This window comes from Gracilibacillus kekensis (assembly GCF_900143085.1).
GTDB classification, from domain to species: domain Bacteria; phylum Bacillota; class Bacilli; order Bacillales; family Amphibacillaceae; genus Gracilibacillus; species Gracilibacillus kekensis.
Map to the genome: position 1 here is coordinate 169,761 of NZ_FRCZ01000006.1, position 57,671 is coordinate 227,431.

Genomic DNA, 57,671 nt, shown 5'->3' on the forward strand with positions numbered 1-57,671 from the left:
AAATGCCGACGAGGAAGGCTGTCATCGGCAAATCAGCAGTGATTATTGTAGGAAATGCCGACGAGCAAGGCTCTCATCGGCAATCTAGCTGTAACTATTGTATAAACTGCCGATGAGGAACGAACTCATTAATCTTTCCAGACATAAAACTTTTTGAAATATCAAATAGGTTAAATGTTTAAAAATTGTACAATATTAACTGAACTTAGTATCTGTTTCCCTGTCACAAATTCGTGTATAATGACGAGGTATATTAAAATGGATTGGATGTTTTGTCGTTGAAATCAAATGCAATATTTTATGTAGGACTTATTTTTGTATCAGTAATCTGGGGAGTGAATTTCGGAGTTTCCAGGTGGGCAATGGAGGTTTTTGCTGCTGAAGTCTTCGTTTTTCTTCGTTTCGGTTTAGCGCTGCCAATTCTGTTTTTAGTACTTAAATGGACTGAAGGGAATCTAAAGGTAGAGAAAAAGGATTTGGTTAAATTAGCAGTGATCGGCTTAATCGGGGTCACTTTGTTAGAAATATTAGTCATGTATTCGATCAAATTCACAACGCTCGCTAATGCGTCACTTCTAAATGTGGCCCCATGGCCGATTTTTGCAGCACTTTTTGCACCTTTATTTACAAAAGAAAAAATGACTTTAAGAGTGGCTGTTGGTGGAATGGTAGCAATTGTTGGAGTGTCTCTTATTATTCTCGGTGGTGGCGATGGCTTTGATTTAAGCTCAGAATATATGGTTGGAAACCTTCTGGCACTTTCAATCAGTTTAATCGGAGCTCTATTTAACTTGGCTTGTATGCCACTTATGAATAAATATTCTCCATTAAAAGTGACGACCTGGTATATATTATTTGGTACTCTGTTCTTATTCCCTTTTACAATTGGGGGTTGGGATGGTATTTCATGGACCTCGTTATCTTTCACGACATGGGGTGCAATTGGGTATAACGTAGTTTTATGTACTGTCGCAGCATTTGTAATCTGGAATGTCTCAATGAAGAAGGTAGGGGCAACGAAATCTAACTTTTATCGTTATTTTGTTCCGGCCTCAGCTGCAGTAGCTGGCGCGTTATTTTTTAATGAAGCAATTTATGCGCCTCAAATTATTGGTGCATTGATTATAGTGTTAGGTTTAGCGTGGATCAGTTCAGAACCAAAATCTGTAGTTAATCCTACTACCAAAAATAAGAGTGTTGTTTAATAATGGAACAAATCTCGTTTGAAGGAGCTAATGACATTGAAAGGCTTTTATAGCGACTGTTTAAATGGTTTGAAAAAAACAAGAGGAGCTGGATGGAAAATGATCACGATCGATGGTGTCGTAGGTGTAGGGAAAACTACATTAATGGATATTGTTGTAAAGGAGTTGGGATACACTCCATTTGAAGAACCGGTAGTTAATAACCCGATTCTGGATAAATTTTATTATGATAGGGAGCGTTACAGCTTTCCATTACAAGTATTCTTTTTGAATGAACGTTTCAAGCATATAAAAAATGCCAGCAAAATTCATCAGGCAGTTTTGGATCGTTCGATTTATGGTGATGTGATTTTTGCCAAGATGCTAAAAGATAACGGAGAAATGTCAGAAGAAGAGTTTGATATTTATTTAAGTTTATTTAAAAATATGATCGAGCATTGCCAGCCGCCTGCATTAATGATCTATCTTGAGATATCTACAGAAGAAGCGATTCGCCGTATTACAAAACGAGGTAGAAGTTATGAAATGGATACAGAAAATGCTTATTGGGAAAGACTGAACAAAGAGTATAGTGAATATTTCAAGGCATATAACGCATCACCAGTATTGAAAATTAATGTGGATCGTTTGGACTTTGAGAACAATTCATCAGATCGAGAACGTGTTATATCGCTTATAAAAAAAGAAATAGAGACATTAAATCTTTCAGAAACTGCTGCGACAAAGAGTATGTAATCAAATAAGAGCGAGAGGAGACTCGCTCTTATTTGAATCTATTATTTCTCACCAAAAATATAAGTATCCATAAACGAATTTCTAAATTTCCCATCTGGATCATATTTTTTTAGTAATTGTTGAAAATCTGGCAACTTCGGATAAAGGGATTGAACTTTTTCAGGTGCCATGGTAAACAATTTTCCCCAATGTGGTCTAGCGTTAAAAGGTTCTAAAGCTTTTTCTATTTTTGGTAATACCTTTTGCACTTCTTCCCAATTATCTTTCCAAGTGAAATGAAAACCTACAGAATCCTGCTGAAAACAAGAGCTCATCCATAACTGATCTTTTGCAACCGTGCGTATTTCTGAAATATGAAGTAGTGGTGCAATCTGCTCTCTAATTTTATTAATTGCTACTAACGCTTCATAAGTATATTCTCGTGGCAGAAGATACTCACTTTGCAATTCTTCCCCATTACTAGGGGTGAACTCCATTTTGAAGTGTGGCAGGCGATCAAGCCATGCTCCTGACACCCCTAATTGTTCGGTGCAATGTTCCGCACCAATACCTGGTATAGGATGACGACTTTCTGTTGCACGTGTAGCACCAAAAAAAGTCGGCCTAAGATCAATAGGTTCTTGGGGATGAGCAAGACGTCGTTTTAACCATGCATAATTAAATGTTTCGCTTTGCCAATCATTGAACAGACTGACACTATAAGCACTTGAGAAAACTTCTTCAAAATCGTCTTTAAGATTTTCTAACGGTAAGTTTTCATAAACATCCTGTCTAATATAATAGGATGGAATCACATTTAGGGTAAGTTTGGTTACTACACCTAATCCACCAAGAGCTACCGCAGCCCCATTCATTTCTTCTTGATTATTTGTTCGAGAAAATTGTACAAGCTCACCGTTTGCTGTGACCACTTCCATAGCAACAACTGCGTCAGATAGACCTCGGTTATTGTTTCCTGAACCATGTGTGGCTGTTGCACAAGCTCCTGCAACAGAGATGTGAGGTAAAGAAGCCATGTTTTGCAGTGCGAAACCTTTTTCTTCAAGATACTGACTTAAATCACTATAAATAATGCCCCCTTCAACGGTAACCGTTTGGCTTTCATGATCTAACGAAATCACTCGGTTGAAATGTTGAAGAGAGATAATATTTTCTTTTGAATCGGCTATGCCATTGAAGGAATGTCGTGATCCCACTACTCTTAATTTTTCACTTTGTTTTACTATTTCTTTTACTTGTTCTATAGTGTCAGGCTCGTACCAATTTTTTGCACTGTATATGTAATTACCTGCCCAATTTCTTTGTTCCATGAATGTCCACTCCTCAATATTGTTGTTCATGATCCTTGTGCTATTATAAAACAAAACTGTTTAAAATGGTAACCCTTTCAATCTGAAATCTGCTAGTTAAATATAAAAATGCCCCTCATTTTTCAAGAGGAGCATTGTCTCTTAGCAATTATTCTTCTATTTCATACTGACCACGATCTTCCCCGTAGTATTTGTTATATCTTTTTTGAAATTTATAGAAAAGGTAAGAACCTATTACCTTAACGATGGCATAGCCAGGAATCCCTAGAATAACCCCAACAACTCCAAATAAATTACCTGCGATCAGTAATACTAATATAATAGTTAATGGATGAACCTTCATTGTTTTCCCCATTATATTAGGTGAAACGAAATTGCCTTCTAAGAATTGAACGGCAATCCATACGATCGCAAGTTTAAGTAGCATAAAAGGTGAATCAACAATCGCAATAATGGCTGCTGGAATAATGGCAATGGTCGGACCTAAATAAGGAACTACACTCGTTACCGCAGCAACAATTGCTAATGTAAAAGCATAATCGAGCCCAATGATCAGATAACCTATAAATAACAGAATCCCAATAACAGTCGCTACAATGATTTGTCCTTGAATGTAGGAACCAACTTGCGTGTCGATATTATTGAATATTTGTTTCGTATCCTCACGAAACTTAGGTGGAAATAATTTAAGAGTAAACTGTTGAAACTTTTTACCATCTTTTAATAAGAAAAATAGAATAAACGGAAAAGTAATGATTGATACCACTGTGCTAGTAATTGTACTAGCAACATTTTGTACGCCTTCAAAACCGTCTGAAATATAATTTCCAATTAATTGTGGAAGCTCACTTAATCGGTCGGTTACCCATCGATAACCGTCATCATAATACGGTGCTAAAAATGAGTTTTGAACCCATTCTGTCATACTGGCACCTAATTGTTTTAAATAGTTTGGAAAGGATTGTACTAGATCTTTCACTTGCGCTTCAATGGACGGTGCAGTTAACAAAATAAGTCCAGTAAGTGCACCACTGATACCAAGAATAAGGATAATAACGCCCCAAATTCGTTTGATATGCAATTTTTCAAGCAGGTTCACAATCGGATTCAACAGATAATATGCAATAAATGCTAAAATTACCGGAGGTGCAATTGTTGATACAATCACAGTAAGCGGGTGAAAGATAAATGATATTTTGGTATAGATATAGATAGTAATACCAATTAAAATAAAAAAAGCAAGTATGTAAAATATATTTTTGCCACCAATAAATTTTAAAAATCTATTTTGATCTTCCATTTGTCACATCCCCTTTTTAAATTAATGTACCATAATATTGTTTTTTTTCCTAAACATAACTGATGTGTTTAGAAAGATGTAGTTTAAGACAATTGTAAAAACTGCTGGAATAGGGTATAATAAAAATAGAAATTCATATCATAATAAAAACCGCAGACGCTCCAACGTCTACGGTTACAATATAGACCGAACCCCGATAAGAGGGGCGGCGCTATATAGAGTGAAAATAACCCCTACAGCTTGCCAGCATATGAGGGGTTATTTTTTATCATTTCTATTGGACATGATAAACGCAACTAACATCCCAAAAGAGATCATTAGTGACAAAAATGAAAGCATTATTGTCAAAGCGTTTTCGATATCCATAGGCGCCACCTCCCATCCTGGGAAGCCTCCCAACGAGACTAACGACAAGACAACAGTGGCGCCACCCCTCATATGAAGTCGATCTATTGATGACTCTATTATAACATGCAGGCATCTTTAATAGATTCTTTCGACATTCTTTTTAAAAGGCATCCGTCTATACCCTCTATTTTAATCACAGTCACCTCTCCATCTAGTTTAAAAAACATACACATATACATTTTAATTTGGGATTTCTCAGATTAATTTGTTAAAGCTTTATCGTGAATCTAGAGTCATATCTTTATTTTTCTAGTTTCAAATAACACGTACGGACAAATTTGGTTTGACGCTATATATAACTAAATGATATTATAGAATTACAATTCAAGTAGCAATATTAATTTACGAAATTACTTTCTTATATATAGGGATCACAACCTAATTAGTTGTACCGACAAGTTATATGCTTATAATAAAGAAAGCGCTTTTATCTTCTTGAAGTACATACACATATATTCTAGAAAACTAATTTTTAATTAACATTTAATACATTATTATTGGAGGAGAATAACATGAGTCAAATTTTAAAAGAAGCGATTCAAAACGGTAAAACAGCTCTTGGGATTGAATTGGGATCAACAAGAATTAAAGCGGTACTTGTTAATGAAAACAATGAGCCAATTGCATCTGGTAGTCATGACTGGGAAAATAGCTATATAGACAACATCTGGACGTACAGTGTTGATGATATATGGGAAGGATTACAGGATAGCTATCAGAAAATGGCAGAGGATGTAAAACAACAGTATGGCGTTCCTTTACAAACGGTTGGAGCTATCGGTTTTAGTGCAATGATGCACGGCTATATGGCTTTTGATAAAAATGATCAACTTCTTGTACCATTCCGTACGTGGCGCAATAACATAACAGGTCAAGCTGCATCAGAACTGACTGAATTATTTAACTATAATATACCACAAAGATGGAGTATCGCACATTTATATCAAGCAATTCTGAATAAGGAAGAACATGTTGCTGAAATCGATTTTCAAACAACCCTTGCAGGATATATTCACTGGAAACTAACTGGTAAAAAAGCACTTGGTGTTGGCGAAGCTTCTGGAGTATTTCCAATTGATTTAAACACGAAAGATTTTAACAAGAAAATGATCGGTCAGTTTAATGAATTAGTCTCAAGTAAGGATTTCTCTTGGGAACTGGAAGATATTTTCCCTGAAGTTTTAGTAGCAGGAGAAAATGCAGGCTACTTAACAGAAGATGGTGCAAAGCTTTTAGATGTTAGTGGTGAACTGAAGTCTGGCATTTCACTTTGCCCGCCAGAAGGTGATGCTGGAACAGGAATGGTTGCGACAAATAGTGTTGCCCAACGCACGGGTAATGTATCTGCAGGTACATCGGCATTTGCGATGGTAGTATTGGAAAAAGACTTGTCTAAGGTCCATCCTGAAATCGATCTTGTAACAACACCTACAGGTAATTTAGTAGCGATGGCACACTCCAATAACTGTACATCTGACTTGAATTCATGGGTCGGAATGTTTGAGGAATTTTCAAACGCTATGGGAATCAAAGTAGACTCTAATAAACTCTATGAAACGTTATTTAACTTAGCACTTAAAGGAGATCCAGATGGTGGTGGATTATTATCTTATGGTTATCTTTCTGGAGAACATATGACACATTTTGAAGAAGGCCGTCCATTATTTGTTCGTTCTTCCGAAAGCAATTTCAACCTAGCGAATTTCATGCGTACCCATTTATTCACCGCTTTTGGTGCGATGAAAATAGGTATGGATATTCTTTTAAAAGAAGAAGGAGTAAAGCTTGAAGAAGTCTTAGGCCATGGTGGTATATTTAAGACAGAAGGTGTAGCTCAAAGCTTTTTAGCTGGAGCATTTAATGCACCTGTTTCTGTAATGGAGACAGCAGGAGAAGGTGGAGCATGGGGGATTGCTTTGCTAGCATCGTATATGATTAATAAAAATGGTAGCGAAACTTTAGATGAATATTTAAACGAGAAAGTATTCGCAGATCAGGAAGTGAAAACAATCTCTCCAGATCCAAAAGATGTCAAAGGATTTGAGCAATTTATGGAACGGTACAAAGAAGGCCTAGCAATCGAGAGAGCAGCTGTCGATCATTTGAAATAAAGAGTGGAAAAGATAGGGGATATTCTCCTATCTTTTTTATTGGTTTAATATCAGGTTATCTGTTTCCTGAATTGTCTCCCTATGATTTACGGGTGAATTGTATTATGATTGCAACAACTTATTTAGTCTCACTTTAAGAATTTGAGGGGGGATTTCTGATGAACTGGAAATTATTTTTTCAACGGGATTTGAAGTTTGCAAAGAAATTAAAACGGTTACATCATTCTAATGCAATCTTATTTTTGTTATTAAGTATCACGGGTTTACTACTAGTATCTGCGAGTTTTCGTTCTACCTTTCCTGCGACACGTGTGTGGATCAAATATCTTCATATTTGGATAGGGCTTATTAGTATATTGCCCGTATTTTTTTACCTCCCAAAATTCACCAAACACCTTCCAACACTCAGAAAAAGAAAAGATCACCGCATCAACCTCTACCTTGTGCTCAGTATATTAATAATACTTATAATTTCTGGTGTTATTTTATCTTTTCCAGAAGCAGTGACACCGGTTATTAGTTCTAATGCCTTACTTATACATGACGTTGCGACATGGATTGGGATTCCTTACGTCATCTATCACAGCATAACCAGAAGTCAATGGTTTAAAAATTTATTAAAAAACTCTAAAACAATCGAAAATGAAGAACCGATTGTGATTCGAAAAAGTAATCCATTTGTAGGTCGTCGTACTTTTCTTAAATTTGCTGCAGGAGGAATAACAGCAATTATTTCAGTCGGCTTATTAGGTAACTGGATACGCTCCTATTTACCAAGTTGGAGCGATGTAAGTAGGACACTTAGCAAAGAAAACGATATGAAGCCAAGACCAGAACCACAGCATGATGTTTTATCAGTGGACGGACGTCAAGGAACATTTCGTTATTATACGGTTACGGAAACCCCTACTTTTTCAAATGAAAATTGGTCTTTATCCATTGAAGGGCTTGTAGACAACAAGATGCATTTCAATTGGCAACAATTTTTGGATTTGAAACGTACGGCACAGTTAAGTGACTTCCATTGCGTAACAGGCTGGAGTGTCTATGATGTAACATGGGAGGGCATTCCTTTAAAAGAACTTTTAGACAGTGCAGGTATTCACTCTGCCGCTAAATATGTGAAGTTTTCCTCAGGCGATGGTGTTTACACGGAAGCCTTATCCCTTGAACAGGCATTGGCGGATGATATTATGGTAGCCGTATTAATTGATGGAGAATTAATTAAGCAAGAAAATGGTGGACCGGTACGATTAGTCACACCTAAGCACTATGCGTATAAATCGGTAAAATGGTTAACAAAAATTGAATTGCTTGACCATGAGCATATCGGCTATTGGGTGGAAAGAGGTTATGATCAAAATGCACTTGTTAACAAATAGTAATATGTAGCATAACCCAAAAGTCTGCCTGAAACTAGGTGAAGAATAAACGGACGCAAATTTCCTGACAATTTTTGCTAACAATCAGTAGGAGTTCGACACTGCCACTGATTGAAGTCTCACTATATTGCTCTTTGAGTCTGCATGTTTTTTTTGCAAAAATTCAGGGTATTCTATGGAGAGAAAGTAATGAATATGATTAACTTTTCATAAAGTGTAAAATCTTACTCAAAGGGTGATAAATAAATGAAGGCAATTGTAATTGAACAATATGGTGGAAAAGAACAACTAAAAATGCAAGAGTTAGAAAAGCCAACACCTGGAGAAAATCAAGTAGTGGTAAAACTTCATGCTACTTCGATCAATCCAATTGATTGGAAACTTCGTGAGGGCTACTTACAAGAAATGCTCCCATTTGAATTTCCTATTGTTTTAGGTTGGGATGCAGCTGGAGTTGTTGATGCAGTTGGAGATGGTGTTGAAGAATTTAAGGTTGGTGACCGTGTATTTGCAAGACCTGATACAACCAATCGTGGCACCTATGCAGAATATACTCTTGTAGACGAGAATTTATTAGCGCCAATACCTGATAATATTAGTTTTGAAGAAGCGGCTGCCGTGCCATTAACGGCATTGACGGCTTATCAATGTCTCTTTGATTTTGGAGATGTAAAAAAAGGAGATAAGGTTTTATTACATGCAGGGGCAGGCGGTGTTGGTACGTTTGCTATTCAACTTGCCAAACATAAAGGGGCATATGTCTCTACCACTGCAAGTACAAAAAATATTGACTTTTTACTGTCGCTAGGTGCTGATGAGGTCATTGATTATACAAAACAAGATTTTGAAGATGAGTTAAAAGATTATGACTTCGTATTGGATGCACTCGGAGGAGATATTCTAGATAAAAGTTTCCATGTGGTACGTGATGGTGGGACGATTGCTTCGATAGCTGGTCAACCTAATCAAGAAAAGGCCAAGCAAAAAAATATCAAAGCAGACTTTATTTGGTTAGTGCCAAGAGGTGATCGTTTGAAAGAATTGGCTGATTTGTTAGAACAAAACAAATTAAGTGTTACAATTGGGCATCGATTCCCTCTATCTGAAGCAGGTGTTAAACAAGCACATGCGCTAAGTGAAAGTCACCATGCTAAAGGGAAAATTGTGATTACTATTGATTAATGATTAGCTGATAAGAGATAGTGACAAAAGAATTTTATAATGAGTAATATCCAAACGATTTGAACTTTGATCGTTTGGATTTTTGTGCGCATAAGCAGGATTATACGACACTATTGTAGTGGTATTATGAGATGTTATATGTGCTTTGCAACCGCTTCGGCTTGTCGGCTTCCCTTTCCTCGGGTTTTTCTCCTCAGCTAACTTTTTAAGCAAAGGGCGCTTAAAAAGTGGATCTTCGGATAAAAACATCCCGCAGGAGTAGAAGCCGACGCCTGCGCTTTTTTATATTCTACAACTCAAGCAAGAATAAACATGTTGGCGTTCTTCACTTTTTACCATCAAATTATTATTAGATTATTTATCATTGTTATTAATTTAAGCTGATTTATTGTCTAATAGTAACCATCCAAAATATTAGCATTTGCAATAGTTGTAGAGTCTCACTAAGCGTAGGCGGCCACTTCCACTCCTAAGGAAAAAGCCCATGGAAAGGGAAGTGGGCAAGCCGAAGCGGTTTTTACGCACACAAATCATTTCATAATTACCAACTAGAGTTGTGTCGTATAATCCTTCTATTACGCAACAATGCATTTTAAATCGCACGAATGTGAAGTTAAGAAAAATATTTATGTTCCCAATAGCTCTACTTTACATACAAGTATCTTTCTATTAATTCTTAAAGTGTATCAACGATAAAAAAACTAAAATATGGTAAAATAATTGCAAACTAGACAGAAAGGTGTTTCATATTGTCCCAACAATTAAAATATAAAATATATCGAATCGTATTATGGTTAATCTTTATCTGCTATCTTTTGATTAGTTCTTTTCTGTTAATCTTTGAAAGAATAATTGTTAGAATCAGTGACTATTTCAATGGGATAGAAGGTAATCGATATCACACTACTATTTCTGAAGATACATCTCTTGTAGAATCTTTTTGGTATAATGCTAATCTAGTTCCATTTAACAACACTTATCATTATTTAACAGGGAGTGATTATTTTTCCTTGGTCGTTATCTTTAATAATATAATCGGAAATATATTAGTCTTTCTTCCATTAGGATTACTTCTGCCATTATTGTTTCAGACATATCGTAAGTTCTCTAAACTATTAGTAACTGTAACAGTTTTAACAGTTTTGGTAGAGGTAATGCAAATTTCATTACGAATCGGCCAATTCGATGTAGACGACATTATTCTAAATGTTGTTGGAGGAGTAATTGGATATTTGTTTTTTAGAGTAATGTTGATTGTACATGCAAAGCTCCAAATGTAATCCTTTCGCCTATTCTTTCTTGAAATACTTACACCTGATTTAGGCAAATGCATACGATAGAAATATAGGACGGAAGAAAGGAGAAGTTAAATTGCATTACAATCCTTATCATCAATGGTATCCAACAATGCCTCAACAAGGGAACTACCAAACCGGTGCCCCTAGTCAACATGTTCATGACTTTGGAAAGCAACCATTTGTATTGAATATTGATCAAGCAACAAAACAAAATAATACGTTTCGTACAGCAATATGGACAGGAGATCATTTACAGGTAACATTAATGTGTATCGGCATAGGGGAAGATATTGGATTAGAGTCGCATCCACATACGGATCAATTTTTGCGTGTCGAACAAGGTCAAGGTCTGGTTCTGATGGGGGACAGGAGTGATCATTTAGATTTTCAACAATTTGTTTGCGATGACTTTGCAGTAATGGTCCCTGCTGGCAAATGGCATAATATTATCAATACCGGCCATGAACCACTGAAACTTTACTCGATCTATGCACCGCCAGAACACCCATTTGGCACAGTTCATCCAACAAAAGCAATGGCGATGTCAGCTGAACATCATCACTCTTAATAACAAAAAGGGAAACTCATTAGTTTGGTATGAGTTTCCCTTTTATATTAATTAACTATCTATTTTGCTGAATTCGTGAACCCACACTTTCATTTTAGCGGCCCAAGGCATTCCTGGATGCATTGCTAAAATAGATTGTTTGTAGTCTTCAAGGTTTGTGAACCCTTCCTTTTGCGCATCTTGATCCGTCAACTCACCGAGTGTTTGCTGATAGACATCATCTATTCTGAATTTTTGATTTTCTAATACCATTATTTCTCCGATATCAGCATAACGTCCATTACGTCTAGTTGCCGTCTTTTTTCCTTCCAATGCTTTATTCACATCAGTTGGAACCGTGATCAAACGATCAATCGTACACGTTTTTGGAGGTAATGCTGCATTTGATTGTTCATTATTCATACGATACACCTTACCTTTCTCTTTCCATTTTACCTTTTTTTGATGGCAGTCAACAAGCATTATAATTCTCAATAGTAAAAACTAATAAGAGTAATGTCAATTTCGTGGCGTTTTGTAACTTTCCAAGAAAAGGTGAACAAACAGATCATAAATATTAGTAGTTTACGGTGATAGTAATTAGGATAAAAAGAATTATAAGTAGACATATTATCAGAGGTGAACATATGAAAAAGTGGTCAGTCGCTATTTTTTTAGTGCTCTTCATTATCAGTGCTTGTTCGTCAAACCAAAATCAAGAATCTCAAGAGGAAGAACAAGATGATACAGGTGTAGAGGATAGTCAACCAGTAGGTGAGAAAAGTTCGAAAACAGATTTAACCGTATTGGCAGACAATTTAGATGTTCCATGGTCGATTACCAAACATGAAAACGCCTTTTATATAACGGAGAGACCCGGTGGAATAGTGAAAATTGAAAATGAAGAAATGGAAAGACAAACTATTTCCTTGAAAAAGGACCAATCCGATGCAGCTGAAGCAGGTTTATTAGGATTTGTTCTAGCTTCTGATTTTTCTGAATCGAATTTAGCGTATGGATACTACACATACGAAAGTGAATCCGGTCAATTTAACAGGGTGGTGACACTTCGGTTATCAAGCGATGGTTGGCAAGAGGAAGAGGTGCTAATCGATGAGATACCTAGTGGCACCTATCATCATGGTGGGAGATTGGAAATAGGTCCTGATGATAAATTATATGTGACAACAGGCGATGCCTCAAATGCAGAAATTGCTCAGGATCTAAATTCGCTGGGAGGTAAAATTCTCAGAATGGATTTAGACGGCTCTATTCCGGAAGATAATCCTGATCCTGATTCCTATGTTTATAGTTATGGGCATCGAAATCCACAAGGGGTTGCATGGACTCCCTCGGGCGAACTTTATGCTAGTGAACATGGAAACAGTGCAAATGATGAAATCAATAAAATTGAGGCTGGTGGAAACTATGGCTGGCCAATCATTGAGGGTAATCAAGAACAAGAAAATATGGTTTCACCGCTTTTTACTTCTGGAGATGACACGACTTGGGCACCATCTGGCATGTCTTATTCAGAAGAAAAATTATATGTCGCAGCGTTGAGTGGGACTGCAGTTTTAGAGTTTGATCTAGAGACGAATCAATATAAAGAAGTTGTAACGGGATTAGGTAGAATTCGCGACGTTGCGATTGAAGATGATTACCTTTATTTCATTAGTAATAATACGGACGGAAGAGGTTCAGCTGAAGCGAACGATGATAAGTTATATAGAATCGCGATGTCAGAGTTAGATTAATCTGCGAAATAAGTTCCAACCTATATTAAAAAAGTAGAATCGGAACTTACATCGCATTTCATAAGAATTACCATAGACATTACAATAGATAAACTATTTATGTTTATGCGACATATTTTTTAATAGTCGCTTTCCTTCTTCTGTTAAATATACATTTTTATCATTTAACAACTTCCTCGCCAAATTTCCTGTCATTGGTTTCGTGTTATTTGACAATTTTATTCCCCCCTCATTTGTAGCTACTACTAATTTATGTACAACCCATTCGAACGGCAAGAGTCAACTATACCGAGTACTTCGTGGAAATATGTAACTATTATTAAGTTAACGACGACAAATCATTAAAGGGTGGAGGTTAATGCCTACATCTAAATTAGGAGTAACGCAAATACGTTACGATGGGAGCTTGCTAGCATGAAAAAAATAATGGTACTGCTTTTTATTGGAATAATTGCAAGTTTGTTTGTTAACCCTTCCATAACTCATGCATGTTCGTGTGTCATGCCACCAGAAGTAGAAGAGGCTCTGGAACAAGCGGATGCAGTGTTCACTGGAGAAGTAGCAGATATAAAAGAAAAGAAAGCGAAGGATGGGTATCCATATAAGTCTGTTACTTTTCAAGTTACTGGAATATGGAAAGGTATAGACGCTAACGAGTTATCAATAGATACAGGTCTTGGTGGAGGAGATTGTGGCTTTGAATTTCAGAAAGGAAAGGAATATCTCGTGTATGCGAATAAGTCGGATTTTTATGGAACAGACAATCTTCATACCACTATATGTAGTCGTACAAATACACTTCAGCTAAGTAAAGAAGATTTAACTATTTTGAACGAACAAACGAATTCTCTTTCCGTACCAGAAGAAATTAATTCCAAAAAAGATCCGGAACAAAAGAATCCTCTTCAACAGAATACAAATCATTGGCCTGCCATCATTGGCGTGTCCTCTCTAATTATACTTGCTTTCCTAGGGGTTTTTCTAAAAAGAATGAGATAAAGAGTATTAAAAGGTATCGATTGGTAACGCAAAATCTTCTGTTATAATATTCATAAATAAATTAATTTTGCATGCTACTATTTTTAATTGGAATAATAGTAATAAATATGAGTTGCGGATCGAAAGGAGATTGTATGACAAAATCTACTGGATGGAACTTAGATAACAGTTATCAACGATTGCCAGGCTTTTTTTATTCGAGAGTGAGTCCAACAGCAGTTAAAGCACCATCATTGATCAGGCTAAACGAGTCATTAGCAAAAGAACTTGGCTTAAATATAGAGGAATTAAGACAGAGTCCAGATATATTTGCAGGCAATCAACTCCCACAAGGAAGTATTCCGATTGCACAAGCATATGCCGGTCACCAATTTGCTAATTTCACTATGCTAGGTGATGGCAGGGCAATTTTATTAGGAGAGCAAATAACACCGACAAAAAAACGTGTCGATATTCAATTAAAGGGATCTGGAAAAACGCCATATTCACGAGGTGGGGATGGACGTGCAGCCTTAGGACCGATGTTGCGGGAATATATCATGAGTGAAGCTATGCATGGGTTAAAGATACCGACGAATCGTAGTTTAGCGGTTGCTACTACAGGTGAATCTGTTCAACGTGAAGTTGATTTCCCCGGAGCCATTGTTACGAGAGTGTCGGCGAGTCATTTGCGAGTAGGTACCTTTCAATATGCAAGGCAGTGGGGCACGAGTGAGGATTTACAAGCATTAGCCGATTACGCAATTGATCGCCATTTTCCGCATATAAAAGAAGATGACAATCGATATTTGTCATTATTAAAAGAAGTGAGCAAAAGACAAGCCGATTTGATTGCGAAATGGCAATTGGTCGGATTTATACATGGCGTGATGAATACCGATAATATGACGATTAGCGGTGAAACGATTGATTATGGTCCATGTGCTTTTTTGAATACGTATGATAAAAGTACTGTTTTTAGTTCGATTGATATCCAAGGGCGCTATGCATATGGTAATCAGCCCGACATCGGTGGCTGGAACTTAGCGCGTTTTGCTGAAGCAATCCTGATTTTAATTGATGACGATGAACAGAAAGCAATTCCTTTAGCCAAAGCAGTAATTGAGGAATATGTAGCGTTATATGACCAGAATTATTTGAATGGCATGCGTAAAAAACTGGGTATTTTTAATGAAAATGAAGATGATGCAGTCTTGATAAGGCGATTATTAGACTTAATGGAACAACATAAAGCGGACTTTACGAATACATTTAGAGCTTTAACCTTGGATCAATTTGATAATAATATACGTCTCTTCCAGTCAAAAGCATTTACTCAGTGGTATCAACAATGGCAAGACAGGTTAGAAGGGCAAAAAAAAGAGTCGAAAGAACAAATTCAGCAATTAATGCGTGATCACAACCCTTCCATTATTCCGAGAAACCATAGAGTTGAGGAAGCAATCGAAGCAGCAGTTAATGAAGGAGATTACGATGTGATGGATCAACTGTTAGCGGTTCTATCTAACCCTTATGCATATATAGCTGATCAGGAAGCCTATAGCATCGTACCACCAGATAGTGACGACAATTATCAGACCTTTTGTGGGACGTAAAATAAGAATGAGCATCGATAACTAATTGATGCTCATTTTCTATTTAATAGTAAGAAAGCATATAAGCGGCGTCATGTCTAGCTCCGAGCGCCAGAAACTAGGCGACTTCACGAAATCGCCCTACGATAAGTCATCATCGGCTCGCTTTTCTCAGTGATTCCTTTATCTCAGTTGATTCGCTCCAGTCGCTACGTTTCTAATCGGGCGCTCTGCGCTTTTCTTAATCCATCGACTTTTTAAAGTCAAGATTGTTTGCCATTCCTTGATTATTTTGAAATAATGAAAGGGTATTCAAATCGAATATTCGTATTGATGGAAGGGGCAAAAGCTAATGAGTAAGATCACACTAACAAATCCAATTTTCTGGTCCGATGTGCCAGATGTTGATGTCATTAGAGTAGAGGATACCTTTTATATGGTGAGTACAAGTATGCACTCAATGCCAGGCTGTCCTGTTATGAAATCCGTAAATTTAAGAGATTGGGAAACCGTCTCTTATGTATATGATACATTAGAAGAAAATTCAGCTCACCAATTAACAGATGGTAAAGGTATATATGGTCAAGGTCAATGGGCAACAAGTTTACGATATCATAATGATACGTTTTATTTATGCTTTTCAAGTAATGACATGAAACAGTTTTATATTTACCAAACGAAGGATATTGAAAAGGGACCATGGACTCGCACGGTTATTGATGGTATATTTCATGATCCAGCATTACTTTTTGATGAGGGAAGGGTATTTGTAATCTATGGTTGCGGAGATATTCGAATTACCGAGCTTAATGCAGATCTTTCTGATGTGAAAAAGCATGGAGTCGAACAAATACTTTTAGAAACGGCAAAAGAAAATATAGGGCTGCGCTGTGAAGGCTGTCATGCATATAAAATAAATGGCGTGTATTATTTGTTATTTATTGAATGGCCGACAGATGGTAATGCACGACGCAGACAAGTATGTTACCGTTCTACAGATCTTTTAGGTGACTATGAACGTAAAGTCGTTTTAGATGATGATATGGGATACCAGAATAAAGGAATTGCACAAGGGGCTATTTTTGATACGCCTAATCATGAATGGTATGCTATGTTATTCCAGGATCATGATGCGGTTGGACGTATTCCTTACGTCTTACCAGTGGAATGGCAAGACGATTGGCCAATGATAGGTGTAAACGGTGAGGCCCCAAAATACTTGGAAATTAATTTACCGGAAGATGAGAGTAGACCTTTAGTGATAAGTGATGATTTTGAATATGAAAGTGATCGATTAGCATTGAATTGGCAATGGAATCACAATCCGGATCAAAAGCTCTGGTCTGTTACAGAACGATTAGGTTTTCTTAGGTTAAAAACAGACCATCTGACCAATAATGTCTTATATGCACCAAATACGTTAACACAAAGAACAGAAGGTCCAACATGCAACGGAACAGTATGCGTGGATCTTACCAATATGAAGAATGGCGATTATGCTGGATTAATTGCTTTACAAAGTAATTTTGGTACGGTTGGTATTAGCCAAAAAGAAAATGGCGATCGTTATGTGAGAATGACGATGAATAACGGAGAAGGACAAGAACAGATAGTAGAAGAACAAGCTTATCCGGATCAGCATGTATACTTAAAGATTGATTTTGATTTTGAAAATAGTGTCGACCTTGCTCAATTCTATTATTCTGCAAATGGTAACGATTGGGTGCAAGTTGGTAAAAAGTTACAAATGAAATATACGTTAGACCATTTCATGGGTTATCGAATAGGGTTATTTAATTATGCGACACAAGAAAGTGGCGGCTTCGTTGATTTTGACTATTTCGAGTATACAAGAGAAGAACGTTCATCGTAATGTAAACTCTTAAGAAAAGACAATGATCGATTCCTTGGTTATGTTTCTAAAGTAATTTCTTTGATCATAGAATGATACAATAAAGTGAGACTTCAACGAGTGTAAGTTTGAACTTCCACTTTGCTCATCGAAACTTATCAGGAAGTTAGTGTCCGTTTATCTCCCAATTAGCTTCTTTGCTAACGCTTGACTTTTTCCGTTGAGGATATTATGGACGTTTACACCGTGATAAACAAAAAGATATGAAGAGGAATGGACAGAAATGACCGATCAAAATAAAAAACAGTTTCAAGAAGCAGAACATATAGCCAACGCTTATTTCGAAGCACTCACACAACAGCTAAAAGAAAAAAGTTTCGCAAAGATACTCGTGAAAGACTTGAAGCGTCATGGAAAACAGAAAAATAAAGAAAGTCGATTTTTTCATTTAGAAAGTGTTGTTGAAGAGCACTATTCTTATTTTTTGAAAAAATTAAGTGAGAAGGGTAAGTTAAACCGTTATTTGGAGCGAAGTATTACATATATTTATATGCGAGATTTAGGGAGAGATGTTACCAAACACGAAGTGAAAAATCGAATAAAGACTATTACGAAGGATGTTCAGGCATACCTTGGTGAGAATAGTGAACAAGAATTATTTAGCCTGATCACTCTTTATCAGATCGCCCAAAAAGAGAAGTTAGAGTCAACTTTCTTTTGGTTAATCGAGAAATTGAAAGTTGTATCTTCAATAATTCCAGATGAACTAAACAAAGTGCATGCACAACGGAAGTTAATAAAGATTATTGCAGGCGTTCTAATGCATGAAATCGAGTCTTTTCCAGAGGGAATCTCGCTTCAAGAACGTAGCAGACGTCTGGATAAAGCCGTTCGAATTGGGTATTGTTACGGTTTAACTTATCCATTTATTGACGATCTGTTAGATTCTAACTTTTTAACAGAACATGAAAAAGAACAATTTTCAAACTTAATTGAGGCGACGTTAAATCAAGATAAAATTGCAGCATTGAATGATTGGCAAGGTGAGCATGAACAGGAGATTAGACTCATCTATCACGAATTAAGTGAGGCATATACATTTTTAAAAGAAAGTCAGAGCAAGGTTAATGTTGATCGTTTCTACCAGAATGCCTATTTATTTTTCCATGCTCAGGAAGTAGATCGGAATAAGGATTTAGCAGATAAGAACTATACCAACGAAGAAATCTATATTCCGGTTATTCTCAAGTCATCTTCTTCAAGAATGATTGTACGTTCTTTTCAAATGTTAGATGATGATCATTCCATCGATCAGCGAATGTTTTATTATGGTATTTACAATCAGTTAGCAGATGACTTGGCAGATCTTGATCAAGATTTAAACGCAAGTAGTGTGACACCATATACGTACTACTTGAAACATAAAAAGAATCGTCCTGACTTAGTGAATCCGTTCGCATTGTATTGGACGGTCATTAGCTATTTGATAAATAACGTTTATCACGGTGATCCAAATGTGCGACAAATTTTGTTAGATAGAGCGATAAATGGGCTGAAACGATTAAAGCAACGAGTGGGAGCGGACCGATACGAGGAATTAATGGACACATTCTCATTAGATATGCCATCATTTGAAAAATTATTACAAAAGTCTGTAGCAAAAGTAAACAATGTAGCTTTTTTCGATAAATTACTTCGTGATCAAATGATTCAAACGTTGAAAGAAAATAAAAAAAAGAAAGAAAAGTTTCATGAAATGTCAGAAACGTTACGTTCAGAAATTAATGGTCTGTTAGAGATTGAAAAGCAAAAAGATGACTTTCAATTAAATCATCCACTAATTGATGCTGCTAATTATAGTATTATTGGCGGCGGGAAAAGATTAAGGCCGATCATGACCTCTATAATGGCAACAGAGGTGTTTCAACTTGATAAAAAGACGATTATTCCGTTAATTCGTGCGGTTGAATATATGCATACTGCTTCCTTGATCTTTGATGATTTACCCACGCAGGATAATGCAAACATAAGGCGAGGACGCAAAACCGTGCATCAAGTATATAATAGTGCCGTGGCGGAACTTACTAGTTTATTTATGACGCAGAAAGCCGTTGAAGAACAGACGAACTTGGCGTCATACGATGCGAATACAGTGTTGGAATTAATCCAATATTCAACACAAGTGACACAGGAAATGTGTAAAGGTCAAATTATAGATTTAGAAGCTAAAGGAAAAGCTTTAACATTAGAGGAATTAACACAGTTATGCTTCTATAAAACGGGAATAGGTTTTGAAGCTTCTCTAATGATGCCAGCGATATTAGCAGGAGCCAAACATTCAGAAAAAGAGGCTATTAAAACCTTCTCCTATCATGCTGGTATTGCTTTTCAAATAAAAGATGACTTATTAGATTTAGAAGCGGATACTGAAGCTTTAGGCAAAACGGTTGGAATAGATGTCAAAAATAACAGTGCAACATTTGTTACCGTGTTAGGAATAGAGGGTGCTAAAAAAGAGCTATGGAATCACTATCGAGAGGCTATGATTTCTTTACAGTCCTTCACTGTCAATACTGATTTTTTTGAAGAGCTTATGCATTATATTGTTCATCGAAATTCGTAGTATTGTTTCAATCACAGGTTATTAATTTTTAAAGATTAATAACCTATTTCATGGAATTTTATGTTAATATGAAATTATTACCATGTTTGGGGAAGGACGTTTAGAGGATGGAAAATGAGCAACCTTTAGTGTTTGGTGGTAAATTGAGTATAAAAGATTTTGAGAAGTATACTTTGTTTCATTCTAGAAAGTTGTTTATAGTAATGTTTGTTCTTGTATTTCTTCTTGTTTATGTGCTTTCTAATGGATTAGTTGTGGAAAGTCTTTCAATATCAACAATAATAGATATCACCCTTGCTGCTGTTTTTGGGTTAGTTGGTGTTGTCGTGTTATATGGTAGGTTGTACCAAATTGCTAGAAAAAACTATAAAAGTGAATCTCTGATGAAATTATTTCAAACTTATACAGTAGATGAGTCTAGGATTATTATGGAAACAGAACAGAGTAAAGTAACCTATCATTGGTCTGATGTTAGGTCCATTCATGAATTAAATGATATGTTTCTTTTATACGTCGCAGTAAGGAAGGCAATGGTGATTCCTAAGAAATATTTTAACAATAATGAAGATATGGAGACGTTTAAATTATTTCTTAACAAGCGAACAAACTATAAACCGTAACCAAGCCACCATCAATAGGAGGCTTGGTTTATTAAGTGTGCAGTGTTATTAATAGAATGTGATTAAAAATTAAGACTTCTATAATTGATTTTTACGTAGATTTTCTTTCTTCTTTTTTTACTTTCATGAATCTGTTAGTTTCCGCCACAACAATACTAGACAAAGCAAGCAATCCAATTAAGTTTGGAAATGCCATAAGCCCGTTCATGACATCGGAAAAGTTAAAGACTACATCAAGTGAAACGACAGCACCAATGAAGATAAAGGCAATAAAGATATAGCGATAAACCCGTACGCCTTTCTCCCCTAATAAATAATTTACCGATTTCTCGCCGTAATAGGACCATCCGAGAATCGTGGAGAAGGTGAAGAATAAAATACCAAATGTTACGATATAAGAACCTGTTGTTCCTAAGAACTGTGCGAATGATGCACTTGTTAAGGCTGAACCATCGAGACCACCATCCCATTGACCAGCCATTACAATCGTAATTCCAGTTATGGTACAAACAATGATGGTATCAAAGAATACCTGTGTCATCGATACCAATGCTTGTCTGGCAGGATAATCTGTTTTTGCGGCAGCAGCGGCAATGGGAGCAGAACCTAAACCAGCCTCATTCGAAAACACACCACGTGCCACCCCATAACGAATAACGGTACCTAAGATTCCGCCACCTACTGCACTTCCTGTAAAGGCGTCTTCAAATATAAAGCTGATAGCAGCAGGGACGAGTTCAAAGTTTAAGACAATTAAGATTAATCCACCTAAAATATAAAATGCACCCATTACTGGAACGAAATAAGCGGTTACCCGTCCAATGCTCTTAATACCGCCTATTATAACAAGGGCAGCTAATAGTGAAAAAATAATACCAGTAATAAAAGGATGAATCGAAAATGATTCTTCTAAAGAAGCAGCAGCTGTATTGGATTGCACCATATTTCCGATTCCAAAAGCTGCAATCGCTGCAAAAATGGCAAATAAAATACCTAAAAATTTACCTAGCTTCTTGTTCTTTAAACCGCGTTCGAGATAGTACATGGGTCCACCAGACATTTCGCCATTCTCATTTTGAACGCGATATTTAACCGCTAGTAAGGCTTCCGCATATTTTGTTGCCATACCTACTAAAGCAGTAATCCACATCCAAAAAACGGCTCCAGGACCACCTGCCACAACCGCTGTTGCTACACCAGCTATGTTTCCAGTCCCTATAGTGGCAGCCATGGCAGTTGTTAATGCTTGGTAATGACTGATATCTCCTTTGGATGTGTTATCTTGGTTTTTGCTGAAGGCTAGTTTTAACGCGTAAGGTAGTAATTTAAATTGCAGGAATAAGAGTCTGAACGTTAGGAATAAGCCTGTACCGACTAAAAGGATCAGCAAAGGAGGTCCCCAAACCCAGCCACCAATTGTACCAAGTAATTCAGCACCTTGTTCATTGAATGTTGCCAACCAGTCCATAAATTTCTCCAAAATATTTCCCTCCCATAAACTAATAATTTCAAGCTATACAATAAAATTATTCCAGTAAATGTGAGAGAATGTCAATAGTTAAAAATTAGTCATAAAATAAAGACAATATACAAACTTGTATATTACCTGCCGGAGACTTTAATAATATCGCATGGCGAGGAAAAAAATAAAAATAAGTAACGCACCAAATCCTAGAATATATGCTAAAAATACAGGGTTGAATAGAAACGGATGTTTTTCGGAAATCTTAGGATTGGTGTCATACTCGTTTTTTTGAGCGTTTACTGTTTTACCAACTTTTACAGTGTAAACCAAGGATACGAGAGCAACGATAAGACTTGCAATAATTAATGTAACGACCATGAAAATCAACCGCCTTTTTTGATTGTTATTAGATTAACCATCCGTAAAATTCCAATATCAGGTATCATATGAAAACAAGGTAATTAAATATAGAGATAAATGGACGGAACTCTTCTGACCATTTTCGTTAACAAACCACTTGATTTTACAATTTTTACAGCTTGAAGTCTTACTTTAGGTTTGTGCAATATAGCTCTTAATATACACAGAAGAAATTTTTATGTTATATTGGTATCAGGTACTAATACCATATATAAAATAATGAGGTGGACAATATGATCGATTTACTAAAAGTGAAAGATAAAAATTTTGTGATTATGGGAGTAGCTAATGAAAGAAGTCTGGCGTGGGGTGTAGCCAAATCACTTCATCAAGCGGGAGCTAACCTAATTTTCACCTATCGTAAAGAAAGATCTTTATCAAAACTGACAAAATTAATAGAAAAAACGGATGTAGAAGCTAAACTTGTTTCTGAATGTGATGTCAATAATGATGAAAGCATAGAAGAGGCATTCACCAAAATTGGTAAAGAAGTTGGCGTAATTCACGGGGTTATTCATTCCATTGCATTCGCTCATTCAGAAGATTTGAAAAATAACTTTGTCAATACTACTCGAGAAGGATATGCCTTTGCACAAGATACAAGTTCCTACTCACTAATTGCGGTAGCTCGAGCAGCTCAGCCTTTGATGACAGAAGGTGGTTCAATTATTGCCATGAGCTATTTAGGTGCAGAACGTGTGGTAGAGGGTTATAACGTCATGGGGGTAGCGAAAGCGGCATTAGAATCTTCCGTGAAATACTTAGCAATGGATTTAGGAAGTTCCAATATTCGTGTGAATGCCATCTCTGCGGGAGCGATTAAAACGCTCGCTGCCAAAGGTGTGCCATCATTTAATGAAATACTTCATAAAATAGAAGAAACAGCACCACTTAAACGCAATGTGACGCAGGAAGAAGTCGGTGATATGTCATTAGCAATGTTAAGTAATTTATCCCGCGGTGTTACTGGCGAGATTGTTTATGTTGATTCTGGTTATAATATTTTAGGTTAATATACGAACGTAAATTACAAGTCAAATACTAGTGTAATAACTCCACCCATTAAGAACCTGAAATAAAGACTTGCATGGTATGGTATAATATTTTAGGTAAAGTCAAAGAAATGGTGAGGTTACATGAAAAAGTTAATTTTTGTTATTATACTTGTATTATTTACTAGCGGATTTTATTTTGCAGGTGCAATGGCCAAGGTTGAAAGTGAGCCAATGCCGATAAAAAAAGCTTCTATATCTGATCGAAAAATAGTTACTCTAGGATTACCTGAACAAAAAATACCTAGGTTTTTGAGAATAAAGCATATAGAATTGGATGCTAGTTCGGTATTTCTTATGAACGCAAATACTGGGCAAGTATTATTTGAAAAGAATAGTGACACTTCTCTACCAACAGCCAGTATGTCAAAGATGATGACAGAATTGCTTGTGTTAGAAGCTATCGATGAGCAGCATCTTAGTTGGGATACAAATGTTTCGATCAGTGATTATGCCTATGCCATATCGAGTCAACCAGGTTTTGCATCCGTACAGTTAGAAAAAGGAAATTCGTACACGGTCAAAGCGTTATTTGAAGCAATGGCAGTTCATTCTGCAAACGGTGCAGCCATTGCTTTAGCAGAGGCTGTAGCGACAACCGAAGAGAAATTCGTAAAACAAATGAATCAAAAGGCAGAAGACTTAGATTTAAAGGATTCACGCTTTGTAAATAGCTCGGGACTTGATAATGCTCATCTCGGCAAATATTATTCTGTAGGTGAATTCGAGGACACGAATACGATGTCAGCTCAGGATTTAGCCAAGCTGGCTGAGCATTTAATTACTGAATATCCAGAGTTACTGGGAACTATTAATGAAAAACAATATGTAAGAAACAATAAATCCTATCCTAATACGAATTGGATGTTGCCAAATGTTAGTGCGTATGGATTGGCATATGAAGGTGTAGATGGCTTAAAGACCGGTTATACCGACCAGGCAGGTTATGGTTTTACTGGCACTGTTGAAAGAAATGGAATAAGACTTATTTCAGTAGTTATGGGTACATCATCTAAAATGGAACGTTTTGAAGAGACAGAAAAGCTATATGACGCTTCCTTTGAGCTTTATTAGGTTGGATAAATACTGTGTTTATGAAATAGCTGATTGTATGTGTAAAAGCATATAATCAGCTTTTTTAGTATAAAATTTTATTTAGTACCTTGCAATGAATAGTAGTTAATGGTATATTAAGTTGTAAGGTATTATAATAAGATTAGTACTATATAATGTATAATAGCTAATCATAGAATGAAGGTGACTAGATAGTGAATATTCAATTTAAAAAAGGTGCTCTGGAATTATGTGTGCTTGCATTATTGAATAAACAAGATCGATATGGATATGAACTCGTTCAAAAAATATCTGATCAAATAGCAATTTCAGAAGGCTCTGTTTATCCGTTGCTTAGAAGGTTAAAAAAAGAAGAATACTTTACAACCTATTTACAGGAGTCACAAGAGGGTCCTTCTCGAAAATATTATCGGCTGACAGTTAAAGGTCGGGATCATCTTATTGAATTGATGGAAGAATGGAACCATTTTTCAGACAGTGTTAATTATATTTTAAAGGAAGGTGTAAGTGATGAATAAAGATCAATTTTTAAAAAAGTTAGATCAATCTTTGAACAGACTTTCTGATGATGAAAGAAAAGATATTTTAGCGGATTTCCAAGAGCATTTTGATTTGGCCAAAGAAGATGACAAAACAGAAGAAGAAATTGCACAATCACTAGGTGCACCAAGTCAGATAGGAAAAGAACTATTAGCGACGCATTACCTTGAAAAGGCAGAAACTACTTCATCCACAGGGAATTTTCTGCGAGCGGTTTGGGCTGTTATAGGTTTAGGTTTCTTCAACCTGGTTATTGTACTTGGACCATTTATCGCTCTTGTTTCCTTAATTGTAGCAGGATGGATAACTGGAGGAGCTTTTGTTATATCACCGTTTTTATTCTTAATAAATGTAGTATTATATCCGAGTTCATTTCTATATTTCGATTTATTCTTTACCATTACTCTAACAGGAATTGGTTTATTTATAGTAATTGGAATGGTATATGCTACAAACATTGTTACGAAAGGTTTTATGCGTTACTTAAACTTTAATGTAAGAGTTGTGAAAGGTGGAATGAAATAATGAAACATTTGAAAAAAATAATCGTGATAGCGGTAGTATGTGTACTTATTGGGGGAATTGGAAGTGCTGTCGCCTACAGTTACTATGAGCCAAGTATGATTGAAGAATCAGCAGAAATTACAAACCCGGATATAATTTCTTTTGATATTCGGGTCAACAATGAAGCAGTGAAAATGGTTCCATCCATCGATGATAGTATCCGAGTAGAGTTAACAGGAAATGCAGTAAGTGAAAAGAAAAACAATTTAATTGTTGAAGAGAATGGCTCTACACTAGTCATTGAAACTGAAAATGAAAAAAGAAAATTGTTTAGCTTTAACTTTTTTGATTTCAATCGAACGTTAACGATTTATGTACCTGAAAGAGAATATGAATCTTTACAGGCAGAAATTGATAATGGCAGTATACGAGTTAAAGAAATGAATGCGCAAAATGTCTTTGCAACAACGAAGAACGGTAAAATCAATCTTCTTAATATCATTTCTGATCAAGTAGAAGTCAGCACAAATAATGGTAAAATTGAGCTTGAAAATGTAGATGGCAGATTGATTGGTAAAACTAATAATGGAGCTATTTCACTGGTGTCAAAAGAGTTAGATCGGCAAATTGACTTTCAAACAGATAATGGGAGTATAAATATACAGACAGAAAAAGAACCGACGAATGTTGTCTTTGATACTAAGACAAACAATGGTAGCATTAATCTTTTTAATGATTCTAGTTACGATATCATCACCGGAGAAGGAGAAAACAAAATTAAGTTAAGAACAAAGAATGGAAGCATTACGGTGAATAAATAGTATTATAGGAGTGAACATAAACTGTTCACTCCTTTTGTTTTGAAAATAACTACATATATTCTGTCATAATAATGTATTCTCATGTATTTAAATGTCGTTTTCTACAAACAATAAAGTCATAATCTTATAAATGAGGGTAGATGGATGAGAAGGATACGGACTCCAAAGCAAAATAAATATGCAGGTGAAAAAGTTAAAAAGGATTTAAAAGAAAATCAAGAGATGCTACAACAGATTTTCCATAACACTATTGACATTAAATTTAGAAATTTTCAAATTCAAAATCAAGAACAGACCTCAGCATTTATTTGTTATATGGAAGGAATGGTTAGCGAGGAATTTATTCATTTTAACATTATGGATGGATTAGCAGGAACTAACTTGAAGGATATAAACATAGATTCTCCTAGGTTTATATCCATTCTAAAAAATCAGATGGTAAAAGCTCCATCAATGAAAGAAACAACAATACTTGATGAAATATTAGATGGAATATTAACTGGGCAAACAGCAATCTTTCTCAATCAATCTGATCGGGTACTCCTAGTTACTACAGTCAGTTTTCAATCAAGAGGGGTTGAAGAACCGGAAACGGAAGCAACAGTCAGAGGTTCTAGGGAAGGGTTTAATGAGGTTATTCAAACGAATACATCTTTAATAAGACGTAAAATAAATAACTCTAATTTAATTTTTGAGGAATTAATTATTGGAAAAGAAACCAAAACAAAAGTAAGAATTGCATACTTGAATAATGTCGCTAATAAAGAAGTGGTCAAAGAAGTTAGAAATCGACTAAAAGCAATAAAAACCGATGTAGTATTAGAAACGGGTTATTTAGAACAATATATTGGGGATCATCCCTACTCTATATTTTCTACCGTCGGAAATAGTGAGAAACCTGATAAAGTTGCAGCAAAGATATTAGAAGGTAGGATTGCTATTTTATGTGATGGGACCCCGTTTGTATTAACTGTCCCACATCTGTTTATTGAAGTTTTTCAAGTCCCAGAAGATTATTATTCAAATGCTTATGTTTCGTCATTAATACGTATCTTTCGGATAATGGCTTTGTTTCTGACAGTTTCTACTCCAGCTGTTTTTGTAGCAGCGGCAACTTTCCATCATGAAATGGTTCCCTCTCAACTACTAACAACCATGGCGGCTGCAGAGGAGAGAGTGCCTTTTCCTATCTTTTTAGAAGCAATAATTATGATCGTTATTTTTCAATTGTTAAGGGAAGCAGGGGTTCGAATGCCAAGACCTATAGGGTCTGCAGTTAGTATAGTAGGAGCTTTAGTAATCGGTGAAGCGGCTGTTCAAGCTGGTCTTGTAGGAGCCCCTATGGTTATTGTTGTAGCTTTGACGGCGATCACGGGATTTGTAGTGACAGCGTTAAGTAATGCTGTGATATTAATGAGGTTTTTCTTATTGATATTAGCTGGCCTATTCGGATTTTATGGATTATTAATCGGTACTCTTTTCTTAGTTGCTCATGTCGTTTCTTTAAGATCTTTCGGGGTACCATATCTAACTCCTTTAGGACCAATAGTTACGAAGGACCTAAGAGATAGTATCATTAGACTGCCATTAAAATTTTTACAGAGTAAGTCAAAATCAATTACAAGAAAAAGGCTTTAACTCATAGGTGTGAAACAAAGGTAAATATGTATGTTTGGGGAGTTGACAGTATTGAGAAAACTAATGCTGATTTTATTTATATTCATAACATTTCTTTCAGGGTGTTGGGATGCTCAAGAGTTAACAGAGGTCGGAATTATAGCTTCAATGGCGATTGACAAGGATGAAAATTCAGGCGAATATATTTTAACCTCTCAATACCTTAGACCGTCTGCTGAAAGTACTTTTGTTTCATCACAAGAGGAGCCTTTTTTAATAGTGTCTATCAAGGGTAGAACTATTTCTGAGTTGATGAGAAAGGCTAATCATAAAATAGATAGAAGGGGCTTTTATGCTCATAACAAAATTGTTGTCGTAAGTGAAGAGGTTGCTAAGGATGGATTGATATCTATATTTGAAACCTTTCAAAGAGAACAAGAAGTCCGTAGCTATGTATGGTTAGCGGTTGCACGTGAAACAAGCGCTGCTTCTATTTTAGAAAAAAAGCATAATAGTATTTCCAAACTTCCCGCTAATTTTTTGTACAGTTTATTTGATAATGCTGAATATGATGCAGTAGCAAGTAGTTTATTAACATTTTATAAAGATGCTTTAGAAATGGGTAATAGTCCTGTTTTGGGTGTTCTTACAATAGAAGACGAGAGGTCTCAAAAAGACTTAAGTTTATCGGGAGGCGCTGTATTTAAAAAGGATAAACTTGTAGGGTTTATCAGTAATGAAGAAACTATGGCATATAACTGGATTACAAATAAAAACAAGAACAGTCAAAAGGGTGCTTTAACTTTCCCCTATAAAAAAAACGATTATATAACACTAGATTTATCTGAATTAGAATCTAAAATTATCCCAAAGGCTACTAATAAATCTGATATAGCTTTGACTATAAAAATAAAGAAAACAGTAGAGATTGCAGAACAACAAGAGGTGAATAACTTTCCTCAGAGAAAAGAGGTTGTTCAATTTATAGAAGAGGTAGAAAAAAAAGCGGAAGCTGAAATAGAAAGTAAAATAATTCAAGTGATATCGAAGGCACAAAACGAGTTCCAAGCAGATATTTTTGGGTTCGGTGATACCTTAAATAAAAAAAATCCTAAAGTATGGAAGCAAGTAAAAGACAATTGGGAGGTCGAATTCTCAAACGTCTCCATCGATTTGGATGTGCAGGTGGAAATCTTAAATTCTGGATTAATACAAGGATCATTAAAACCTAAGCAATAACCTAATGAAAAAGTTTCTTTGTAAGCTGTATTATTAATACGATTATGAGGATCAAAGCATATGTCAAACCTCCAAATATGAGAAAGGCTAATATAGGATCTGCTTTAAGTACATTTATATCAAGCATTGAAACGACCTCCTTTTCAATTTTTTGCTTTTTTCTTTACCATAATAATGAGTAGTATTAATAGTGGAAGCAAGGAATATAAGAAAATATTATAAACCCCTCCTTCCATACCCTTCCACCTCTGATCATCTAAATTAGCAAAGCGTAGTTGGCTGATAATGGGCAATATCAAGCCAAAGATAGTAATGACCCACTTCGGATTAGATTTGTTAAATAGCCAAGTTATAGTTAAGGAAAAGGCAAAAAAATGTAAAGCTGTTTTATAGAAGCCTCCGATAAACATAATAAATACACCAATGCTGTCAAGGTTCGTAAAAATCATTGCTATATGGATAGATAATAAAGTTTCCAACAATGGTATTTCAGAGTTTGAGACTAAATCCACTCCTAAAATTGAAATAAATACAATTAGCGAGGTTGTTAGGAATAATGTAGAAATTGTAACGGCTATAAAAGTGGTTCTTCTAATTAGATGTTGCTTATTAATATAATGCCAAAAAATCAGAAAGACCACCATCTCACCAAATGGAAAAGCTATTACGCTCGTTAATTCCTTTAGTACCGGTTTGAAACCATTTCCGAGAATTGGTTGTAGATTTGATAGTTGAAAATCTCCCGAAAGAAAAGTTAAGAAATAAATTAGAACTAAAAATAAAATAAAATAAGGTAAAAATATTTCAATTGACCTTGCGATAACCTCCATACCTCTGTGTAATATGTAAATCATAACAAAAATAAATAAATATAAAATAACCATCAATGGAGTCTGGGGTAAAGCAGTCATTCTAATTAGTACACCGAATTCATAGAAATTATGTGTTGTTTGATTTATAAAGTAAACACCATACAGTAAGAGAAGCGGCTTAGCTAATATAACACCTAAACTGTCTGTTAAAATTTCAGAAAAATTTTGATTTGGATAGTAACGAGGAATTTGCGTGTAAGCCCATAACAAAATTAAGCTTAGAAAATACGAAATTAGAACAACAATCCACGCATCGCGTTCAGCGCCTATCCCTATAGCAAATAATGTAGTACTCCCAATCTCAAAAACTAATATCAATGAAAAAAGTTGTATATTTGAAATTTTGTTCATGATCGCATACTTCCTTACTAATAGTTAAATAACAGATCTATTTTCATACTCTTATTATTACCATAAAAAGAGTCAAGTATAACTACCAGAAAAGAAGCTGCAATTATGACAGAAAAAAAGAAGTCTAATCTCCATAAGTTAGTAGGTATGGGATTAGACGTATACTTTTTTAAAAATATTGCTCTCTATGTCAAATTAGCATAGTGGGTATATTTCTTTTTTAATACCAAGAATAATAAGGGTATGAAGGATAATAAAAAGGATACAATAATAAATTGGTTAGCAATCCAAAGGGGTATCGTTGCCTTCTGAAACGGCGATACCTTCTTCTGCCTGGTCCGTAATAGCCAAATTGTCGATCCGATTGTTCTTCCACGATATCCTCAGCAATTAACATATTGACTCCAGAGTTATCCACACTATCAATAATGCCTTCAAATTGTGCGCCATCATTTAGTTGACCCATCACATAATAATTCTGATATTTTTGGCACAGCTTTTTCATTTCATCCTGTTGGTGGTACATTCCTTCCGAATAATTGTACACCTTAGATCACTCCTTCCTATTCAACACATGATATTCACCTAGAGAAATAGATGTGACTACATCCATATAAAAGCTATTATCTAATCCTTCTTAAAATCATATTTACATCTCATTTTAGTCTGATACCATATAAGGTAGATAGAATTTTCAGAATATTTATAATGATAGCTTTGGGAGAGATTAGGATTATGAAGAAAAGACAACATGTAGCATTTCTGGTAATACTGCTAGTCTTACTCTTGACATGGGGAATTACCCTAATATTTCGACCGAACACGGTTCCGGTTCATTTGTTCTATTTTCCCATTATTCTTGCTGGCTGGTATTGGAAAATGCCTGGTGGTTTAATAGTAGGAATCATTTCAGGTATTTTAGCAGGTCCTCTGTTATTTTTGGAGATAGCGGGTAATGTAAATCAAATGACAATGTATTGGATCACTCGATTGGTTTTCTTCGCCATTATAGGTGGATTTGTCGGCAATTTATTTAAAAAAATGAGAGACGATACGAAAGAATTAACAGCACACCGTAAAGAATTAGAAATACAAAGTAAATTTGCCAATATTGATGGACTTACACTGATACCGAATCGAAGAAAACTCGATCAGGTTTTAGAACAGGAATATGAAAAATTTTCGGAAGAGTTGACACCTTTATCTGTGATTATGATTGATATCGACGAATTCAAAGTCTATAACGATACATATGGTCATATGCAGGGAGACGAATGTTTGAAAGAAGTATCACGCAAGATAGAATCCTTAGTTAGACAAGAAGATTTTTTTGCACGTTATGGCGGAGAGGAGTTTGTTATCATCCTACCAGGAACGAACCATGAAAAAGCTCTTGAGGAGGCTAAAAAAATTAAAAATGGTATAGCTTCATTAGAGATTGAACATAAATGTTCTTCGATTGAGCCGTATGTCACCATAAGTATGGGCCTAGAAACAATAATTAGCACTTCTGACTTTGGTGCTTCCGAATTGTTAAAACGCGCTGATCAAGCATTATACAACGCAAAGAAAAATGGACGCAATCAAATCTCTACTTATTCAGCATAAGTTCTTTTTTTGTAAAAGCATTTAAATATCCTATTCTGTTTATAAAGAGAAAACATAGTTAGTGAATATTTTGCTCATTGTTCAGTTGGCAAGGACCGGTATTTCCAGTATGTCTTGCTGCTCCTAGTAATCAGGTAATGTCGGAACCACCAAAACCTTGTCTTGAATCTAATATCTAACTAATCGAGGATAGACAACTTCTTATTGTAGCTGTGCTATACTAAAAAAAATAGGTGGAAGGAGTCTCTGTAATGAGCAAAAAAGGTTGGATTATCTATAATGGTAATTTACATAGCACTAAATTTTCAGAACAAGTAGAGTGGTTAATGAAGACTGCTCGATCTTTCAATTTAGAAATGAAGGCAATTAAGAACAATGATCTATTGGTAACAGTTCATAACGGTCAAGCAGCATTATCAGGAATTAGCGAATATCCTGATTTTGTCTTTTTTTGGGATAAAGATTTATTTTTAGCAAGACAATTAGAAAAGATGGGAATTCGGTTATTTAACAGAGCTAGAGCGATCGAAATTTGTGATGATAAGGCGCTCACTTATCAGTATCTGTCTAATCATGGAATTACGATGCCGCAAACGATTATTGCACCAAAAGTTTTTATGGAATTACATGATACTAGCCATTTGTCGATCGTTAAAGAAACGATAGGTTTTCCGCTAATAATAAAAGAAACATTTGGTTCTTTTGGAGAACAGGTCTATTTGATCAATAAGGAAGAAGACTTGATAAAAAAAACGATCGAACTCGGGAACAAGCCTTATATTTTTCAAAAATATATTCATTCAAGTTACGGTAAAGATGTTCGGTTAAATGTGGTTGGAGACCAGGTTGTGGCCTCGATGTTGCGCAAATCTGATAATGACTTCAGAGCTAATGTTACAGCGGGTGGGAGAATGAACCCCTACCAACCATCTGAACAAGAGCAAGAGCTTGCAATTCGTTGCAGTCAATTAATAGGTACAGATTTTGCTGGTGTAGATCTGTTATTTGGTGAGAATGGCGAACCAATCTTATGTGAAGTCAATTCTAATTCTCATTTTAAAAACATTTATGACTGTACAAGTGTTGACATAACTATAAATATGTTTGAATATATAAAGGATGTTTTAGAAAGCAGGCGTTAGATATGGAAGCATGGATCATCTACGAACAAGAAGATGCAGAAAAAAATAAAGCATACATAGATTGGTGTATAACAGAAGCCGACTCACTACAGGTGGAATTAAAACTAGTTTATGTTCACCAAGTATGTTTCGGGATTAAGAATCATCAACTGTTTATCGAGTGGAACCATAGTAATTCGCTTCCTGATTTTGTGATAATGCGCACCATCAATGATCTTTTAAGCAGGCAATTTGAATTCATGGGGGTACCTGTATACAATGCTGCTTCAGTTGCTAGTGTAGCGAATGATAAAGCTAAGACCCATCAATTACTTGCTCAACACAACATTCCGATGGTTGATACCCTTTTCTTAAATCGATCGAGCTTGATCGAACATGAATTTCATGAATTTCCTTTTGTTATCAAAGAAGTGGCCGGACGTGGAGGAAAACAAGTACATAAAATTGAATCTAATCAAGAAGTAAAGGACATTATACCTCAATTAAATGGAGAGCAATTTATCGTGCAATCGTTAGCCAAATCAGGAAAAGATGTTAGAGTTTTTGTGATCGGTAAGCAAATAATAGCTGCTATTTTAAGAGAATCTAATCAAGACTTCCGGGCGAATCATTCGTTAGGTGGAACAGCTCGTCCCTATTTGTTGAACCAACTAGAAAAAAATACGGTAGATAAAATTGTAGAACTATTTCCTTTTGGAATGGTTGGGATTGACTTTATTTTTGATGAAGACAATCGTCCACTTTTTAATGAAATAGAAGATGTAGTGGGTAGCAGAACGTTAAGTAAGCATACGGATATAAACATTGTGCGATTATATTTGGAGTTTATAGTATCTAATTTGAAGTGACACAAAGAGTCAATTTATTACAAGTGAGGGTTTTACGGATGGTTAGAGTTGTGATGAATAAACGTTTTTTGTAGTGAAATCTTTTGTTATGATATAATTTTAATATCTACAGTGTTTCCCCTCATTTTTTACGTACAATAAATTACCATATATAAACTTAACACCTAACGAAGAGAGGAATGTGTCTGATTTGAATATATTGATGGCAAAGCTTTTAGAAGTAGTTCTTGCTGTGCTTCCGATCACGTTAATCGTAGTGATATTAAACTTTACTTTGACTTCCCTTGATGTCTCCTTAATCATACGGTTCTTAATAGGTGCAGTCTTGATAATTATTGGCCTATCCATCTTCCTGTTAGGCGTGGATATCGGTATCACTCCAATAGGAAAGCATATGGGAAAGGCAATTGCGAAATCAAATAAACTATGGATTGTAATCGTATCCGGCTTGTGCTTAGGTTTTATTATATCGATTGCAGAGCCAGACCTCCATATTCTAGCTGGTCAAGTTGAGTTAGTAACAGCTGGGTCTGTATCGAAATTTATGATCGTCATTGTTGTTTCTATAGGGATTGCGGCATTATTGGCACTAGGATTAATCCGAATTGTACATAATATTCCATTATTTAAATTATTAACCGTGCTTTATGGTATTGTGCTGGTCATCGCAATATTTACCTCCCCTCAATTTTTGGCGATATCGTTTGATGCATCTGGGGCTACTACTGGTGCGTTAACAGTCCCATTTGTTTTAGCGTTATCCATCGGTATTTCTATATTAAAGAAGGATAGTAAAGCATCAGAAAAAGATAGTTTTGGACTTGTTGCGGTCGTTTCAGTAGGTGCAATTATTACAGTGATGTTAATGAGCATCATAACGAATCAGGAGGAATTATCTGGTGAGATTGAACAAGATCATGGCGTATCAAGTTCTATATTTGGCCCGTTCCTTCAAGAATTTGGTCATATTGCCCAAGAAGTATTGATTGCGCTTTTACCAATCATATTAATATTTTTGATCTTTCAAAAATTATCTTTTAAATTATCGAAAAGCTCCTTTCGTAAAATTATAATGGGTCTTGTGTTTACTTTTATTGGCCTGGTATTATTTCTAGTCGGAGTTAATGCGGGTTTTATGGAATTGGGAACAGAATTAGGTTATAGTATTGCCTCTTTAGATAATGAAGCGTATATTGTTATTATTGGTTTAATACTAGGTATTGTAACGATTTTAGCAGAACCTGCTGTATATGTATTGACCAATCAAATTGAAGATGTAACAAGTGGTTATGTTAAACGAAAGATTGTATTATTCACCTTAGCAATTGGTGTAGGTATAGCCATTGCCTTATCAATGCTCAGAATCTTAATTCCAGAGTTACAATTATGGCATTACTTACTTCCTGGATATTTAATTGCTATAGGGTTAATGTATATTGTACCAAAATTGTTTGTTGGTATCGCATTTGATTCTGGGGGTGTTGCATCTGGCCCAATGACGGCAACATTTATTCTTGCATTCACTCATGGTGCAGCTGACGCAATTGAAGGTGCAGATGTAATCGTTGATGGCTTTGGTATGATCGCTATGGTAGCATTAACACCACTGATTACTTTACAGATTTTAGGGTTAATATTTAAAATAAAGTCGAAAAAAGGGGGTTTTGAGTAATATGACCTCAAAAGACCATATACCTCATTTTGAATTGATCCACGTTATTGTGAAGTTTGGAATGGGAAGTAAAATATTAAAAGAAGCAAAAAAGTGCGGAGTATCTGGTGGAACTTTGTGTATCGGAAAGGGAACAATAAGTAATAAAATTCTAAAATTACTGTCGATTACTGATATGCGTAAAGAAGTGGTGATGATGATTAGCAACCGCAAAACAACAAAGAAAACATTGGAACATTTAAATAAAGTATTTCGTTTTGATAAACCAAACCATGGGATCGTTTATACAACGTCATTAACAAGTCTAATGGGAACCAGAAGCTGTCAAATCGATGATGGTGATGAAAGAGGTGACGAAGAGATTATGTATCAGAATATAATGGTTGTAGTCGATAAAGGGAAGGCAGAAGAAGTGGTAGAATCTGCCCAAAAGGCAGGATCAAAAGGTGGTACCATTATTAATGCGCGGGGCTCCGGAATACACGAGACGAGCAAGCTCTTCTCCATGGATATTGAACCAGAAAAAGAAATCGTTATGATCCTATCAGATGAACAAATAACGGATGCAATTGTTACAAAAATCAGTGAAGACCTTAAAATTAATGAACCAGGAAATGGTATCATCTTTGTACAGGATGTAAACAGAACATATGGCATATACGAATGAAGAAATAAAAACCATTACGATAAAGTGTGTCTTTTATCGTAATGGTTTTGCTTAGTTTACCTTAAATTTTGATATAACAACTTGTAAGTCTTCTGCTAAATGTGAAAGTGATTGTGCAGAGGACGATATTTCTTCCATGGTAGCTAATTGCTCCTCTGTTGATGCAGAACTTTCTTGGTTGGATTCAACACTCTTTTCTGCAATTTCTTTTACATTTTCTAATTCATTTGTAATGGAAATGGATAGGTTTTCGATATCTTCGATCGACCCAGTCACATCGATTACTTTACCGGATACATTCGTCATTGCCTCTTGAATTTTTGAAAAAGCGTTACTTGCATTATCCGTTGAAGCTATACCTTCCGTAACTTGTATATTCCCTTCATCGATGGAAGTAACAACTTTCTTAGTTTCAGCTTGCATGTCTCTTACCATATTAGCAATTTGATCTGCTGATTTCTTAGATTCTTCGGCTAATATTCTTACTTCATCTGCCACCACGGCAAACCCCTTACCATGTTCTCCAGCTCGCGCAGCTTCTATTGCAGCATTTAGAGCAAGAAGATTAGTCTGTTCAGAAATATCTGTTATTAGATTTAAAATATTGCCAATTTCGTTTGAATGGTTGTTTAAGGAACGAATCGTAACATTCATGTTATCAAATGAAGATTTAATATCGTGAATTTTGCCTACAACCTCTTCTATAGATTGCATACCATCTTGTACCTGCTCACTAGAATTAGTGGTTGCAGCCTCCATCTCCTTACTGTTATCAGAAATTCTATTGACACTTTTAACCATGTCTTGTAAGGAATTTGAGACCGTATTGATTTTCTTTAACTGATCTTCAGCACCCTCATAGTTACCTTGAACAAGTGAAGCTAATTGTTCATTTGCTTCAGTACTTTGCTCTGCACTTGCAGTAAGTTGTTCTGAAGAAGCAGCTACTTGCATTGCGGAATCGTGTGTTTTTGAAATAGTTCCTGATAAATCATCTAACATTTTATTTAATGAGTTAGATAGTACTCCTACTTCATCTTTTGACCTAACTTTCAATTTGTCGATTGTTAAGTCCCCATTTGAAATTTTATTTAAGGCTGTAGAAACCAATGAAATAGGTCTTGATATTGTTCGGATTAAATAGATAGTAATAGCAATCGTTATTAAGAGGATAACTCCAGTAATCGATAGCATAAATATGATACTCTGAGTTGTTACATTATTTACTCTTACCCAGGCATCATTGGTTAACTTTTCCGTATCTTCTACAATTAACTGATGAGTCTCACGATAGGAATCAAAGTATTCCTTACCATTATCAATATTTGCTCTTGCCTGATCGATATCACCTTGTTGAACAAGTGCAATTTCTGCTTCAAAAAAGCTTTGGATATCTTCGATTTTAGGTTTAGCTTCGTCGATCAACGAGGCCATAATGGGGTGACCATCAAGGTGTGTTTCTATAATTTCTAGATTTTGATCCACGTCTTCCTGACCTGTATAATAGGGTTCAAGAAAGCTTTCATCTCCAGTAACAAGATAACCTCTTACACCTGTTTCTTGATTGACTAATGCGGTTAAGATATTATTAGCTGCATCAGATAATGGGATAGCATCATCGATAATTTTAGCGGTTTCACTTTCGGAGTTTTGTAAGCTAAACCAACTTATCGTGATAATTCCGATAATGAATAGAATAATAACACTAAAGCTTAGGACTATCTTCTTACCTATTGTCATGTTGTTCGTCTCCTTGTGAATATATTGTCGTTTTTAGTCGTTTAATAACTGATTCAAATATACTACACTTTAATGTCTTTAGCAATACTTTATAACTAATAAATATATTTAATTATGATCAAAATATTTTTTTAAAAGGAGAAAATGAATGCGTACTCAAAAAGAAATGATGCAACTAATTTTAAACTTTGCAGAAGACGATGATAGGATTCGAGTAGTTGGTATGAATGGGTCAAGGGTAAATCCTCAAATCATAGGTGATAGGTTCCAAGATTATGATATTGTCTATCTTGTTACAGAAATGAATTCCTTTATTAAAAACAGAGAATGGCTTGACTATTTCGGAGAGAGATTAATTATGCAAACTCCAGAAGATAGCGAGCTTTTTCCGCCATCACTAGGAAATTGGTTTAGCTTTTTGATGCAATTTACAGATGGCAATAGAATAGACTTAATGCTAGTGCCGATCGAGGAATTGGATCAATACATGAAGAATGATAGTTTAACGACAATACTATTGGACAAAGATAAACGAATTAACAATAAACCAATCCCGACAGAGGAAAGTCATTATCTGCAGATACCGACTGAAAATCAATATTTAGATGCTTGTAATGAGTTTTGGTGGGTTTCTACATATGTAACAAAAGGGCTTTGTCGTAAAGAATTTTTGTATGCAATTGATCATATTGAGAATGTTATGCAAGAAGAAATATTAAGAATGATGGCATGGAAAGTAGGTTGCCAGTATGGTTTTCGAGTAAATCTGGGGAAATCATATAAGTTTTTAGAGGAATACGTGTCAGAAACTGAATGGAAGGCATTGCAACAAATGTATAATTTATCTACTTATGATGATTGCTGGCGTGTTTTATTTCATATGTTTGCGATGTATAAGGAATTGGTGGTTTTTGTAGCCGATAGTTTACAATTTCAACTCCCTGATTATCAACATAAAGTAGAATCCTATGTTCGCCAGCTTTATGACGATGGTAACCGTTCATAATACTCACCTTTAGGATTTGAGTTTCGACTAATAAGCTAACTAGTGAATAAGCGGAGGGTGGGACAAAAGGTTTTTATGCGTTTTAGGAAGATACTGCGACATAGCTGTAATTATGAGATTTTATATGTGCTTTGCAACCGCTTCGGCTTGTCAGTTTCCCTTTCCGCGGGTTTTTACCCTAAGCTAACTTTTTAAGCAAAGTTCGCTAAAAAAGTGGATCTTAGGGTAAAAACATCCCGCAGGAGTGAAAACGGACGCCTTCGCTTTTCTATGCCCTTCAGCTAAAGCAAGAGGATGCATTTTTGCCTTTATCACCATCTTTTGTGGTAATTATTTGTAGAAGAACCAAAAATATTAGCATTTACAAAAATTTGTAGAATTTCATTAAGCGTAGGCGCCCACTTCAACTCCTATGGGATCCTTTTTTCTGAAGATCCACTTTTTCATGCGTTTGTTGCATGAAAAAGTTAGCTGAAGGAAAAAGCCCATGGAAAGGGAAGTGGGCAAGCCGGAGCGATTTTAAGCACAATCTTCATCTCAAAATTACCATCCCATTTATGGCGCAGTATCCTAATATTACGCAACAATACAAATAGTATCGTTAATGTTTGAAGTTATCTATCCCGCTCTCTAATAGAAGTCTCTCTTTAATGTCTTTTGAAATAAGACCTATTCATTCTCACTTTTAACCCAATTTTTAAGCCAACTTTCAAATTCTTGTGGTGGTAAGGGTTTGCTAAAATGATATCCTTGTAATACATCACATTTATGTTCTTTTAAAAATGCAACATGTTCTGCTGTTTCTACACCTTCAGCAATAGTAAGCATGTTAAGGTTGTGCGCTAATACAATAATGGTAGAGACGATATCTTTGTCATCTTTATCATAGGAAATATCTTTGACAAAAGACTGATCAATTTTCAAATGATCGATCGGAAATTTTTTTAAATAATTAAGGGAACTATAGCCTGTACCGAAGTCATCCATTGCTATTTTCACGCCTGTATTTTTTAATTCTTGCAAAATAATCGTCGCACTTTCAGCTTCCATTGCCATTGTTTCTGTTATTTCCAATTCTAAGTAGTGTGGTTCAATTCCTGTTTCTTCTATTATTTTTCGTATCATAGGAATTAAGTCGGACTGATAGAATTGTCTAATAGACAGGTTAACGGATACTGGAAACAGAGGAAGATTTGCACATTGCCAGTTTTTCACCTGTTGACAAGCTTCTCTAATTACCCATTCACCAATCGGGACGATCAAACCACTTTCCTCTGCTAACGGAATAAATTCTGCTGGGGAAATCATTCCTAGTTCATGACTATTCCAACGAATCAAAGCTTCTGCTCCATATATTTGATTACTTTTTGTTCCGATTTGTGGCTGATAAAAAAGAGAAAATTCGTTTCTTTTGATTGCTTTTCGTAATAAAGACTCCAATTCAATGTTCCCTTGTATTTTACTATGCATGGAATCATGATAAAACTGATAATTACTTTTACCCATTCGTTTAGCATGATACATCGCATTATCTGCTTTTTTGATAAGTGTTTTGGAATCCTGGGCATCTTGCGGATACACACTGATACCTATACTAGGTGTGGTGACAATATCAATTCCTTCTAAATCATATGGTTGAGATAATGAGGTCATTAGCTGATCAGCTACTTCAGTTGTTTTAGATAGGGTAGTCTGTTGTAAAAGCACAATAAACTCGTCTCCTCCATATCGAAAAACAGTTGCATTTCCAGGTGTATACCATTGTAGTCTTTCAGCTACTTTTTTTAATAATTTATCACCATATTCGTGACCGAGGGAGTCATTTATCGACTTAAAACGATCTAAATCCAAAAAGAAAATAGAAAAAGGTTCTAACGAATGCTCTGTTTCCATTAGTTCTTTTAATTTGTGATGGAAGTAATGCTGGTTCGGTAGTGCCGTTAAATAATCATGATATGCCATGTAATTCAATTTCTCTTCAAATTTTTTCTTTTCCGTAATGTCCTTACCTAAACAGTGAACACCAGTTAATTTTCCATCGACAATAATCGGAATAACAGTGACATGCAGATAGACAAATTCCTGCTGTTTGTTGAGCATACACGTTTCATACTGAACTGCAATTCCCTGCTCTACCTTGGCATACTCTTCTGCAGTACGTTTTCTTTCTTCGGGAATGATATGAGGAAGAAAAGGAGTGCCAATTAATTCTTTAGCAGTATAACCCATTAGTTGTTCGGTTGCTTTATTAATATAGGAGAAGCACCCATTCAAGTCAAACGAAAGAACAGCATCAATATTATTTTCATATATGGAACGATAGCGCTGTTCACTTTCTTGAAGTTGTTTTGCCATTTCTTTCTCAAAAGTAATGTCGCGCGCTACACCAATAACACCAGTAACTTGTCCGTCATTTATCGTAGGGACTGCTGTAATATCTAAAGTAAGAATCTCTCCGGCTTTATTATACACTCGTAATTCAACTTGCACGGTCGCATTTTGAAGTACTTCATTAAATTTTTGATTAGTCGATTCAAGGTCTTCTTCATAAATAATATCATTGTAATTCATGAGCAGCATTTCATGTTTTGTGTACAGTAATATGCGCTCATTAGCAGGGTTAACGTTGGTAAAATCCCCTTGTTTATTTAGCATAAAAATAAGATCAGGGTTATAGACAAATAACGACTCCAGTTGTTGATGAGTCTTTTCTAACAATACCTCTGTATTTCGTTTATCAGTAATATCATGAATCAAGGTAACCGAATATTTTTTGTTTTGACTTAATGTAATGATTATGACTTGAAACAAGACCGGAGTGACGGAACCATCTTTTTTGGTAATAATCGACTCAAACATAAAAGGCGTATCTTCAGAAATCTTTTTTTGATCAAAACTAGCTTTTCGAAGCAGATCTTTATCTATTAGATCATAAGGACTCATTTTAAGAAGTTCTTGTTTTGGATAGCCAGTTATTTTTACGACAGCAAGGTTAGATTCTTTAATAGTAATATGATGTGCATCTGTTACTTCTGAAATGAACATTGGTGTCGGTATTTGTTGAACAATAGTGAGTAAGTCGTTATACGTGAATCGTTGATTTGGAGATAAAGTCATCAATGCGCCTCCTTGATGGCATACTGTTATTCTTTTTTGCCCATTATACCATAAAAGAATAAGTGCATTATATCTTCTGTAATAGGTAATAAATAGTCATTTAGTTCCTCTTTTTGCATATGTTCTTTCATCATGTGTATATAAAACATGATGGCTTCTTCTGATATTTCTTTCTGGATATACCCCTCCGTTTTTCCTTGCGCGATTAGTTGTTGAAAAAACGGTATCGATTTTTCCTGATAAATGGTTTCTAAATAGGATTGTCCATCTGCAAAATCTTTCATTAGATATTGATAAATTTCTTGGTGTATAGAACCTGCAATATCGACTTTATTAAAGATGATGTTTTCTATTTTTTCAGGAAAACTTGTATTACGATTAATAATATCCTGGTATTTCTGATACGTTTTTTCTATATAATAGACAAGTGTTTGATGGATTAAATTATCCTTACTCTCAAAATAATTATATATAGTTACTTGGGAAACTTCAGCTTTTTTGGCAATTTCACTAATTGACACCTTCTTTATTCCGAATAGAGAAAATAATTGTAATGCCGCCTCTAATATTCTATTTTGTTTTAGTTTGGTTCGTTTTTGAAAACCGTCCATTTACTTCACCTCTATATCTCATTTTAATTAATGTTTTGAAATTAAACAATAAATATATTTCAAAATATATTGAAATTAAATAAAAATTTATATATTATGAAATATATAAGCAATAATATTTCAAAACTACAAGGAGGTTTTGTTATTGAATCGAATCGAAATAAACAAAGTTAGTAAGAAGTTTGGGTCATTTCAAGCTTTAAATAACGTTGAATTTGAAGTGCGTGAGGGAGAGGTCTACGGTTTTATTGGACCCAATGGTGCTGGGAAATCAACTACTATCCGTATTTTATTAGGCATTATTCAAGCAACTTCAGGTCATGCGACTATTTTTGGTAAAGATGTTTGGAAGGATGCGGTTGAAATTCATCGAAAGGTAGCATATGTACCTGGGGATGTTCACTTGTGGGAGAATTTAACCGGTGGGGAAGTGATCGATACTTTTTTAAGCTTAAAAGGGCAATTAAATAAAACAAAAAGAGATCACCTTATTGACTTGTTTCAATTAGATCCCAAAAAGAAGGCTGGCACGTATTCTAAAGGTAATCGCCAAAAAATAGCACTTATCTCTGCATTTGCTTCTGAAAGTGAACTATTTATTCTGGATGAACCTACCTCTGGATTAGATCCTTTAATGGAAAAAGTCTTTCAACAATGTGTAGAAGAGGTCAAAAAACAAGGGAAAAGTGTACTGCTTTCTAGTCATATCTTATCAGAAGTGGAGAAGCTTTGTGACAGGATCGGTATCATTAGAAAAGGTGAAATGATTGAAAGTGGAACATTAGACGACTTACGTCATTTAACCAGAACAAATATTAGAGTCGAAACGGAAAAATCGGCTAGTATATTAGGGGATGTACCGGGTGTTCATCATTTGTTTTTAGATAAAGGAGTTTATTCTTTTCAAGTAGATACGGAGCGACTCTCCGAAGTTATGAAAGAATTAAGTCAATTAGGGATCAAAAGTATAGAGAGTAATCCACCAACATTAGAAGATTTATTTATGCGCCATTATCATTCTGAAGATCAGTTGAATAAGGGGTGAGGGCATGTTATATGATAAAGTAATTCAGTTGTTGTTCTTCACCTGTAGACAAAATAGAAAAGCGAGCTTGATTTGGACGATTTCGTTAGTTGGTGTCACGGTCTTAACAGCTTCTGCTTTTACTGGGTTATATCAGTCAGATCAGGAACGGCAATCGATGGCACAAACAATGGAAAACCCGGCCATGACAGCAATGGTAGGACCTGGTTATGGTTTGGATAATTATACAAATGGAGCAATGATGGCACACCAAATGTTATTGTTTACAGCAATTGTTTTTGCTGTAATGAGTATTTTACTCGTGACAAAAATGACACGAGCAGAAGAAGAAGAGGGGAAACTGGAATTACTTCGTTCTTTACCGGTTGGACGCCTGTCTAGTTTAAGTGCTACCGTTATTTTTGTTACTATCTTAAATATCGTGATTGGGTTATTGATCGGTATTGGCTTAATTGCGATGAACCTCGTTGGAATGGGGATGACAGGCTCTATTTTATATGGGCTAACCCTTACAGTTACAGGGTTATGGTTTACCTCGATTACAGCGTTGATTAGCCAACTCTCAGAAACATCCCGTGGTGTAGTTGGTCTTTCGTTTCTAGTATTAATAGTCGCCTATTTATTACGAGCGATTGGTGATGTAAGCAGTGAGGTGTTAAGTTTAATGTCACCACTTGGTCTTGTTTTGAGAACAGAAGTATATGTGCAAAATTATTGGTGGCCTATCTTCGTAACTATCCTTATGTCTCTTGTGTTTACACTGATCGCATTTTATTTAAATAACAAAAGGGATCTTGGTGCAGGCCTCCTGCTGTCAAAACCAGGTAAAAGAGAGGGATCAAGATGGTTGTTATCTCCTTTGGGGCTGATTCTGAGGTTACAACGAACGACTATTATTTCCTGGATCATTGTGATGTTTTTTCTAGGGGCATCCTATGGATCGGTATTCGGTGATTTGGAAGCTTTTTTTGAAAATAACGAAGTGCTCATGCAAATGCTAGGAGACAATCGGGGATATAGTATGACAGAACAATTTACTACAATGTTAATGGTGGTATTAGCCATTATGGCGACGATACCAGCAGTGTTAGTTTTCCTCAGAGTGAGAGGGGAAGAGAAGAAAGGCAGAACAGAGCATTTATTGACACGAGGGATTTCAAGATTTTCACTCATCGCCCATTATTTAATCATCGCTATTCTACTTGGAATCGTGTCTCTTTTTCTTGCTAATTTTGGTTTGTGGTTTGCTTCTTCACAAGTTATGGAAGAACCTATTACGTTTGTTAATCTACTAAAAGCAGGTCTGTCGTATTTACCAGCGATGCTATTGGTTCTAATGATTGCCGTTTTATTATTTGCATGGAAACCGAAATCGACACCATTGGTTTGGCTCTATCTCGTTTATTCTTTTTTTACGGTATATCTAGGAGGACTAATCGATATGCCGACCTGGTTAGCGGATTTATCAAGTTTTTCGCATATTCCACAATTACCAGTCGATGATTTTAATTGGACACCGATTTTAATTTTATTATTTATTAGTACGGTGGGGCTTGTGTTCAGTTTTATTAGTTATCGCCGTAGAGATGCTCTCGGCTAAGGTATCATAATCATCTGATAGGAATGTTTATCGAAATTTTCTAGCGATGAGTAGCTATTTTCAGGAAAAATGAATGTCCAGGGCATACTTGTAGCAGGGTCTAACAATAGCCTGTTGTCTTGAAAATGTTGAGTAGCTAAAGTCTCGTCTTCCTGTAAGAGTTGGATGGTTACATTACGCAAGTCTAGCTTTGTATCAGCAAAATTATGAAGTAATACAGTTATTAACAAATCATCCCTATGATTGAAAGCAGATCGAATCGGGATGATTTTTTTTCGTGCTTCTTTCGTTTTATTGAAAATTGTGATGATGTCTTGATGATCCTGTTCACTAATCGTTCTTTCCCACGCTTCTTCTAATACTAATGTCTGCATGTTACCATCTCCTAAGTTAATATTTTGTCTGTTTATGTCGATATATATAGGGAGGAGGAATCTAAATGAAACGTTTTATACAAAATCAAAAAATAGCTACAAAGTTATACGCCATTCTTGGATTGGCTATTCTTGTAATTGTAGCAAGCACCACTCTATTCATTATGACTATTGTATCAACAAGTGACCAATTAAAACAACAACTCTATGATGACCTTTATCAGCCAACCTTTAATTTATTGAATGCTGATCGAGATTTATATCAAGCAGATCAAGCTATTTTTACATCATTTGCAGATGAAGGAAATCAAGAAACATATGTAACAGACTACCAAGAAAATGTGGCGCAAGTAGAGGAAAGAATGCAAATAGCAGAGGAAATATTGCGAGAAGATACACATCTTGATCAAACGCTCGTTGACGAACATTTCTCTAATTTTTATGCTAGTTTCGACAGATGGAAAACGATGACTGAATCGATTTTTGAATATTCAGATACCGTTATGATCAACAGTTTATTAGACAATATGCGAAGTGAATTTGAAATTGCTCGTAATGAGATCGATTTATTGCAACAGGAATTAGATGAGAGCACGACTACTGTTATAGAAGAAATTGAAATGACGACATATTATACTTTTGTTGCTTTTATTATTATCATGGCTATATTTATCGTAATATTATTTCTTATGAGCTTTTTCTTAATTCGTCAAATTACTAAACCGATTGGGCAGTTAGTAGAAGTGAATGAAAATGTAGCAAATGGTAATCTTGACATGGTACATTTAGATGATAACAGAAAAGATGAGATTGGTCGTTTAGCCAAGAGTACGAACAGAATGATGGATGAATTAAGAAATATGGTCGGACAAATTAAAACGATTTCTAATCAGGTAAATGGTCAAAGTAATGAACTTTCACGAGCATCTGATGAAGTTAGTCAAGGCTCACAGCAAATAGCAACTACGATGGAAGAAATGTCAAAAGGGGCGGAGCAACAAGCAAGTGCTTCAGGAGATATTTCGGCATCGATGGAAGCATTACACCGAAAAATAGGAGATTCAAGCAAAGAGGGATCTTCTTTACAAACTGCATCAGAGGATGTCCTGCAATTATCAACAACAAGTGAAACACAAATGAATCAATCAGTAGACCATATGAAAGAAATTACAGTAATGATGAAAGAAACCGTTGGAAAAGTAAAAGGTTTAGAAAATCAATCAAAAAAAATATCGACACTAATTGATGTGATACAAGATATTGCCGAACAAACAAATCTTTTAGCATTAAACGCAGCGATTGAAGCAGCAAGAGCAGGAGAATCTGGTAAAGGGTTTGCTGTTGTGGCAGATGAAGTACGTAAATTAGCAGAACAAGTGAGTGATTCTGTTACAGAAATAACAGATATTATCGGTGGTCTCCAATCAGAAACCTCTGAAGTGGCTGGTGCCCTTGAAGGTGGTTATTCAAAAGTGGAGACTGGCAATGAACAGATACTGGAAAGTCAGCAAAGCTTTCAAACGATTAAGTCGTCGATGAGTAGTATGATTGATCGTATCAATATTATCACAACGAATTTAACAGAGATTGCTGGATCAAGTGAAAAAGTTAGCAGTGCCAGTACAGATATTGCTTCTACATCAGAAGAAGTAGCGGCAGGCATTGAGGAGAGCTCAGCAACTGCTGAGGAACAATCCGCATCCATGCAAGAGATCGCAAGTAACGCAGATTCACTTGCGAAACTATCGAAAGATTTGAATCAGTTGGTCAGTAGGTTTAACTTATAAAAAATTGAGGGAGTAATAGTCCTGACTGATTTGACAGGGTATTAATTCATGAAAAATTAAAAAGCGCGGCAATTGCCACGCTTTTTAATTTTTTTATTCAGATACTGGTACTACTGCCCCTTGATATTCTTCTTCTATAAATGTTTGAATTTCCTCAGAACGTAATATTTCTACTAATTTATGGAGAGCTTCGTTATCTTCGTCTTCAGCACGAGCAGCAATTACATTCACGTATGGAGATTCAGCCCCTTCTAGAATTAAAGCATCTTCAGTTGGCACCAAATCTGCTTCAATAGCATAATTAGTATTAATCGCTATTAATGAATCTTCCTCACGATCATAAAATTCAGGTAAGAAACCAGCGTCAACATCGGTTACAAACTCAAGGTTTAATGGGTTTTCTGCGACGTCTTGTACGGTTGCATCAACTGCCTCTACACTATCATCTAGAGTTAATAGATCTTCTCTTTCTAGAAGTGATAATACGCGTCCATGATCTGCAACAGAGTTACTCATAATTACAGCAGTTCCTTCTTCAATATCATCAAGGCTAGTAATGTTTTTGGAATAGATTCCCATTGGTTCAATATGAATACCGCCAATGTTTACAAAGTCAAATCCTTTTTCTTCTTTTTGAGACTCAAGATATGGTATATGTTGAAAATAATTAGCATCTAAAGTGCCACTTTCCAAATCATCATTTGGGAAAACATAATCTTGATATACTTCAATTTCAATGTTGATATTCTGTTCTTCTAATAAAGGTTTTGCTTTTTCTAATACTTCTGCATGAGGAACACTAGTTGCTCCAATAACAAGTTCCACAGTTTCTTGATCAGCCGTTTCGTTGTCTTCTTCTGTTCCTTCACTAGCATTGTTATCACCTGTAGTTTGGCTCTCATCTTCAGATGTACCACAGGCAACTAGTGCAAATAAGCATAGTGTTGCAAGTAAAAGTGTTAATAATTTTTTCAAAATAAATCATCCCTTCTTGTAATGTTGTTTATCTTTTATCTATCACTTTGGATAGTAAATCCCCAATAAATTGAAAAATGAAAACTATAATAATGATTAGAATAGTACATGCTAATATTACATCAAAATCACGTCGTTGGAACCCTTGTAAATACGCGAGAGAACCAAGTCCGCCGGCACCTATAACACCTGCTATAGCTGTATAACCAATCAAAGCTATTCCTGTCACGGTTAACCCGGATATCAGTGCAGGCATCGATTCAGGTAATAATACCTTGAAAATGATCGTATTAGTTTTAGCACCCATCGCTTTAGCTGCTTCAATTACACCTTTGTCTACTTCTTTTAAACCAATTTCAACTAGTCTTGCATAGAACGGACCAGCACCAATAATTAAAGCAGGTACTGCTGCTTCCCAACCTCTAATTGTACCAATTATAAAGTCAGTAAAAGGAAATAATAATAAAATCAAAATGATAAATGGGATAGCGCGAAATACGTTAACTATAACGGCTGTAAGAAAGTTAACAAATCGATTCTGCCATACATTCCCTTTATCGGTAAGAAACAATAATAGACCTAATATTAGACCTAGTATTAGTGTTCCGATAACTGATATAATCGTCATATAAAGCGTTTCTAAAGTTGCTTCCCATAAATCTTCTGGTATGACATTTGGAAAAAGATCCTTAAGCATGCTTTAACACCTCAACTTCCACACCAGAGTCCTGGATGTACTGTATCGTATTAGTTAAAACAGCTTTTTCACCATTTATCTCTACGAATAAAGTGCCATATGCACCTTCCTGAGTTGGCGCAATAGAACCTTGTAAAATGTTAATCTCTACATCAAATTTTTTAGCTATCTCACTTATTAAGGCGCGTCTAGCATGATTGCCGATGAAGTGGAGTTTTACAACTTCACTATCTTCACGGTCATTAATAAAGTTATATAATTTATCTTTTTCATGCTCTAACGGATTTAATTGTTGCACAAACCGCTTCGTTGTTTTTGATTGTGGTCTCACGAAGACATTTAATACTTCTCCGTTTTCAACTACTTTACCGTTCTCCATGACCGCTACTCGATGGCAAATCTTTTGTATGACATGCATCTCGTGTGTAATTAAGATAATCGTTAGTCCTAGTTTTTTATTAATCGAGACGAGTAAATCCAATATATCATCAGTAGTTTCTGGATCAAGTGCAGAAGTTGCCTCATCACATAATAACACTTCAGGATCATTGGCAAGCGCTCTGGCAATACCGACACGCTGCTTCTGACCGCCGCTTAGTTGGGATGGGTAAGCATATTCTTTCCCTGAAAGACCAACCAAATGAATTAATTCTAGTACTTTTTCTTTTCGCTTTGCCTTTGACACCCCGGCAATTTCTAGCGGAAAAGCAATATTATCAAAAACAGTCCGAGACCAAAGTAAATTAAAATGTTGAAAAATCATTCCGATTTTTTGACGTTTTTTACGTAATTGGTGGCTAGGCATCTTTGTTATATCTTTATCGTGAATAACAACTGAGCCATCACTTGGTTCCTCTAACCTATTAATTAAACGCACAAAAGTACTTTTACCAGCACCACTGTATCCTATGACACCAAATATTTCACCAGGCTCAATATTTAATGAAACATTGTCGACAGCCTGTACTTTTTGCTTTTTTGTTTGATACAGTTTCGACAAGTTTTTTATCTGAATCAAAATTAATCACTCCTTTGGTTATTGTGTATAAAACACAATAAAAAATCCCTTCTGCACAAGAGGACAGAAAGGAAGTTCTTAAATGTCCTCTTATCTTTCAAAGCTTTAGGAGCTTTGATGGAATTAGCACCTATCAGCATTGCTGACGGTTGCCGGGTTTCACAGGGCCATTCCCTCCACCTCTCTTGATAAGAGCTTTACGTATATAATTCGGTACAGAACATAATATCATCCCGTGAAACATTCGTCAATTATTTTGTAAAAAGTTTAAATAATCATATTATTCTGAAAAAAATCAAGTTAAAGAACAATACTCATAAGCGAGATGAAGGACAAAAAAAGCGAAAAGATAGAAAATTTGTCTTTCATAAGCGAATAGGAAGCAGAAAAAGAACGAGCTTAAATGGATAAGCTCGTTCTTTATATATTAATTTATTAATGACTGTAGTGGAGCAGGAATTCTCCCACCACGATGAATTAACTTATCCGATGAAAAAGGATTAACACCAATAATAGGTGCACGGCCAAGAAGTCCGCCGAATTCGACGGTATCTCCCTCTTCTTTACCAATCACAGGGATAACGCGAACTGCTGTCGTTTTTTTATTAATCATTCCTATCGCTGCTTCATCTGCAATGATTGCTGCTAATGTTTCAGGACTCGCTTTTCCTTCTAAGGCTATCATGTCAAGTCCAACCGAGCAGACACAAGTCATTGCTTCTAATTTTGATAGGTTTAGAGCGCCATCTTCAATGCCGCGAATCATACCGTTATCTTCACTTACAGGGATAAAGGCACCACTTAAGCCACCAACATAGGAACTTGCCATCGCACCACCTTTTTTAACGGCATCATTCATAAGCGCTAAGGCAGCGATTGTACCATGCGTTCCGACGCGTTCCAATCCGATTTCTTCTAAAATCTCTGCTACACTATCATTCATCGCATTGGTAGGGGCGAGCGAAAGATCCATAATACCAAAAGGTACATTTAAACGATCCGCAACGACACGACCAATTAACTCACCGGCCCTTGTAATTTTAAATGCCGTTTTTTTGATGACATCGGATATTTCACCGAGGTCTGCATCGGGATATCTTCTCAGTGCGTTAAGTACAACACCAGGTCCACTAACCCCAACACTCAAGACAGCTTCTCCTTCACCTGCACCATGAAACGCACCAGCCATAAACGGATTGTCCTCAACAGGGTTACAAAAAACGACAAGCTTGGCACAGCCAATACTATTATTATCTTTTGTTAATTCGGCTGTCTGATGAATGATGTTGCCCATTCGTTTAACAGCATCCATATTAATCCCGGTGCGTGTTGTAGCAACAGATATTGATGCGCAAACACGTTCCGTTTGACTGAGTGCTTCTGGTAAAGCATCTAAGAGAATCTGTTCTCCTTTAGAAATCCCTTTATGTACAAGCGCAGAATATCCACCAATAAAGTCAACGTCCAGTGTTTGAGCAGCTTTATCTAATGTTTTTGCAAGTTCGACTGCTTGTTCTTTAGTAGCATTACCTAAAAGGTCAGCAGCAGGGGAGATGGCAATGCGTTTGTTAATAATTGGTACTCCATACTCGGTTGCTACTTGTGATGCAGTTTTTTGCAAGTCTTTCGCATAACTTGTCACTTTTTGATAGACATTTTCTTTCACTTTTTCAAAGTCTTGATCCGCACAATCGCGCAAACTAATGCCCATTGTTACTGTGCGAATATCTAAATGTTCCATTTCTACCATGCGAATGGTTTCTTGAATTTCGGTAAAAGCTATTGGCATCTGTTATCCTCCTATCTTAAACACGGTGCATTGCTTGAAATACATCTTCTAGCTGAATATTGATTTTGAGTCCTAATTCTTTTTCAACCGGTTCAAACTTTTCTTGTAATGCTTCTAAATTACTGGGATCTTTAATATCAATTAACATAATCATTGTAAAAAAATCCTGTAAAATGGTTTGACTGATATCTAAAATATTCATTTCATTTTTATATAAAACGGTTGTGACTTTGGCAATAATGCCTACTTGATCTTTTCCAACAACACTGACGACAGCACGTCTTTGCATTTTGTTTCACCTCATTTATTTCATTATTATGGCTATTATAGCACGGAACATACGAAGGGCGCTTTTTTGCTAATTCATCAATTTTCACATAAAATATAGTGAGACCATGAACAGAGGAGTTTATTATGAAAAAAGACATTCGATTAATTGCATTAGATATGGACGGTACTTTATTAGGTACGGACCATCAAGTTTCCAAAGCGAATAAAGAAGCAATTATAAAGGCACGTGAAAAAGGTGTAGAAGTGATTATTTCTACAGGAAGACATTATCAAACAAGTTCTATCATTGCAAAAGAGTTGGATATCCACTATCTCATCACAGTGAATGGAAGTGAGATATGGACAATGACGGGTGACTTGATCGCAAGACAAACGATTGATGCACGAATTATTGAAAAACTAGTCCAATTAAAAGAAGAACATCAAACAAGGGCATGGCTCTCTTCGATTGATAATATTTGGCGTGGTGAGGTTCCAGAAGATATATTAGCACACGAATGGCTAAAATTCGGTTTTGATACAAAAGATGCTGCAACAAAGGAAAAAATCATGAACGTGATCGAGAGTTGGGAAGAGATAGAATTAAGTAATTCAAGTCCAACCAACATTGAAGTGAATGCAGTTGGTGTCAATAAAGCAGCAGCCATCGGAGTTGTCTGTGAACGGTTAGGTATCAACATGTCCCAAGTAATGGCGATGGGAGACAGCCTTAATGATATTAAAATGATTGAGCAGGCGGGCTTAGGAATTGCGATGGGTAACGCGCAGGACACTGTTAAGGAGACGGCTGACTGGCAAACACTCTCCAATGATCAGGACGGTGTAGCAAAGGCAATTGAGAAATGGGTATTGTAAATTACAGAAGCAGAATTTTCAGAAAATGAATGGCTATTACTTGCAGTGATAGTTAGGATATAATAACTTATTAGATGGAGTGAATTTTTCAGATCACTACAGGAATATCTGATTTCATGGTAAAATAGAGTATGGAATCATACATAGTGATAAAAGAAAAGGAGCGAATAAGACAATGGCAAAACAACAATTTGGTGTGATAGGTCTTGCTGTAATGGGTAAAAACCTAGCGTTAAACGTTGAAAGCAGAGGATACTCTTTATCAGTATTTAATAGAACTTATCAAAAAACAGAAGATTTCTTAAATAATGAAGCAAAGGGAAAAAATTTCATTGGCGCAAAAACAATTGAGGAATTTGTTGAATCATTAGAAAAACCACGCAAAATTATGCTAATGGTACAAGCAGGTCCAGCAACAGATGCAACGATCGCTTCATTAAAACCACTACTTGATGAAGGAGATATCTTAATTGATGGTGGTAACACATTCTTTAAAGATACCATCCGTCGTAATGCAGAACTAGATGAATCAGGTATCCATTTCATTGGAACTGGTGTTTCTGGTGGGGAAGAAGGAGCACTTAAAGGACCTTCGATCATGCCAGGTGGGCAAAAAGAAGCGTATGAAAAAGTAGCACCTATTTTTGAAGCTATCTCTGCAAAAGTAGAGGGCGACCCTTGTGTAACATACATTGGTCCAAACGGTGCAGGACACTACGTGAAAATGGTACACAACGGTATTGAATATGGTGACATGCAATTAATCGGTGAAGCATACTTCATCATGAAGCATGTTCTTGGATTAGATGCAGATGAACTACATGAAGTATTTAAAGAATGGAACAAAGGTGAACTTGACAGTTACCTAATCGAAATCACAACAGATATCTTTAAGAAAAAAGATAAAGAAACAGGAAAACCAATGGTAGACGTAATCCTTGATACTGCTGGTCAGAAAGGTACAGGTAAATGGACAAGCCAAAGCTCACTAGACTTAGGTGTGCCATTACCAGTAATCACAGAATCTGTATTTTCACGTTTCATTTCAGCAATGAAAAAAGAGCGTGTAGCAGCAAGCAAAGTATTACAAGGACCATCTGCACAGGACAAACCATATGAAGGTGACAAAGATGAGCTTGTAGAGGCAATTCGCAAAGCACTTTATATGAGTAAAATCGTTTCCTATGCACAAGGTTTTGCACAAATGCGTGCAGCTTCTGAAGAAAATGACTGGAACTTACGTTATGGTGACATCTCCATGATCTTCCGTGGTGGATGTATCATTCGTGCCCAGTTCCTGCAAAAAATTAAAGAAGCATATGACCGCGATCCTGCTTTAGCGAATCTATTATTAGATCCATATTTCAAAGAGATCGTAGAAAGCTATCAAACGTCATTACGTAAAGTGCTTTCAATTGCAATGGAACGTGGTATTCCAGTTCCAGGTTTCGCAAGTGCCTTAGCATATTATGACAGCTATCGTACTGAGACGTTACCAGCTAACCTTTTACAAGCACAACGTGACTACTTCGGTGCCCATACGTATCAACGAATTGATAAAGAAGGCGTCTTCCACACAGAGTGGTTAGAAGATTAATTATATTGAAAAATCCCACATTGCTGTGGGATTTTTTTCTTACGGACAAAAGTTAAGAAAATGATAGTTTTTTGTCCATAAGAAAGAATCTTATGGACAAAATTAGTCTCATTAAGGAAATTTGTCCGTAAGTTATCTCTATATCTAAACTAATAATCACTCAGCTGAATTATTTGCCTTCCAACAGTTTCTTAACTTGTTTCTTATCTTTGTGGGAGACGAGAATAAATAATATATCATTTTCTTTGATAATGGTGTTGCCTGTGGGAGTCACTAATTGATTGTTTCGAATGATTGCACTAATGGAAGTGTCTTTTGGAAAGTCGATATCAATTAAGGTTTTACCAATGAAATCTAGCTCTTCATTCACCTCATATTCAATCATTTCTGCATTAGCCTTCCCGATTGAAATGAGTTCCAAACTATGCATGGGCTCTGTCTTTTTTGGTCCAGTTAAATTTAATTTTTCAGCAAAAACAGAGATGGTGGACCCTTGAATGGCGGCAGAGATAAGAACGACGAAAAATACAACATTAAAAAATAGTTGGCCGTTCTCTATACCTGCAACTAGAGGAAAGGTTGCTAATACTATAGGTACTGCCCCTTTTAATCCGGCCCAAGAAAGAAACAGTTTTTCATTGAGCGAATAGTTAAGTTTTATGGTACTTAGAAAGACTGCGACAGGTCTAGCAAGTAGAATAAGTATTAACGAAATAACTAATCCTTTCCAAATGATATCCCAAGCAAATAAGTCGCTAGGAAATACCAGCAAACCAAGGATCGTAAACATTAGTATTTGGGCAATCCAGGCGAACCCTTCATTAAATCGGAAAATGGAATGGCGATATGCTATTTCAGAATTGCCCATAAAAACGGCAGTTACGTAAACAGATAAAAGCCCACTAGCTTGCGTAACGTCTGCTAAACTAAACGTCAATAGTGCAAAAGCAAGTGCGAAGACTGGATAAAGTCCACTGGAATCTAATTTGATTTTGTTAATGGAATAAACAGCGATGGCACCCATAGCTAAGCCGATCACAATCCCCATAATCATCTGCCAAAAGAATGAACCGATTAACATTAAATAAGAGGCGTGATCATTTGTAATTAATTCTATAAATGAAATGGTCAGGATCATAGCCATCGGATCGTTGGAGCCTGATTCTGCTTCAAGTGTGGATTCTATTTTGTTTTTAATATTTTGCCCTTTTAATACAGCAAATACAGCAGCTGCATCCGTAGAGCCAACAATAGCACCAAATAAAAAGCCTTCTAGCCAACTAACATCCAAAATAAATTTAGCTGCAACTGCAACTAATACTGAAGTGAGTACAACACCGAGTGTTGCTAGAGATATCGAGGGTCCAATTACAGGGCGGATATCGCTCCATTTTGTCTGAAGTCCACCTTCAAATAATATGATGATAAGAGCTACCATCCCAATAAGTTGTGCAAGACTATAATCACTAAAATAAATAAAGTCAAGACCATCACTTCCAATTAACATACCTAAACCGATATATAAAATTAAGACGGGAACACCGATACGACTTGAAAATTTGGTTGTTATCACACCCAGGATAAACAAAAGTCCGATAAAAAAAATAAAATAATCTGTAATTACTGTGTCACTAAACAAAAGCATACTCCTCTCTTATAAATTAATATCTATTTTAATTGGGGTGGAAACTTCCTTATTCAGTCCAATATAGTGTAAAGTTTCCGAAGTAGACGAGTGTCCATAAATATCTCTTATCAAAGATATCGCAATGCCTTGTTTATAGGCATGATATCCAAACGTCTTCCTTAACGTGTGGATGCCAACTTTATCTGTCAAGCCAATTTCACGAGCGGCATGATTAATAATACGATAAGCTTGTTGTCTCGTAATTGGCTTGCCACTGCTTTTTGTTTGGAATAAATAATCTTCTCCATATAACGAAGAAGTGGACAAATAGTTGTCAATTGCAATATAAACATTCGTATTTAAGTAGATAGGTGATAGAGCTGACAGGAATTCCCGGGGTTGAATTCCGTCCCACACTTGATGGACTTTTAATGTAAGCAGGTCGTTAATTCGCATACCTGTGTTTATTTCAAGTACAAACAACAGATAATCACGAGCGGATTTTTGTTTTAAAAAGGATTTGAATAGATTAATTTGTTCTTTCGTTCTAATCGGATGGACAAACTCCATATATTTCACTCCTGTATGTTACTTAACCTAATTTTATCATATGTTATGTAACGTATAAAATGATAAGCAAACAAAAAGAAGCTGGGACAAAAGAATTTTATCATTAAAAAATCCAAACGACTCGATTACCAAATCGTTTGGATTAATATGCGTATTTGGAACTGATAATACTATCAA

At 35.8% G+C, this 57,671-nt stretch carries 50 protein-coding genes and 1 riboswitch; of the genes, 31 read left to right on the forward strand and 19 right to left on the reverse strand.

What is annotated here, in order from left to right:
* Positions 1-278 precede the first annotated feature (278 nt).
* Complete coding sequence (locus BUC25_RS14590; protein WP_084543475.1) at positions 279-1,205, forward strand: DMT family transporter; 927 nt, start codon at positions 279-281, stop codon at positions 1,203-1,205.
* A 36-nt stretch (positions 1,206-1,241) separates the two neighbouring features.
* Positions 1,242-1,940 (forward strand): deoxynucleoside kinase, encoded by a 699-nt coding sequence (locus BUC25_RS14595; protein WP_211619591.1) that lies wholly within the window; start codon positions 1,242-1,244, stop codon positions 1,938-1,940.
* 41 nt (positions 1,941-1,981) lie between these two features.
* On the opposite strand, the gene BUC25_RS14600 is transcribed toward BUC25_RS14595, so the two are convergent.
* Both BUC25_RS14600 and BUC25_RS14605 read right to left on the reverse strand, forming a co-directional pair.
* A complete protein-coding gene (locus BUC25_RS14600; protein ID WP_139251839.1) occupies positions 1,982-3,250 on the reverse strand; it encodes an FAD-binding protein in 1,269 nt (422 codons plus the stop codon).
* Between the two features lie 148 nt (positions 3,251-3,398).
* Positions 3,399-4,550, reverse strand: coding sequence for an AI-2E family transporter (locus BUC25_RS14605; RefSeq protein ID WP_073202632.1), 1,152 nt, complete (start codon positions 4,548-4,550; stop codon positions 3,399-3,401).
* Positions 4,551-5,470: 920 nt separating this feature from the next.
* Here BUC25_RS14605 and BUC25_RS14610 point away from each other — a divergent pair.
* The 5 genes from BUC25_RS14610 to BUC25_RS14630 all read left to right on the forward strand — a co-directional run bounded on the left by BUC25_RS14610 (position 5,471) and on the right by BUC25_RS14630 (position 11,499).
* The gene (locus BUC25_RS14610) at positions 5,471-7,069 is read left to right on the forward strand and encodes a xylulokinase (protein ID WP_073202633.1); all 1,599 of its coding nucleotides are present in this window, start codon (positions 5,471-5,473) and stop codon (positions 7,067-7,069) included.
* Positions 7,070-7,227: 158 nt separating this feature from the next.
* Entirely contained in the window at positions 7,228-8,451 is a 1,224-nt protein-coding gene (locus tag BUC25_RS14615) for a molybdopterin-dependent oxidoreductase (protein ID WP_073202634.1), read from the forward strand.
* Positions 8,452-8,697: 246 nt separating this feature from the next.
* Complete coding sequence (locus BUC25_RS14620; RefSeq protein ID WP_073202635.1) at positions 8,698-9,633, forward strand: NADP-dependent oxidoreductase; 936 nt, start codon at positions 8,698-8,700, stop codon at positions 9,631-9,633.
* A 749-nt stretch (positions 9,634-10,382) separates the two neighbouring features.
* Positions 10,383-10,913 carry a VanZ family protein gene (locus BUC25_RS14625; protein WP_073202636.1) on the forward strand — a complete coding sequence of 177 codons (531 nt, stop codon included), beginning with the start codon at positions 10,383-10,385 and terminating at the stop codon, positions 10,911-10,913.
* 127 nt (positions 10,914-11,040) lie between these two features.
* Positions 11,041-11,499, forward strand: coding sequence for a cupin domain-containing protein (locus tag BUC25_RS14630; RefSeq protein ID WP_084543490.1), 459 nt, complete (start codon positions 11,041-11,043; stop codon positions 11,497-11,499).
* 51 nt (positions 11,500-11,550) lie between these two features.
* Here BUC25_RS14630 and BUC25_RS14635 read toward each other — a convergent pair whose 3' ends face one another.
* A complete protein-coding gene (locus BUC25_RS14635; RefSeq protein ID WP_073202745.1) occupies positions 11,551-11,901 on the reverse strand; it encodes an ASCH domain-containing protein in 351 nt (116 codons plus the stop codon).
* Positions 11,902-12,125: 224 nt separating this feature from the next.
* Between BUC25_RS14635 and BUC25_RS14640 the strand changes: the two genes are divergently transcribed.
* The gene (locus tag BUC25_RS14640) at positions 12,126-13,235 is read left to right on the forward strand and encodes a PQQ-dependent sugar dehydrogenase (RefSeq protein ID WP_073202638.1); all 1,110 of its coding nucleotides are present in this window, start codon (positions 12,126-12,128) and stop codon (positions 13,233-13,235) included.
* 93 nt (positions 13,236-13,328) lie between these two features.
* On the opposite strand, the gene BUC25_RS19715 is transcribed toward BUC25_RS14640, so the two are convergent.
* Positions 13,329-13,451 carry a hypothetical protein gene (locus tag BUC25_RS19715; RefSeq protein ID WP_280174063.1) on the reverse strand — a complete coding sequence of 41 codons (123 nt, stop codon included), beginning with the start codon at positions 13,449-13,451 and terminating at the stop codon, positions 13,329-13,331.
* 198 nt (positions 13,452-13,649) lie between these two features.
* Between BUC25_RS19715 and BUC25_RS14645 the strand changes: the two genes are divergently transcribed.
* The 5 genes from BUC25_RS14645 (at position 13,650) to BUC25_RS14665 (ending at position 20,903) form a co-directional block, all read left to right on the forward strand.
* Positions 13,650-14,234 carry a hypothetical protein gene (locus tag BUC25_RS14645; protein ID WP_073202639.1) on the forward strand — a complete coding sequence of 195 codons (585 nt, stop codon included), beginning with the start codon at positions 13,650-13,652 and terminating at the stop codon, positions 14,232-14,234.
* A gap of 134 nt (positions 14,235-14,368) precedes the next feature.
* Positions 14,369-15,829, forward strand: coding sequence for a protein adenylyltransferase SelO (locus tag BUC25_RS14650; protein ID WP_073202640.1), 1,461 nt, complete (start codon positions 14,369-14,371; stop codon positions 15,827-15,829).
* Positions 15,830-16,160: 331 nt separating this feature from the next.
* A complete protein-coding gene (locus tag BUC25_RS14655) occupies positions 16,161-17,681 on the forward strand; it encodes a glycoside hydrolase family 43 protein (protein ID WP_073202641.1) in 1,521 nt (506 codons plus the stop codon).
* A gap of 262 nt (positions 17,682-17,943) precedes the next feature.
* Positions 17,944-20,283, forward strand: coding sequence for a polyprenyl synthetase family protein (locus BUC25_RS14660; RefSeq protein ID WP_073202642.1), 2,340 nt, complete (start codon positions 17,944-17,946; stop codon positions 20,281-20,283).
* A gap of 107 nt (positions 20,284-20,390) precedes the next feature.
* Positions 20,391-20,903 (forward strand): YcxB family protein, encoded by a 513-nt coding sequence (locus BUC25_RS14665; protein WP_073202643.1) that lies wholly within the window; start codon positions 20,391-20,393, stop codon positions 20,901-20,903.
* A 91-nt stretch (positions 20,904-20,994) separates the two neighbouring features.
* Here the strand turns inward: BUC25_RS14665 and BUC25_RS14670 are convergent, their stop codons facing one another.
* Positions 20,995-22,371: an alanine/glycine:cation symporter family protein gene (locus tag BUC25_RS14670; RefSeq protein WP_073202746.1), complete on the reverse strand. Its 1,377-nt coding sequence runs from the start codon at positions 22,369-22,371 to the stop codon at positions 20,995-20,997.
* 150 nt (positions 22,372-22,521) lie between these two features.
* On the reverse strand, positions 22,522-22,746 hold the full coding sequence (locus BUC25_RS14675; protein WP_073202644.1) for a hypothetical protein: 225 nt from the start codon (positions 22,744-22,746) through the stop codon (positions 22,522-22,524).
* A gap of 275 nt (positions 22,747-23,021) precedes the next feature.
* On the opposite strand from BUC25_RS14675, the gene fabI reads away from it, so the two are divergent.
* The 7 genes from fabI (at position 23,022) to BUC25_RS14710 (ending at position 29,635) form a co-directional block, all read left to right on the forward strand.
* Positions 23,022-23,801 (forward strand): enoyl-ACP reductase FabI, encoded by a 780-nt coding sequence (gene fabI, locus BUC25_RS14680; RefSeq protein WP_073202645.1) that lies wholly within the window; start codon positions 23,022-23,024, stop codon positions 23,799-23,801.
* A 123-nt stretch (positions 23,802-23,924) separates the two neighbouring features.
* Complete coding sequence (locus BUC25_RS14685) at positions 23,925-24,914, forward strand: D-alanyl-D-alanine carboxypeptidase family protein (RefSeq protein ID WP_073202646.1); 990 nt, start codon at positions 23,925-23,927, stop codon at positions 24,912-24,914.
* A gap of 194 nt (positions 24,915-25,108) precedes the next feature.
* Positions 25,109-25,432 carry a PadR family transcriptional regulator gene (locus BUC25_RS14690; protein ID WP_073202647.1) on the forward strand — a complete coding sequence of 108 codons (324 nt, stop codon included), beginning with the start codon at positions 25,109-25,111 and terminating at the stop codon, positions 25,430-25,432.
* Positions 25,425-25,979, forward strand: coding sequence for an HAAS signaling domain-containing protein (locus BUC25_RS14695; RefSeq protein WP_073202648.1), 555 nt, complete (start codon positions 25,425-25,427; stop codon positions 25,977-25,979). Before BUC25_RS14690 ends, BUC25_RS14695 begins: the two co-directional genes overlap by 8 nt.
* Positions 25,979-26,779, forward strand: coding sequence for a DUF4097 family beta strand repeat-containing protein (locus BUC25_RS14700; protein WP_073202649.1), 801 nt, complete (start codon positions 25,979-25,981; stop codon positions 26,777-26,779). Before BUC25_RS14695 ends, BUC25_RS14700 begins: the two co-directional genes overlap by 1 nt.
* Before the next feature lie 144 nt (positions 26,780-26,923).
* Positions 26,924-28,417: a spore germination protein gene (locus tag BUC25_RS14705; RefSeq protein ID WP_073202650.1), complete on the forward strand. Its 1,494-nt coding sequence runs from the start codon at positions 26,924-26,926 to the stop codon at positions 28,415-28,417.
* Between the two features lie 51 nt (positions 28,418-28,468).
* On the forward strand, positions 28,469-29,635 hold the full coding sequence (locus BUC25_RS14710; RefSeq protein ID WP_073202651.1) for a Ger(x)C family spore germination protein: 1,167 nt from the start codon (positions 28,469-28,471) through the stop codon (positions 29,633-29,635).
* Positions 29,636-29,778: 143 nt separating this feature from the next.
* On the opposite strand, the gene BUC25_RS14715 is transcribed toward BUC25_RS14710, so the two are convergent.
* The gene (locus BUC25_RS14715) at positions 29,779-30,858 is read right to left on the reverse strand and encodes a GerAB/ArcD/ProY family transporter (RefSeq protein WP_073202652.1); all 1,080 of its coding nucleotides are present in this window, start codon (positions 30,856-30,858) and stop codon (positions 29,779-29,781) included.
* A gap of 220 nt (positions 30,859-31,078) precedes the next feature.
* Complete coding sequence (locus BUC25_RS14720) at positions 31,079-31,405, reverse strand: hypothetical protein (protein WP_084543478.1); 327 nt, start codon at positions 31,403-31,405, stop codon at positions 31,079-31,081.
* Between the two features lie 188 nt (positions 31,406-31,593).
* Between BUC25_RS14720 and BUC25_RS14725 the strand changes: the two genes are divergently transcribed.
* The 5 genes from BUC25_RS14725 (at position 31,594) to BUC25_RS14745 (ending at position 36,795) form a co-directional block, all read left to right on the forward strand.
* Positions 31,594-32,466, forward strand: coding sequence for a GGDEF domain-containing protein (locus BUC25_RS14725; RefSeq protein ID WP_073202653.1), 873 nt, complete (start codon positions 31,594-31,596; stop codon positions 32,464-32,466).
* A gap of 251 nt (positions 32,467-32,717) precedes the next feature.
* Positions 32,718-33,608 (forward strand): RimK family alpha-L-glutamate ligase, encoded by an 891-nt coding sequence (locus BUC25_RS14730; protein ID WP_073202654.1) that lies wholly within the window; start codon positions 32,718-32,720, stop codon positions 33,606-33,608.
* Positions 33,609-33,610: 2 nt separating this feature from the next.
* A complete protein-coding gene (locus BUC25_RS14735) occupies positions 33,611-34,456 on the forward strand; it encodes an ATP-grasp domain-containing protein (protein WP_073202655.1) in 846 nt (281 codons plus the stop codon).
* 181 nt (positions 34,457-34,637) lie between these two features.
* Complete coding sequence (locus BUC25_RS14740; RefSeq protein ID WP_244535197.1) at positions 34,638-36,128, forward strand: DUF1538 domain-containing protein; 1,491 nt, start codon at positions 34,638-34,640, stop codon at positions 36,126-36,128.
* Between the two features lies 1 nt (position 36,129).
* Entirely contained in the window at positions 36,130-36,795 is a 666-nt protein-coding gene (locus BUC25_RS14745) for a P-II family nitrogen regulator (protein WP_073202656.1), read from the forward strand.
* A gap of 51 nt (positions 36,796-36,846) precedes the next feature.
* Here the strand turns inward: BUC25_RS14745 and BUC25_RS14750 are convergent, their stop codons facing one another.
* Complete coding sequence (locus BUC25_RS14750) at positions 36,847-38,535, reverse strand: methyl-accepting chemotaxis protein (RefSeq protein ID WP_073202657.1); 1,689 nt, start codon at positions 38,533-38,535, stop codon at positions 36,847-36,849.
* 148 nt (positions 38,536-38,683) lie between these two features.
* Here BUC25_RS14750 and BUC25_RS14755 point away from each other — a divergent pair, with 148 nt between their 5' ends.
* Entirely contained in the window at positions 38,684-39,541 is an 858-nt protein-coding gene (locus BUC25_RS14755) for an aminoglycoside 6-adenylyltransferase (protein ID WP_073202658.1), read from the forward strand.
* 669 nt (positions 39,542-40,210) lie between these two features.
* Here BUC25_RS14755 and BUC25_RS14760 read toward each other — a convergent pair.
* The gene (locus BUC25_RS14760) at positions 40,211-42,658 is read right to left on the reverse strand and encodes a sensor domain-containing protein (protein ID WP_073202659.1); all 2,448 of its coding nucleotides are present in this window, start codon (positions 42,656-42,658) and stop codon (positions 40,211-40,213) included.
* Between the two features lie 26 nt (positions 42,659-42,684).
* A complete protein-coding gene (locus BUC25_RS14765) occupies positions 42,685-43,269 on the reverse strand; it encodes a TetR/AcrR family transcriptional regulator (RefSeq protein ID WP_073202660.1) in 585 nt (194 codons plus the stop codon).
* A gap of 145 nt (positions 43,270-43,414) precedes the next feature.
* Between BUC25_RS14765 and BUC25_RS14770 the strand changes: the two genes are divergently transcribed.
* On the forward strand, positions 43,415-44,314 hold the full coding sequence (locus BUC25_RS14770) for an ABC transporter ATP-binding protein (protein WP_073202661.1): 900 nt from the start codon (positions 43,415-43,417) through the stop codon (positions 44,312-44,314).
* Positions 44,315-44,318: 4 nt separating this feature from the next.
* Entirely contained in the window at positions 44,319-45,914 is a 1,596-nt protein-coding gene (locus tag BUC25_RS14775; protein ID WP_073202662.1) for an ABC transporter permease, read from the forward strand.
* On the opposite strand, the gene BUC25_RS14780 is transcribed toward BUC25_RS14775, so the two are convergent.
* On the reverse strand, positions 45,911-46,288 hold the full coding sequence (locus BUC25_RS14780; RefSeq protein ID WP_073202663.1) for an SLAP domain-containing protein: 378 nt from the start codon (positions 46,286-46,288) through the stop codon (positions 45,911-45,913). The genes BUC25_RS14775 and BUC25_RS14780 overlap by 4 nt on opposite strands.
* A gap of 65 nt (positions 46,289-46,353) precedes the next feature.
* Here BUC25_RS14780 and BUC25_RS14785 point away from each other — a divergent pair, with 65 nt between their 5' ends.
* Positions 46,354-48,075 carry a methyl-accepting chemotaxis protein gene (locus BUC25_RS14785; RefSeq protein ID WP_084543480.1) on the forward strand — a complete coding sequence of 574 codons (1,722 nt, stop codon included), beginning with the start codon at positions 46,354-46,356 and terminating at the stop codon, positions 48,073-48,075.
* A gap of 93 nt (positions 48,076-48,168) precedes the next feature.
* Here BUC25_RS14785 and BUC25_RS14790 read toward each other — a convergent pair whose 3' ends face one another.
* The 5 genes from BUC25_RS14790 to BUC25_RS14810 all read right to left on the reverse strand — a co-directional run bounded on the left by BUC25_RS14790 (position 48,169) and on the right by BUC25_RS14810 (position 52,843).
* Positions 48,169-49,050, reverse strand: a complete 882-nt coding sequence (locus tag BUC25_RS14790; protein ID WP_073202664.1) for a MetQ/NlpA family ABC transporter substrate-binding protein — start codon at positions 49,048-49,050, stop codon at positions 48,169-48,171.
* 28 nt (positions 49,051-49,078) lie between these two features.
* Positions 49,079-49,747, reverse strand: coding sequence for a methionine ABC transporter permease (locus tag BUC25_RS14795; RefSeq protein ID WP_073202665.1), 669 nt, complete (start codon positions 49,745-49,747; stop codon positions 49,079-49,081).
* A complete protein-coding gene (locus BUC25_RS14800) occupies positions 49,740-50,765 on the reverse strand; it encodes a methionine ABC transporter ATP-binding protein (protein WP_073202666.1) in 1,026 nt (341 codons plus the stop codon). Before BUC25_RS14800 ends, BUC25_RS14795 begins: the two co-directional genes overlap by 8 nt.
* A gap of 87 nt (positions 50,766-50,852) precedes the next feature.
* Positions 50,853-50,960, reverse strand: a riboswitch (SAM riboswitch).
* Positions 50,961-51,192: 232 nt separating this feature from the next.
* Positions 51,193-52,554 carry a PFL family protein gene (locus BUC25_RS14805; RefSeq protein WP_073202667.1) on the reverse strand — a complete coding sequence of 454 codons (1,362 nt, stop codon included), beginning with the start codon at positions 52,552-52,554 and terminating at the stop codon, positions 51,193-51,195.
* A gap of 16 nt (positions 52,555-52,570) precedes the next feature.
* The gene (locus tag BUC25_RS14810) at positions 52,571-52,843 is read right to left on the reverse strand and encodes an ACT domain-containing protein (protein WP_073202668.1); all 273 of its coding nucleotides are present in this window, start codon (positions 52,841-52,843) and stop codon (positions 52,571-52,573) included.
* 125 nt (positions 52,844-52,968) lie between these two features.
* Between BUC25_RS14810 and BUC25_RS14815 the strand changes: the two genes are divergently transcribed.
* Positions 52,969-53,700: a Cof-type HAD-IIB family hydrolase gene (locus BUC25_RS14815; RefSeq protein WP_073202669.1), complete on the forward strand. Its 732-nt coding sequence runs from the start codon at positions 52,969-52,971 to the stop codon at positions 53,698-53,700.
* Positions 53,701-53,875: 175 nt separating this feature from the next.
* The gene (gene gndA, locus BUC25_RS14820) at positions 53,876-55,297 is read left to right on the forward strand and encodes an NADP-dependent phosphogluconate dehydrogenase (protein WP_073202670.1); all 1,422 of its coding nucleotides are present in this window, start codon (positions 53,876-53,878) and stop codon (positions 55,295-55,297) included.
* A gap of 169 nt (positions 55,298-55,466) precedes the next feature.
* Here gndA and BUC25_RS14825 read toward each other — a convergent pair whose 3' ends face one another.
* Together BUC25_RS14825 and BUC25_RS14830 are read right to left on the reverse strand one after the other, a co-directional pair.
* Positions 55,467-56,936, reverse strand: a complete 1,470-nt coding sequence (locus BUC25_RS14825) for a potassium/proton antiporter (RefSeq protein ID WP_244535198.1) — start codon at positions 56,934-56,936, stop codon at positions 55,467-55,469.
* Positions 56,937-56,951: 15 nt separating this feature from the next.
* The gene (locus tag BUC25_RS14830; protein ID WP_073202672.1) at positions 56,952-57,494 is read right to left on the reverse strand and encodes a tyrosine-type recombinase/integrase; all 543 of its coding nucleotides are present in this window, start codon (positions 57,492-57,494) and stop codon (positions 56,952-56,954) included.
* Positions 57,495-57,671: the final 177 nt, after the last annotated feature.

What these genes read in the sequence shown, in the direction of transcription:
- BUC25_RS14735 (WP_073202655.1), top strand. Translation starts at nt 33,611, where the DNA reads ATGGAAGCATGGATCATCTACGAACAAGAAGATGCAGAAAAAAATAAA.
- BUC25_RS14765 (WP_073202660.1), bottom strand. Translation starts at nt 43,269, where the DNA reads ATGGACGGTTTTCAAAAACGAACCAAACTAAAACAAAATAGAATATTA.
- BUC25_RS14600 (WP_139251839.1), bottom strand. Translation starts at nt 3,250, where the DNA reads ATGGAACAAAGAAATTGGGCAGGTAATTACATATACAGTGCAAAAAAT.
- BUC25_RS14750 (WP_073202657.1), bottom strand. Translation starts at nt 38,535, where the DNA reads ATGACAATAGGTAAGAAGATAGTCCTAAGCTTTAGTGTTATTATTCTA.
- BUC25_RS14620 (WP_073202635.1), top strand. Translation starts at nt 8,698, where the DNA reads ATGAAGGCAATTGTAATTGAACAATATGGTGGAAAAGAACAACTAAAA.
- BUC25_RS14605 (WP_073202632.1), bottom strand. Translation starts at nt 4,550, where the DNA reads ATGGAAGATCAAAATAGATTTTTAAAATTTATTGGTGGCAAAAATATA.
- BUC25_RS14760 (WP_073202659.1), bottom strand. Translation starts at nt 42,658, where the DNA reads ATGACTTTATCTCCAAATCAACGATTCACGTATAACGACTTACTCACT.
- BUC25_RS14675 (WP_073202644.1), bottom strand. Translation starts at nt 22,746, where the DNA reads ATGGTCGTTACATTAATTATTGCAAGTCTTATCGTTGCTCTCGTATCC.
- BUC25_RS14725 (WP_073202653.1), top strand. Translation starts at nt 31,594, where the DNA reads ATGAAGAAAAGACAACATGTAGCATTTCTGGTAATACTGCTAGTCTTA.
- BUC25_RS14810 (WP_073202668.1), bottom strand. Translation starts at nt 52,843, where the DNA reads ATGCAAAGACGTGCTGTCGTCAGTGTTGTTGGAAAAGATCAAGTAGGC.
- BUC25_RS14785 (WP_084543480.1), top strand. Translation starts at nt 46,354, where the DNA reads ATGAAACGTTTTATACAAAATCAAAAAATAGCTACAAAGTTATACGCC.
- BUC25_RS14755 (WP_073202658.1), top strand. Translation starts at nt 38,684, where the DNA reads ATGCGTACTCAAAAAGAAATGATGCAACTAATTTTAAACTTTGCAGAA.
- BUC25_RS14645 (WP_073202639.1), top strand. Translation starts at nt 13,650, where the DNA reads ATGAAAAAAATAATGGTACTGCTTTTTATTGGAATAATTGCAAGTTTG.
- BUC25_RS14700 (WP_073202649.1), top strand. Translation starts at nt 25,979, where the DNA reads ATGAAACATTTGAAAAAAATAATCGTGATAGCGGTAGTATGTGTACTT.
- fabI (WP_073202645.1), top strand. Translation starts at nt 23,022, where the DNA reads ATGATCGATTTACTAAAAGTGAAAGATAAAAATTTTGTGATTATGGGA.
- BUC25_RS14695 (WP_073202648.1), top strand. Translation starts at nt 25,425, where the DNA reads ATGAATAAAGATCAATTTTTAAAAAAGTTAGATCAATCTTTGAACAGA.
- BUC25_RS14615 (WP_073202634.1), top strand. Translation starts at nt 7,228, where the DNA reads ATGAACTGGAAATTATTTTTTCAACGGGATTTGAAGTTTGCAAAGAAA.
- BUC25_RS14685 (WP_073202646.1), top strand. Translation starts at nt 23,925, where the DNA reads ATGAAAAAGTTAATTTTTGTTATTATACTTGTATTATTTACTAGCGGA.
- BUC25_RS14655 (WP_073202641.1), top strand. Translation starts at nt 16,161, where the DNA reads ATGAGTAAGATCACACTAACAAATCCAATTTTCTGGTCCGATGTGCCA.
- BUC25_RS14715 (WP_073202652.1), bottom strand. Translation starts at nt 30,858, where the DNA reads ATGAACAAAATTTCAAATATACAACTTTTTTCATTGATATTAGTTTTT.
- BUC25_RS14610 (WP_073202633.1), top strand. Translation starts at nt 5,471, where the DNA reads ATGAGTCAAATTTTAAAAGAAGCGATTCAAAACGGTAAAACAGCTCTT.
- BUC25_RS14775 (WP_073202662.1), top strand. Translation starts at nt 44,319, where the DNA reads ATGTTATATGATAAAGTAATTCAGTTGTTGTTCTTCACCTGTAGACAA.
- BUC25_RS14665 (WP_073202643.1), top strand. Translation starts at nt 20,391, where the DNA reads ATGGAAAATGAGCAACCTTTAGTGTTTGGTGGTAAATTGAGTATAAAA.
- BUC25_RS14640 (WP_073202638.1), top strand. Translation starts at nt 12,126, where the DNA reads ATGAAAAAGTGGTCAGTCGCTATTTTTTTAGTGCTCTTCATTATCAGT.
- BUC25_RS14660 (WP_073202642.1), top strand. Translation starts at nt 17,944, where the DNA reads ATGACCGATCAAAATAAAAAACAGTTTCAAGAAGCAGAACATATAGCC.
- BUC25_RS14730 (WP_073202654.1), top strand. Translation starts at nt 32,718, where the DNA reads ATGAGCAAAAAAGGTTGGATTATCTATAATGGTAATTTACATAGCACT.
- BUC25_RS14795 (WP_073202665.1), bottom strand. Translation starts at nt 49,747, where the DNA reads ATGCTTAAGGATCTTTTTCCAAATGTCATACCAGAAGATTTATGGGAA.
- BUC25_RS14670 (WP_073202746.1), bottom strand. Translation starts at nt 22,371, where the DNA reads ATGGACTGGTTGGCAACATTCAATGAACAAGGTGCTGAATTACTTGGT.
- BUC25_RS14630 (WP_084543490.1), top strand. Translation starts at nt 11,041, where the DNA reads ATGCCTCAACAAGGGAACTACCAAACCGGTGCCCCTAGTCAACATGTT.
- BUC25_RS14780 (WP_073202663.1), bottom strand. Translation starts at nt 46,288, where the DNA reads ATGCAGACATTAGTATTAGAAGAAGCGTGGGAAAGAACGATTAGTGAA.
- gndA (WP_073202670.1), top strand. Translation starts at nt 53,876, where the DNA reads ATGGCAAAACAACAATTTGGTGTGATAGGTCTTGCTGTAATGGGTAAA.
- BUC25_RS14805 (WP_073202667.1), bottom strand. Translation starts at nt 52,554, where the DNA reads ATGCCAATAGCTTTTACCGAAATTCAAGAAACCATTCGCATGGTAGAA.
- BUC25_RS14815 (WP_073202669.1), top strand. Translation starts at nt 52,969, where the DNA reads ATGAAAAAAGACATTCGATTAATTGCATTAGATATGGACGGTACTTTA.
- BUC25_RS14745 (WP_073202656.1), top strand. Translation starts at nt 36,130, where the DNA reads ATGACCTCAAAAGACCATATACCTCATTTTGAATTGATCCACGTTATT.
- BUC25_RS14650 (WP_073202640.1), top strand. Translation starts at nt 14,369, where the DNA reads ATGACAAAATCTACTGGATGGAACTTAGATAACAGTTATCAACGATTG.
- BUC25_RS14705 (WP_073202650.1), top strand. Translation starts at nt 26,924, where the DNA reads ATGAGAAGGATACGGACTCCAAAGCAAAATAAATATGCAGGTGAAAAA.
- BUC25_RS14635 (WP_073202745.1), bottom strand. Translation starts at nt 11,901, where the DNA reads ATGAATAATGAACAATCAAATGCAGCATTACCTCCAAAAACGTGTACG.
- BUC25_RS14830 (WP_073202672.1), bottom strand. Translation starts at nt 57,494, where the DNA reads ATGGAGTTTGTCCATCCGATTAGAACGAAAGAACAAATTAATCTATTC.